General features: G+C 61.6%; 35 protein-coding genes and 7 pseudogenes. 20 read left to right on the forward strand and 22 right to left on the reverse strand.

Translation table 11 applies throughout. The features are described 5' to 3' along the window. Positions 1–2,640: pseudogene (locus CAF53_RS29325) on the reverse strand (Tn3 family transposase); the annotation flags it as partial. 138 nt (positions 2,641–2,778) lie between these two features. Between CAF53_RS29325 and CAF53_RS26690 the strand changes: the two are divergent. Both CAF53_RS26690 and CAF53_RS26700 read left to right on the forward strand, forming a co-directional pair. Then, positions 2,779–3,347, forward strand: a pseudogene (locus CAF53_RS26690) (recombinase family protein). 97 nt (positions 3,348–3,444) lie between these two features. Then, positions 3,445–3,921: a hypothetical protein gene (locus CAF53_RS26700; RefSeq protein WP_242443708.1), complete on the forward strand. Its 477-nt coding sequence runs from the start codon at positions 3,445–3,447 to the stop codon at positions 3,919–3,921. Positions 3,922–3,936: 15 nt separating this feature from the next. Here CAF53_RS26700 and CAF53_RS26705 read toward each other — a convergent pair whose 3' ends face one another. Genes CAF53_RS26705 through CAF53_RS26715 form a run of 3 tightly spaced genes read right to left on the reverse strand, consistent with a single transcriptional unit; the run spans position 3,937 to position 6,449 of the window. After that, complete coding sequence (locus CAF53_RS26705; protein ID WP_277949240.1) at positions 3,937–4,452, reverse strand: Tn3 family transposase; 516 nt, start codon at positions 4,450–4,452, stop codon at positions 3,937–3,939. Between the two features lie 36 nt (positions 4,453–4,488). After that, on the reverse strand, positions 4,489–5,847 hold the full coding sequence (locus CAF53_RS26710) for a hypothetical protein (protein WP_007015766.1): 1,359 nt from the start codon (positions 5,845–5,847) through the stop codon (positions 4,489–4,491). Further along, the gene (locus CAF53_RS26715) at positions 5,844–6,449 is read right to left on the reverse strand and encodes a recombinase family protein (protein WP_026109404.1); all 606 of its coding nucleotides are present in this window, start codon (positions 6,447–6,449) and stop codon (positions 5,844–5,846) included. The genes CAF53_RS26710 and CAF53_RS26715 overlap by 4 nt, the downstream gene beginning before the upstream one ends. Before the next feature lie 147 nt (positions 6,450–6,596). Here CAF53_RS26715 and CAF53_RS26720 point away from each other — a divergent pair, with 147 nt between their 5' ends. Continuing rightward, positions 6,597–9,530 (forward strand): Tn3 family transposase, encoded by a 2,934-nt coding sequence (locus tag CAF53_RS26720; RefSeq protein ID WP_100239983.1) that lies wholly within the window; start codon positions 6,597–6,599, stop codon positions 9,528–9,530. A 27-nt stretch (positions 9,531–9,557) separates the two neighbouring features. On the opposite strand, the pseudogene CAF53_RS26725 reads toward CAF53_RS26720, so the two are convergent. After that, positions 9,558–11,966: pseudogene (locus CAF53_RS26725) on the reverse strand (Tn3 family transposase); the annotation flags it as partial. 94 nt (positions 11,967–12,060) lie between these two features. Between CAF53_RS26725 and CAF53_RS26730 the strand changes: the two are divergent. Beyond that, positions 12,061–12,690 carry a recombinase family protein gene (locus CAF53_RS26730; protein WP_100239814.1) on the forward strand — a complete coding sequence of 210 codons (630 nt, stop codon included), beginning with the start codon at positions 12,061–12,063 and terminating at the stop codon, positions 12,688–12,690. Between the two features lie 54 nt (positions 12,691–12,744). Next, complete coding sequence (locus tag CAF53_RS26735; RefSeq protein ID WP_100239813.1) at positions 12,745–13,794, forward strand: hypothetical protein; 1,050 nt, start codon at positions 12,745–12,747, stop codon at positions 13,792–13,794. Positions 13,795–13,936: 142 nt separating this feature from the next. On the opposite strand, the gene CAF53_RS26740 is transcribed toward CAF53_RS26735, so the two are convergent. Then, positions 13,937–14,302 carry a hypothetical protein gene (locus CAF53_RS26740; RefSeq protein WP_021226794.1) on the reverse strand — a complete coding sequence of 122 codons (366 nt, stop codon included), beginning with the start codon at positions 14,300–14,302 and terminating at the stop codon, positions 13,937–13,939. Positions 14,303–14,313: 11 nt separating this feature from the next. Then, a complete protein-coding gene (locus CAF53_RS26745) occupies positions 14,314–14,616 on the reverse strand; it encodes a type II toxin-antitoxin system HigB family toxin (protein ID WP_021243411.1) in 303 nt (100 codons plus the stop codon). A 669-nt stretch (positions 14,617–15,285) separates the two neighbouring features. Between CAF53_RS26745 and CAF53_RS26750 the strand changes: the two genes are divergently transcribed. The 5 genes from CAF53_RS26750 (at position 15,286) to CAF53_RS27420 (ending at position 18,843) form a co-directional block, all read left to right on the forward strand. Next, positions 15,286–15,945 (forward strand): helix-turn-helix domain-containing protein, encoded by a 660-nt coding sequence (locus CAF53_RS26750; RefSeq protein ID WP_082700020.1) that lies wholly within the window; start codon positions 15,286–15,288, stop codon positions 15,943–15,945. Positions 15,946–15,980: 35 nt separating this feature from the next. Further along, a complete protein-coding gene (locus CAF53_RS26755; RefSeq protein ID WP_082700019.1) occupies positions 15,981–16,379 on the forward strand; it encodes a hypothetical protein in 399 nt (132 codons plus the stop codon). Positions 16,380–16,382: 3 nt separating this feature from the next. Beyond that, complete coding sequence (locus CAF53_RS26760; RefSeq protein WP_059153721.1) at positions 16,383–16,661, forward strand: hypothetical protein; 279 nt, start codon at positions 16,383–16,385, stop codon at positions 16,659–16,661. A gap of 203 nt (positions 16,662–16,864) precedes the next feature. Next, positions 16,865–17,608 carry a DUF1629 domain-containing protein gene (locus tag CAF53_RS26765; RefSeq protein WP_148649544.1) on the forward strand — a complete coding sequence of 248 codons (744 nt, stop codon included), beginning with the start codon at positions 16,865–16,867 and terminating at the stop codon, positions 17,606–17,608. Positions 17,609–17,919: 311 nt separating this feature from the next. After that, on the forward strand, positions 17,920–18,843 hold the full coding sequence (locus tag CAF53_RS27420; RefSeq protein ID WP_157801413.1) for a hypothetical protein: 924 nt from the start codon (positions 17,920–17,922) through the stop codon (positions 18,841–18,843). Between the two features lie 13 nt (positions 18,844–18,856). Here CAF53_RS27420 and CAF53_RS27425 read toward each other — a convergent pair whose 3' ends face one another. Both CAF53_RS27425 and mobQ read right to left on the reverse strand, forming a co-directional pair. Further along, positions 18,857–18,997 (reverse strand): hypothetical protein, encoded by a 141-nt coding sequence (locus CAF53_RS27425; protein ID WP_157801414.1) that lies wholly within the window; start codon positions 18,995–18,997, stop codon positions 18,857–18,859. A 2-nt stretch (positions 18,998–18,999) separates the two neighbouring features. Beyond that, positions 19,000–20,211 (reverse strand): MobQ family relaxase, encoded by a 1,212-nt coding sequence (gene mobQ / locus CAF53_RS26775; protein ID WP_059153723.1) that lies wholly within the window; start codon positions 20,209–20,211, stop codon positions 19,000–19,002. A gap of 168 nt (positions 20,212–20,379) precedes the next feature. On the opposite strand from mobQ, the pseudogene CAF53_RS26780 reads away from it, so the two are divergent. Then, a pseudogene (locus tag CAF53_RS26780) lies at positions 20,380–20,544 on the forward strand (mobilization protein); the annotation flags it as partial. 57 nt (positions 20,545–20,601) lie between these two features. Here the strand turns inward: CAF53_RS26780 and CAF53_RS28960 are convergent. The 3 genes and pseudogenes from CAF53_RS28960 to CAF53_RS28970 form a co-directional block, all read right to left on the reverse strand. After that, positions 20,602–21,561 (reverse strand): Tn3 family transposase, encoded by a 960-nt coding sequence (locus CAF53_RS28960; RefSeq protein ID WP_242443710.1) that lies wholly within the window; start codon positions 21,559–21,561, stop codon positions 20,602–20,604. Further along, positions 21,537–21,857, reverse strand: a pseudogene (locus CAF53_RS28965) (Tn3 family transposase); the annotation flags it as partial. The pseudogene CAF53_RS28965 and the gene CAF53_RS28960, both read right to left, overlap by 25 nt. A 230-nt stretch (positions 21,858–22,087) precedes the next feature. Further along, positions 22,088–23,569, reverse strand: a complete 1,482-nt coding sequence (locus CAF53_RS28970) for a DUF4158 domain-containing protein (protein ID WP_242443711.1) — start codon at positions 23,567–23,569, stop codon at positions 22,088–22,090. 140 nt (positions 23,570–23,709) lie between these two features. Between CAF53_RS28970 and CAF53_RS26790 the strand changes: the two genes are divergently transcribed. Then, positions 23,710–24,279: a recombinase family protein gene (locus tag CAF53_RS26790; protein ID WP_011607925.1), complete on the forward strand. Its 570-nt coding sequence runs from the start codon at positions 23,710–23,712 to the stop codon at positions 24,277–24,279. 192 nt (positions 24,280–24,471) lie between these two features. Next, the gene (locus CAF53_RS26800) at positions 24,472–24,855 is read left to right on the forward strand and encodes a hypothetical protein (protein ID WP_100240134.1); all 384 of its coding nucleotides are present in this window, start codon (positions 24,472–24,474) and stop codon (positions 24,853–24,855) included. 15 nt (positions 24,856–24,870) lie between these two features. Here CAF53_RS26800 and CAF53_RS26805 read toward each other — a convergent pair whose 3' ends face one another. From CAF53_RS26805 to CAF53_RS26815, 3 genes are read right to left on the reverse strand one after another with little or no spacing between them, the layout of a single operon-like run. Continuing rightward, on the reverse strand, positions 24,871–25,386 hold the full coding sequence (locus CAF53_RS26805; protein WP_277949240.1) for a Tn3 family transposase: 516 nt from the start codon (positions 25,384–25,386) through the stop codon (positions 24,871–24,873). 36 nt (positions 25,387–25,422) lie between these two features. Then, positions 25,423–26,781, reverse strand: a complete 1,359-nt coding sequence (locus CAF53_RS26810) for a hypothetical protein (RefSeq protein ID WP_007015766.1) — start codon at positions 26,779–26,781, stop codon at positions 25,423–25,425. Then, a complete protein-coding gene (locus tag CAF53_RS26815; RefSeq protein WP_026109404.1) occupies positions 26,778–27,383 on the reverse strand; it encodes a recombinase family protein in 606 nt (201 codons plus the stop codon). Before CAF53_RS26815 ends, CAF53_RS26810 begins: the two co-directional genes overlap by 4 nt. A gap of 147 nt (positions 27,384–27,530) precedes the next feature. On the opposite strand from CAF53_RS26815, the pseudogene CAF53_RS26820 reads away from it, so the two are divergent. Continuing rightward, positions 27,531–30,463, forward strand: a pseudogene (locus tag CAF53_RS26820) (Tn3 family transposase). 27 nt (positions 30,464–30,490) lie between these two features. Here the strand turns inward: CAF53_RS26820 and CAF53_RS26825 are convergent. Then, positions 30,491–32,863 (reverse strand): annotated as a pseudogene (locus CAF53_RS26825) (Tn3 family transposase); the annotation flags it as partial. Between the two features lie 94 nt (positions 32,864–32,957). Between CAF53_RS26825 and CAF53_RS26830 the strand changes: the two are divergent. Continuing rightward, positions 32,958–33,587 carry a recombinase family protein gene (locus CAF53_RS26830; protein ID WP_100239814.1) on the forward strand — a complete coding sequence of 210 codons (630 nt, stop codon included), beginning with the start codon at positions 32,958–32,960 and terminating at the stop codon, positions 33,585–33,587. A gap of 1,369 nt (positions 33,588–34,956) precedes the next feature. Here CAF53_RS26830 and CAF53_RS28975 read toward each other — a convergent pair. Next, positions 34,957–35,190 (reverse strand): hypothetical protein, encoded by a 234-nt coding sequence (locus CAF53_RS28975; RefSeq protein WP_242443712.1) that lies wholly within the window; start codon positions 35,188–35,190, stop codon positions 34,957–34,959. Between the two features lie 11 nt (positions 35,191–35,201). After that, complete coding sequence (locus tag CAF53_RS28980) at positions 35,202–35,453, reverse strand: type II toxin-antitoxin system HigB family toxin (RefSeq protein WP_347337882.1); 252 nt, start codon at positions 35,451–35,453, stop codon at positions 35,202–35,204. A 717-nt stretch (positions 35,454–36,170) separates the two neighbouring features. Here CAF53_RS28980 and CAF53_RS26850 point away from each other — a divergent pair. The 5 genes from CAF53_RS26850 to CAF53_RS27430 all read left to right on the forward strand — a co-directional run bounded on the left by CAF53_RS26850 (position 36,171) and on the right by CAF53_RS27430 (position 39,718). Next, on the forward strand, positions 36,171–36,728 hold the full coding sequence (locus CAF53_RS26850; RefSeq protein WP_242443713.1) for a helix-turn-helix domain-containing protein: 558 nt from the start codon (positions 36,171–36,173) through the stop codon (positions 36,726–36,728). Between the two features lie 6 nt (positions 36,729–36,734). Beyond that, positions 36,735–37,259 carry a hypothetical protein gene (locus CAF53_RS26855; RefSeq protein ID WP_242443714.1) on the forward strand — a complete coding sequence of 175 codons (525 nt, stop codon included), beginning with the start codon at positions 36,735–36,737 and terminating at the stop codon, positions 37,257–37,259. Positions 37,260–37,262: 3 nt separating this feature from the next. Further along, positions 37,263–37,541 (forward strand): hypothetical protein, encoded by a 279-nt coding sequence (locus CAF53_RS26860; RefSeq protein ID WP_059153721.1) that lies wholly within the window; start codon positions 37,263–37,265, stop codon positions 37,539–37,541. 204 nt (positions 37,542–37,745) lie between these two features. Beyond that, positions 37,746–38,489, forward strand: a complete 744-nt coding sequence (locus CAF53_RS26865; protein ID WP_148649544.1) for a DUF1629 domain-containing protein — start codon at positions 37,746–37,748, stop codon at positions 38,487–38,489. 788 nt (positions 38,490–39,277) lie between these two features. Then, positions 39,278–39,718 (forward strand): hypothetical protein, encoded by a 441-nt coding sequence (locus tag CAF53_RS27430; protein WP_157801415.1) that lies wholly within the window; start codon positions 39,278–39,280, stop codon positions 39,716–39,718. 13 nt (positions 39,719–39,731) lie between these two features. Here CAF53_RS27430 and CAF53_RS27435 read toward each other — a convergent pair whose 3' ends face one another. The 4 genes from CAF53_RS27435 to CAF53_RS29330 all read right to left on the reverse strand — a co-directional run bounded on the left by CAF53_RS27435 (position 39,732) and on the right by CAF53_RS29330 (position 40,881). Then, on the reverse strand, positions 39,732–39,872 hold the full coding sequence (locus tag CAF53_RS27435; protein ID WP_157801414.1) for a hypothetical protein: 141 nt from the start codon (positions 39,870–39,872) through the stop codon (positions 39,732–39,734). Between the two features lie 2 nt (positions 39,873–39,874). Continuing rightward, a complete protein-coding gene (locus tag CAF53_RS28985) occupies positions 39,875–40,021 on the reverse strand; it encodes a hypothetical protein (protein ID WP_242443715.1) in 147 nt (48 codons plus the stop codon). A 111-nt stretch (positions 40,022–40,132) separates the two neighbouring features. Next, positions 40,133–40,750: a MobA/MobL family protein gene (locus tag CAF53_RS26875; protein ID WP_277949243.1), complete on the reverse strand. Its 618-nt coding sequence runs from the start codon at positions 40,748–40,750 to the stop codon at positions 40,133–40,135. Then, the gene (locus CAF53_RS29330) at positions 40,660–40,881 is read right to left on the reverse strand and encodes a MobA/MobL family protein (protein WP_347337883.1); all 222 of its coding nucleotides are present in this window, start codon (positions 40,879–40,881) and stop codon (positions 40,660–40,662) included. Before CAF53_RS29330 ends, CAF53_RS26875 begins: the two co-directional genes overlap by 91 nt. Positions 40,882–41,257: the final 376 nt, after the last annotated feature.

Consider the following 41,257-nt stretch of genomic DNA (forward strand, 5'->3'; position numbering starts at 1 on the left):
GTGTAGATCGCTTGCGTCAGGGCATGGCGCTGCTCGCTGTTGTTAAGCCGGCATGGCATCGCCGGCGCAGATCGGGATTTTCAAGCCAGTCCAGCATGAACAGGTCCGTTCGATCTTGCCGATCTCCTGTAGTGCGACGTCGAGCTGGTTCTGCCGTTCGTAGGCGGCGAGCTTTCGCAGCATGACCGACGCGCGACGTGGCCAGCCTTGATCGACCCACGAGGCGCAGCACGTCGTCCCATTGTTCATTGATGATGTCGGTGCGGATACGCTTGCCCAACAACGGGGCGATGGACGGATAGGCCGAAACCGGCGCGATCGGCGCAAGCCGCCTGTCCGGAAAGTCGCGCAGGCGCGGGCAGAAGCGAAATCCCAGCATCGCGCACAGGGCGAAGACATGATCGGTCGCTCCGCCGGTGTCGGTGTAATGCTCGACGATCCTGAGATCGGTGCCATGGCTGTGAGGCCGTCGAGGACATAGGGCGCTTCATGCGTGGCGGCCGAGATCACATTGACGTGGTAGGGCCCGCGCTGATCGGAAACATGGGTGTAGAAGCTGAAGCCATGATCGACGCCATAGCGCGCGTTGATGTCGCCGCCCGATGCGCCGCGCTTCGCGCCCCTGAAGAACTGACCATCGGAACTGGACGTTGTGCCGTCGCCCCATACCCGCGAGAATGGCAGGCGGTGGTGCGCGTTGATGAGGACGGCGAGCGCCGCGCGGTAGCTCTCGTCGCGGATATAGGCGTCATGGGTCCATAGGAGTTGATCGCGCGCGCCCTGGCTCGCGGCGGCCATGCGCGACAGGCCGAGATTGGTGGCGTCGGCGAGGATCGTGGCGAGCAGCGCATTTTCATTGGGACATAGCTCGCCGGTGCGCAGGTTGGTGAACGCCGAAAGAAAGCCAGTTTCCTGCGCCACCTCATGTAGCAGTTCGGTGATACGGATGCGTGGCATCATCGCATCGAGCCGGTCGGCCAGGCTTCGGCGTCGGGCGTGCGATCGTGCGAACGGGGATATCTGGAGGCGGCCGTCGCGGTATCGCACACCCTCCAGAGCGTCGCGCTTCAGGCTCCGGGAATTTCTTCAGCCGCCAGTCCAGTTCGCGGCCCCGCTGTTCGAGCCATTCGCCGGCTGTGGGTGGCAGACCAAGAGCCGACACGATCGGCTTCGCCTTCGGTTCGCTTAGCAGGTAGCTGTCGAACCGGCGGTATCCCGTCGATCGTTCCACCCAGACATCCCGGACGCAGCTTGTTGCGCAGATGCGCGATAGTCGCGATTTCCCAGAGACGCCGATTGATCTTGCCGTCATCGCCCATGACAATTTTCTGCCATTCCTTGCGGAAGGGCATCGGAGCGTCGGCAGGCAGATCGCGCTTGCCCGACCTATTGAGGTCGCGCAGCATCTCGATAGCGGCAATCGTTTTGCGCTGCCCTTTCCGGCCCTGAACTGTAGCGCTCAAGCAGATCAGGGGCGAACTTGCGCAACGTCGCATAGCGGTCGGCCGCGACCCTCAGCGGATCAAGATTGGCGGTTTCCGCGATCGTCGCCACTTCCGGTCTGGCCTTCAGGAGGGTGTCCATCCTACTGAGGCATCCAGGACCTCCATTGGATCTTCGCCAGTATCGACGCTTCGGTGAGCGCGTCGATGTCCTGCGGAAGATCAGCATCAGCCGGGCCACGTTCTTCGACGTGGCGGCATAGCTGCGCGCCTGGGCGTTCTTCGCGCGGGTGAAGATGCGCCGATCAGCTTGTCCGCCATCTCCAGGCGCTGTCCGTCAGCCGTTCTTCAAGATCGAGCAGGAAGGCAACGAGCGTGGCGCGTCGGGAGGGAATATAGCGCTCGATCATATAGGCAGGCGACGCACGGCCTTCCCTGACATATTGCCGAAATCGGTCCGCGTGGATGCGGCCCGCGACGTCGGGGAAATGCCGATCTTCCGCACCTGCCTCAGACGGTCGAGAATCTGGCGGACGTGATCGGGCTTGGCCGCGACGGGATGGTCTTAAGCAAGCGAGATGGCTCATGCCGCCGGCGGCGTCGAAGAGCTGATCGAGGGCTGGACCTGTTCGGCGCTGAGATCGGCGATCAGGGCGTAGGCAGCCTGCTTGCGCGCGCGGGCACGTCCCGCGCTGCTGGCGCGTTCGATGGTGGAGATGGACGGCAGCAAAATCCGGGCCTCGCGCAGGGCGGTGACCACGCCCATCGCAATCGTCATCCCCTTGTCGGTCGCCATGCCGTTCTCGCGGCCGCCTCGACCATGAAGGGAATATCGGCGCGGGTTGGCCCCGAAGCCCGCGCGCCGCCAGCTCACGGGCATGTCCGTAATCGTCTGATCCCGCGCCGCATAGTTGGCCAGTCGGTTACGTGCAGACCAAGTTGTTCCGCGACGAAAGCGGCGAGATCATGGGGTATTGCTCCCTGTCCTGTATCAACTGCGCAAGCGTGATGCCCGGGTGCCGCAGGAGCGCGAGTTGCAGCGCCACCCAACTGGTTCCGTCGCTCCCGTCGCGCGCCGATGATCTCGATATCGAAGGCTCGAAGGTATAGAGCCGGGCCAAATGGTCGCGCTCGTCGGGATGGCGAGGATCTGATCGCGTTCGCTCTCGGTCAGGAGTTGATGCTTGCGCTTCGTCATTCCGATTCCCGTCCACAAAAGGTCATCTGGGCCTATGGACAGCATGAGTAAAGAGACATAGTATGTGGACGGATATGGATGGGGCGAAGCGATGCCCTCCATAGCGTCCACAGAACGACCGTTTGGGAGACGTGCGGCATGGGTGATATTCTGGGCTATGCCCGCGTCAGCACCGGCGATCAGGACGTTGCGGGCCAGACCATGCGTCTGGAGAAGGCTGGCGCCATCAAAATCTTCACCGATGTCATTTCAGGTAAGAGCATGGAACGGCCCGGTCTGGCTGAGCTAATCGCCTATGCCCGCAAGGGTGACACGCTGGCGGTGGTCCGCCTCGATCGGCTTGGGCGCTCGCTTGCCGAACTTCTCACCACGGTTGAGACGCTACGCGGTCAGGGCATCGCGCTCCTGAGCCTTGAAGAAAAGATCGACACTTCGTCAGCTGCCGGCGAGCTCATCTTCCATGTGTTTGGGGCCATCGCCCATTTTGAGCGACGGCTGATTTCTGAGCGAACCAGAGATGGTATTGCCGCGCCCGTGCTAAGGGCAAACAGCCTGGCCGTCAGCCGCTGGACATGTCCAAAGTGGATGCGGCCATCAAGCTGGTCGAAGCTCGTATCTCGCCTACCGAAGCAGCGCGGCAACTCGGCATCGGCCGATCGACCATTTATCGCGAAATGCGTAGGATGGGAATCGAACGGCCCGCCTGATTAAGCGCCCGTCCGTTCGCATCGAGCGTTCGCCATGCGTTCTCGCTTAGCGTTGTTTAGCGTACTTTCCACGCTATGCCCTCATGAAAGACCCCGCATGGGAATCCCACTCAATGACCTGATGAGCCGGATCAGCCGCGATCAGGACCGGAAGGCATTCGAGGGCTGGACCTTCAGGGTGGCCCCGCCGATGCCTGATCCCTTCGACCCTGCCGAGTTTGATGCTCCCCCTCCCTCCGATCCCGGCGCAGACTATCGCACCCTGCTCGACGCCATGCGCAAGGCCGGGGCCGAAGGGGTCGCCCAGCAGGTCGCCGCACTGGCCCAGAAGATCGAACAGGACGCCCGCCAACGCGCCGAATGGACCGCACAGGCAGGCGCGGGGGTCAGTGCCCTCCACCGGGCCGCTGGGGAGCTTCAGCGGGTCAGCGCAGGGGTCTGGTGGGATCGCCTGAAGGAATGGATCACCGCCGCCCTCATCGGGCTGGGACTGATCTTCGCCGCGGCCCTCGCCTATCGCTGGGCGCAGGAACCCAAGATCGAGCGCCAGCTATACGGGGTCGGTTCCGGCTGAGGGCGAAATGACACCCTAAGCGTCGGCATCCTTCGGCCAGAGGTATTCGCCGGTGAGGAGGATATGCGCCCACCCCAGCGGGGAGACATGGGCCAGCAGATGATCCGGGGTATCGAGTCCTTCGCGACGCCGGGCCTCTACAGCATGGCCGAGATGCAGGGTGTTCCAGTAGACGATGATGGCGGTGAGCAGGTTGAGGCCGGCGATCCGGTAATGCTGGCCCTCCGTAGTGCGGTCACGGATCTCGCCCTGGCGACCGATGCGCAGGGCGTTCTTCAGCGCGTGGTGCGCCTCGCCCTTGTTAAGGCCGACCTGTGCGCGGCGTTGCATGCCGGCGTCGAGGATCCATTCGATGATGAACAGCGTCCGCTCGATCCGCCCGACCTCGCGCAGTGCTGCGGCCAGGTCGTTCTGGCGCGGATAGGCGGCGAGCTTGCGCAGGATGCGGCTCGGCGCGACCTGCCCCGCGCTCATGGTGGCGGCGCAGCGGAACAGGTCGGGCCAGTTGGCCTCTGTGCATTGTAGGGACACGGATTCACGGTAGGCATCGACGTCAGGGGTAGCGAACTATTTGCGCAGGTTCTCGATGCCAAGTTCGCGCCATATCCAAGTGAAGTCGTAGGTGGCCATCGGGTCGTTCGCGTCGAGTTGGCTGCTGCTGCGGTTTTCGAGATGCTTGAGCCACCCGGCTACTCGGTGCCGGCCTGCGGCAGTTTGAACGGCTGCGCGCGGGGTGATGTCGCCGAGCATGCCGACGGGTTCATCGAGCGTCGCGCGGTACTGACGGTCGAGCATGGCATGGATGAGCGGGGTTGCAACCTCTGGCGCAATGGCGGGTGCCGGTTCGGATGATGTCAGCCCCTCGGCCCGCGCCGCCATGGCCTGTTCGACCGTCTCAATCGTGGTCAGCGGCGAGCCGACCAACCCGGCGAGCGCATCGTTGATAAGCGCGGTGCCGCGTTTCGCTCGCTCGGCCGAGGTGACGGCGAGCATCAGGGCGCGGCCTTTCAATTCGACATTGCCGAGCACCGGGGTGCCGTCCGCCATCGTCACACCCCACGCCATGCGCCCGGTGCTTTTCGCTTTTCCGTTCGGTTTCTCGCCCAGCCAGTTCCAAAAGTGCGTGGTTTCCCGCTGAAGCGCAGGGACAGTATCAAGCCGCTCGCCGACCAGCGCCTGGGTCACGCCGCGTGCGAAGGGAAAGCGCACGCGGTGGAACATCACCTCCTCGCCATCAATGTTGTGCAGCGTGGGGATGGGCGCCGGTCCCATGGTCTTGGGAACGACATCGAACAGCCATGCCGTGCTGATGAGGGCCGGAAGTGCAGCCAGATCGTCGGCGTCTAGGTTCAACGCGGTGCGCGGGCTGCGCTTGCCCTTCGAGCGCCGTAGATCGGCGACGAGCGCCTCGGCCGCCTCCATCGTGAACGACAGCACGCCGCCCGACAGGAGGTGCTTGCCTCCGACCTGCACGACGCGGGCACCGATCCTGTCCCATTGCTTCAGCGTCTGCGAGGCGCTGCGCTCGGATACTCGAAGCGGCTCGCCGCCCCGGATCAGGTCGCGCACGAGGAAGCCGCTGCCGGGCTCGACCTCGCTGACCTCGTGGAGGCTCATCACTGACGATCGAAGGGCACGCAGGTAGATTTTGGTCGGGCCGCTCTCATTCCAGCCCCGGCGCCGAATATAGTCATCGACGATGTTCCGGTCGGGTTGGATGGTGCGCGTCAGCAGATCCTCGAACGCGCATCCCCACAACACGCCGGCCCAATGATCGCCGACGATGTCCGCCAGCTCGTCCGCTTCGAAGTCGAACTCCTCCATCGCCAGCCCGAGATGATCGCCGAGCGCCTCGCCCAGATGCTCGCCCCAGGCCGGCGAGGTGGCGAACTTCATGACGCCGGACAGATCGTGACCACGCTTCATGCCTGTTCCCTCTGCTGCTGACTGAATTGCTGGCGGTGCGCGGCGACGATGCGCGAGACGGTGGGTTCACTGACGCCGTAGAGCCGCGCCATCTCGGCACCGGACTTGCGGCCGGACGTGACGGACTCGGCGATTTCGCGGCGCTGCTTGTCGCCGAGCTTGGGCCGACGCCCGCCGATCCGTCCTTCTGCGCGAGCCTGGGCAAGGCCGGCGCTGGTACGCTCGCGGATCATGGCCCGCTCGAACTCGGCGAAGCTTCCCACCATCTGCATCATCATCCGCCCTGCCGCGGTGGTGGTGTCGATCGCCTCGGTCAGTGAGCGGAAGCCCGCGCCTGCCAGCTCGATCCGCTCCATGATGTGCAGCATATCCTTTAGGCTGCGCGACAGCCGGTCAAGCTTCCAGACGACGACGACGTCTCCGTCGCGCAACTGGCCGATCATCTCCAGAAGCTTGGGTCGGTCCCACCGCCCACCGCTGGCGGTCTCCTCGAACACCCGCTTGCAGCCGGCCGCATCGAGCGCGCGCCGCTGCGCGGCGTTCGACTGGTCGTCGCCCTTCGACACGCGGGCATAACCGATCAGATAGGGTTCGCGCGTCATCTGCGTCTCTTTCACAAACGGCCGTATCTGGAGGCGGAAACAGCATGCACCAATTTCCGCAGCCTTGGGTCTTTCACAATCCTCTTTCACTAAGCCAACAAAAGGCAAGAGGTTTTTGGAGGATGAAACATGCCCGCACGTATTCCGATGACCCAGCGGCAGCGCGCCGCGTTGCTTGCTTTGCCCGACAGCGAGGCGGCGGTGGTGCGACATCATGGCCTCGATGCCGAGGACCTTGCTGCGATCGGCTTCGCACGCACTCCGGCGACCCGCTTGAGCTATGCCCTGCAACTCTGCTGCCTGCGCTATCCGGGGCGACATCTGCGCACAGGCGAGCTGTTGCCTGCAATCATGCTCGACCACATCGCCGAACAGGTCGGAGTGGATGCAGGCGTCGTCGCCGACTTCGCGCGGCGAGCGCCGACCCGCTACGATCAGCTTGCCGCCATCAAGGCGCGCTTCGGATTCACCGATCTGAGCCGGCCAGCGCGCGGCATCATGATGACTTGGCTGGAAACCGAAGCCATGGCTATCGTGGACGGGCGCATTTTGCTTGATCGATTGCTGGACGAGCTGCGCACGCGACGCATCGTCATCCCTGGCATCAGCGTCGTTGAGCGGATGGCGGCCGAGGCGATGCTTCGGACGGAAACCGATCTGGTCGCCGCGGTCGATGCTAAACTCGATGCGGATATGCGTCAGCGTCTCGATATGCTGATCGATGAGAAGGTACATGACCGGCAGAGCCGCTTGTCCTGGCTGCGCGAACCAGAGCCCCGCGTCGCGTCAGCCTCGCTTGCCGAAATCCTCGAGAAGGTCGCGATAATCCATAGGACCGGTATTTCCAGCATTCCGGTCGATCCCCTGCACGAGCCCCGCCTGACGCAGTTCGCCCGCGAAGGCGTGCGATATACAGCCCAGGCTTTCCAACAGATGCGCGTCTCCCGCAGGCGGGTCATCCTGCTTGCAACGCTGCGCGAGATGGAGGCCACGCTTACCGACGCGGCGATCGCCATGTTCAGCGCCTTGATGGGACGCGCTCACCTTCGTGCTCGCAAACGCCTGGAGCAGAGGGTCGCGATTTCGGGACGCGAAGGCCGCGATCGGCTGATGCGGATCGCCACTGTGCTGGAAACAGTTAGCCAGGCAGCACGCGCCGGCGGAGATATCGGTGCGGCCCTCAGGGATATCGTGCCTCTCGACATGCTCGATGCTGATGCCGCAATCATCCGTCGTACCGCGGCACCTCACAGGGACGATGTGCTGAGCGAGATCGCAGCCGAATACCGGACCTTCAAGCGAACAGGGCCTCTATTCCTGCAAGCGCTCGATTTCCACGGTCGGGCCGGCACCGCGGCATTGCGCGACGCGATGGCGATCCTGTCGAATCTTGATGGCGACTGGCGCAAGCCCCTCCCTGCCGACGTTCCGCTCGGTCATGTCGAGCGGCGCTGGCACCGCCATGTCGTGGTCGCCGGCAAGATCGACCGGACGCACTGGGAGATGGCGACTTACGGCGCGCTCACCAATGCACTGGCCTCGGGTGATATCTGGGTGCCGAGGTCAAGGCTGCACAGGTCGCTGGACGTGCTGCTCGCGCCGTTATCCGGCGCAGCGCTGCAACCGCCGTTCTCGCTCGGTAATCCACACGCATGGCTCGATCAGCGCGCCGCGCAGCTCGACAGCGCCTTGCGCGACGTCGCCCACAATCTGGCCGGACGCGATGCTGCCCTGTTCGCTGGCGAGCGATTGCGATTTCCCAAGGAACTGCAGGACGATGATGCCAGGCACGACGAAGGACGGCGCCTGACGCTTGCCTGCTACGACATGCTGCCTGCCACGCGTATCACCGACGTGTTGTCGCAAGTCGAACGCTGGACCGGCTTCACCCGGCACTTCGGGCACGTCTCGACCGGGTTGCCGCCTGGCGATGAGCAGGCCTTCCTCGCCACTCTGATTGCCGAAGCGACCAATCTTGGGCTGTCGCGCATGGCCGAGGTATGCGGCGCAGGGTCACGCCGCGCGCTGCTGCGCATGCAGACATGGCACATGCGCGAGGAAACCTTTCGGGCGGCGCTCGCCTGTCTGACCGACGCCATCCACGCCGAGCCGATCGCCGCCTGGTTTGGGCAAGGACACCGGGCTTCCGCGGATGGCCAGGCCTTCTACCTGGGCGGGCCGGGCGAAGCCGGCGGAGCGGTCAACGCCCATTATGGTCGCGACCCAGTGGTCAAGATCTACACCACCATCACCGACCGCTACGCGCCGCTGCACCAGACGGTGATCGCCGGCACGGCAGGAGAAGCCATCCATGCGCTCGATGGGCTCCTCGGCCATGACAGCAACGCCGATCTGACCGCGCTGCACGTCGATGGAGGCGGCGTTTCCGACATCGTATTCGCGACGATGCATCTCCTCGGGCTCGATTTCGAGCCGCGCATTCCTCGCCTGTCCGACCGGCGCCTCTACGCTTTCGAACCCTCGAAGCGCTATGGCAGGCTTGCGCCACTGTTCGGTCACAGGCTCAACCGGGACCTGATCGTCAGCCACTGGCCCGATATTGAACGTGTCATTGGCGCGATCCGTCACCGCACCGTCACGCCATCGTTGATCCTGAAGAAGCTGTCCGCCTACCGCCAGCAGAACAGCCTCGCTGCGGCGCTGCGGGAGATCGGGCGGATCGAGCGCACGCTGTTCACGCTCCGCTGGTTCGAGGATCCGGCTCTGCGCCGTACCGTCACTGCCGAGTTGAACAAGGGCGAGGCCCGCAACAGCCTTGCCCGGGCGGTCGCCTTCCATCGGCTCGGCCGTTTTCGCGACCGTGGCCTGGAGAACCAGCAGACCCGAGCGGCCGCGCTCAACCTCGTCACCGCAGCGATTATCCTGTTCAACTGTCGCTATCTGGGGCGCGCCGTCGACGAAATGCGTCGTCGAGGAAGCCCCATCGATCCAGCTATGCTGTCCCGGCTCTCGCCGTTGGGTTGGGATCGCATCAATCTCACCGGCGATTATGTCTGGTCCGATCACCTCGATCTCGACGCCAACGGCCTCATGCCGCTGCTCATCAAACCGCTACCGTGAATCCGTGTCCTGATAATGCACAGGGGCCCAGTTGGAGACGATCAGTGCCTCACGCGCCTTGCCGCCCACCAGCGGGCGCAGTTCGGTCGGCGTGACAGCGGGATCGAAGACGTACAGCCGTTTGGACGGCAGATCGCGGATACGCAGCACGAGGCGATAGCCGAGCATGGCGCTGATCCCGAACAGATGGTCGGTGAACCCGCCAGTGTCGGCATACTGCTCCTCGATCCGCCGCCCGGCCTCGTTCATCGTCAGACCGTCGAGCAGATAGGGTGCCTCGCTGACGGTCGCGGGGATAGGCTGTGACGCGAACGGCGCGAAGCGGTCGTTGACGTGGGTGTAGGCCTTGATGCCGGGATCGTTGCCGTAGCGGGCATTGACCGTGTTCATCGCCTCGCCCTGTCGCGCGGCGGGGTAGAACTGACCATCGGCGGACGCGGTGGTGCCCATGCCCCAGACCCGCGCTAACGGCAGATCGCCTTGCGCGGCGACCACGGCCGCCAGCGCCTGGTCGATCGCCTCGCTTTCGACATGCCAGCGCGCGAGGCGGGAGAGCTGCCAGTAATCATGGGTATTACAGGCCTCGGCCATCTTGCGCAGGCCGAGGTTCAGCCCCTCGGCGAGCAGTACGTTGAGCAGGCCGATCCGGTCGCTGCACGGCACGCCGGTGCGTAGGTGGGTGAAGGCTTCAGTGAAGCCGAGTGCGACATCGACTTCGAGCAGCAGGTCGGTGATGCGGACAGGCGGCAGGCGACGGTACAGGTCGAGCAGCAGTTCCTCGATCCCGCCCGGCGGGTCGGCGGTGAGACGGTCGATGCGCAGCGTGCCGTCCTCGATACTGCCATGCGGGATCGTCCCATTGCGCGCGGCGCGACCGAGTCGGCCGAGGCCATCGGCAAGCCGGACCTTGCGGTCGGCTAGCCAGACATGCGGATCGGACGGGACTGCCAGCTTCATGGTACGCGCGACCGTCATCGGCACTAGGACATGGCGCAGGTCGCCATAGCGATGCGAGCGCTCGAGCCAGATGTCGCCCGAGCGCAACGCGTCGCGCAGGTGGAACATCACCGCGACTTCACGCATCCGCGCATCGTCACCGCCCTTCAACCGCAGCTGACGACGCCATTTGGAATGCGGGCGCAGGAAGTCGTCGGCCGCCGGCACCCCGCCTTTGGCGGCGATCGCGGTCACCGCGTCGAGCAGGGGCCGGGCAACCGGCGCGGCTGCGAGGTCGAGGCAGCGCAGCATACGCGGCGCATACCGGCGGAAGCGGTGATACCCCTGATCGACATGCGCCAGCGGATCGTCGCCGAGCGTGTCGGTCAGCGACCTGGCCGTTGCGACAAGACGGTCGAGCCGGTCCCATCCCGCGCGCGCGACTGCATCCTCCAGCGATGCGCCGTCGCCATGAGCGTCGAGCAGTGATCGGCCGAGCGCCGCGAACCCGTCCAGGGTCGCGGTGACCGCACCTCTGGTTTCCGCAGTACGCGCATCGTGCAGCTGCTTCGCCTCGCGCCAGGTGCGGCCGACGATCCGGTCATGCGTCTCGATCACGGCGTCGGCGGTCGTGGCGGCCCATTCGATAACACAGACCGCGAGGATGGCGCGGCGCCGATCGGCGTTCAGATCGCGCAGGCCATCGGCAAAATAGCGTTCGCCCTGCCGGCGCAACCGGGCGACGCGGTGCGGCGGGATGCCTGCGAGCAGGTCAGCGCCGAGGTTCATCGTGCGCAGGAACTCCAACCGGTCGAGCAGCCGGTTCGCCGCGGCGGAATTGTTGCCCGGCTCGATCCGGCGCAGCCAGATGAAGCGACTGATCGCACCCGGCAGCATCTCGGTCGTCAGCCGGTCGAGCCGGGTGCAGGCGACGCGACCGAGCCGCGCGGCGATCCGCCTCTCGATACCGCGCTCGGCCGCGACCAGCGCGTCAGCGCACAGCCGTTCGATGGTGGTGACTGCCGGCAGGATGGTCATGGTGTCGCGGCAGCGGGCAATGAAGCGCCGGGCGAGATCGTCATTCGAGCGCGCCTGTTCGGCTTCGGCGAACAGCCAGTTGCAGAACGCCCGGGCCGGCGCCCCCTGACCGGAGAACATCTTGTACCCGTAGCTTCGGCGCAGCACCTCCAGATGCTGCTGGCGCGTCTGGCGGCGAACAGCATAGCGAAGGAGCGTGTCGCCGGTGATGCCGAGTTGGGCACCAAGGAAGGCAGACACTGCGAGGGGGATGATCTCGCCCGGTGCCAGCATCCGACCGGGATAGCGCAGCGCGCACAGTTGCAGCGCGAAACCGATCCGGTTCTCAGGCCTGCGTCGTCGGTTGATGTGGATCAGGTCATCGTCAGCCAGAATGTAATGGCGGAGCAGGGATGCTTCGTCGGTCGGCAGGTCGAGCAGCGCCGATCGCTGCCGGGCGCTCAGGATATGGCGTCGCGGCATGAGGCATTGTCCCAGTTGATCAGAAGTCTGTTTTGGACAACATTGACCCCACGCGGATCAAGGGTTTTCAAAGCCTAAATCGAGAGGGGTTCAATTGGGACAGCGCGCCGCCATCTACGCAAGGGTTTCGACCGCCGACCAGTCTTGTGAACGGCAGTTGCGCGACCTTGCCGGCTTTGCCGAGCGGGGCGGCTATGAAGTGGTAGAAGTGTTCCGGGAGACCGCCTCCGGCATGAAGGCGAACCGGGCGGCACGTAACCAGGTGATGAAGCTGGCGCAGGCACGCCAGATCGATGCGATCCTTGTGACCGAACTAAGCCGATGGGGCCGATCCACCCAGGACCTGCTCGACACGCTGAACCGATTGTCCGGGTGGCGCGTGTCCGTAGTGGCAATGAGCGGCATGACGTTCGAGGTCGATACGCCGCATGGGCGGATGATGGCCACTTTGCTTGCCGGCATCGCACAGTTCGAGCGCGACATGCTCAGCGAGCGTGTCCGTTCCGGCTTGGCCGCAGCTCGGGCGCGCGGGCGCAAGCTCGGACGGCAACCGGGGGAACGGCCCAAGTCCGATCGGCTTGGGCCCAAGGTGCTGGCGCTGGTTAAAGAGGGGCGCAGTTATCGCTGGATCGCCCGCGATCTTGGCCTGAGCAAGAATACGGTCGCTGCAATCGTGAGCCGGAACAGGCCCAATGCCAAAAATGATCTTGAAATGACGGTATGATTGCCTCCCTAAAAGTTAGTCACCTCAATCCCACTACGGAAGTCCGATATAAAAATGCACGTAGTCGATCGGCGCCTTCTTTATCTATGGCTGTTAATGACGGTAGGAGCCGGATGCGCAATTTTCCTGCCAGCAATTGTCGTTCTTCTCATGCTGACACTTATCGGCATTCCCTTGGCATGGCTGATGAGCCTCACGCCAGGAGCTTGGATATATTTCACGCCGACGCTGGCAACCTATATGATCCTGCGCAGAGTGTCAGGCGGCACTCCGCGCTTGGTAATGTTGGCGGCGGCGGCCATACTACCGCTGGCGGTCGGCTTCGCTATTCCATGGTGGGCCAATGGAATCACTGAACGACGCGTACAAGCGCTGATCGCTCAAGATCACGGCACCCCTCCAATATTGCCCGCAGGTCTTTCCATCACCTATGCAATCGACAAAGGCTTGGGTTCGTCCGGCAAGTGCTGGGACACCTGCCAGCGGCTCCTATTCTCGCGCACGGCAAAAAGCTTTATTGAAGTGCCGCTTGATGTGCTGCCGAGGCAAGCCTCGCTCCCGACCCCAGCACGGCGCTTTTCGCTCGGGCCGATTGGACCAGGATGCAACAATACGCGGTTACAGACGACGTATGCCACGAGCGCAGAAATTGGGCGTGAAGTTCCACCCCCACCTCCGCCACTCTCGGACAAACTGGAGGATTTCGCGCGGGAGGGCCTGTGTTTGCATGACGATGCAGTACGGGATGTGAGATCCGACGTCCTCGTCGTCGAGCGGTGGAATTACGATCCCGCATTTCGAGGCTTCCATTTCGAAGGCAAAGGTTATCGCCTTTCGCTGCACCCCATCGTGCCATTCAAACGCCGAGAGGTGTTCCGACGCACACCTTCAGGCTTGGTTCGGCTTATGCGCCGCACGGAGGTCCGATATGCACGCTTGGCAGCGCCGTTGTGGCTGTCGCCAGGATTCACTTTTGACACGGCATCGCCAACGCACTGGGCTTGGCGCGATGAGCGTGTCATCGGCAGTCCGGTCGAACCCTCTCAGCCAACGCAATGGAATGGGCTCATTGCCAATGATCTGGCGGTGCATGGTCTCAAATGAGGCGTATGCGGCTCAATCGGCTTAGGGTGTCATTTCGCCCTGAGCCGGAACCGACCCCTATACGGATGCACCGCCAAATGGGACGCCAAAGCCCAGACGTGCAAAGGAAAATGGGTGCCCCTCTACGAGCAGCAGCCCTGATTTAGCGCGATAATTGATATTCGCGGACAAGGATCGATGCAGGGACATGCCATGCCCGTTCGATTTTGCGGATCATGTGGAGGGTCAGCCCCCGCTTGCGGGCCAGAACCTCGGTCGCGCGCGATTGCCCGATCAGGGACGCCAGATCGGCGCGGGTGCGCCCTTCCGCCTCCATGGCCGCTTCAATCGCTTCCACCGGGTCCAGCTTGTCGACCGGCCACCGCTTCCGCTCATATTCATCGACCAGGGTTGCCAGCACATCGAGACGATCCTCGTCCGCGCTGCCCGCTTCCGCGCTCCAGAGCGCGCGGATTTCATCGACCGCCGCCCGATGGTCGTCATCATTCCTGATAGGTCTGATATCCATTTGCCTGTCCTTCAAAACTGATCGACGGTCGCGGCGTCGATGCGGTCATATTCAGCATGTGTCCCAATAAACTTTATGAAAGCGATCCCTCGCCGAAAATGGAACGCAACAATCATTCTATGATCTCCGCCCGCCACTTCAAATCTAACCCGTTCCGCCGCCACCGTTTTTGCTTTTGAAAAATCGGCCATGACTTCGATTGTCGAAGACCAGTCCGCATTTTCTGCAACCTCTAGCCAATGTGTCAGTGACGCACGGGTCAGAGGATGCGTCGTGAAATAGGCTACGATGTTTTTGCGGGCGATGATCCTCATCAGCAGGCTATGCCATTTCCCAACATGGGAAACAACCCTTAATTCCCATATTGGGAAGCTGTAGAAACTGGCATCAGTCCGGTTTCCCTTTTGGTGCCCGTTAGGGCACGCCAAGCCCTTGGATCGCACAGACCTTCCCCCAACCGCTCCCCTACGCTCTACGAGCGGGAAATCGCCTCCTGTACCCCCTGATAGCCAATTGGGACCTTGCAGCATTGCGCAACGTGGAAGGGGTGCGGATTCCTACCCGCCTATGCCTAGCGTGTGCCGCGACTAGCGGCACTCATCATTCCCGCCGCAGGCGGTCTGATTAGCGAGTTATCCACCCCTCGCCGTCGCCAGCTTTTGGATAGCGCTATGGCGAGGCATGGATAACTCGCAACCCCCTTTCAGGGGGTAATCATAAGATCATAGAAGGCAGAGAGAAAAAGACATTGCTAATCAGCATCTTATGAGGGGGGGTAGCTCACCAGCTATGAGCTACCCCTAGCTCACCAGCCATGAGCTAGGTTCGGATAAAATCCGAAAGTTTTTGACTGGAATTAGATCATGGTTCGCGGCATAGACATTTTCGATTTTGTTCAATCGCTTTCAAAATTCATTCATGGGTGAGCTACCCCTAGCTCACGACTGACAAATTTTATCTGCCTGTGGGACTAGGGAGTGCCAATGTCGCAAAAGTCAAAGCAACTAGGTTTGACTACCCCGCCGGGCGGTACATGGGTGCAGACTGATCGCGCTGCTCATGAGAGATGGGCGCAACTGGCTATCGCCAATCCCCGTGCTTCATCGGTGCTTCATGTGCTGGTAGCTCAAATGGGACGGCATAATGCCATTGTGGCCAGCCAAACGACATTGGCAAAGGCAGCGCATTGCTCACTCCCGACCCTCAAGCGGGCTTTGTCCATACTCCGCGAACAGGGGTGGATCGAAGTCCGCCAGATCGGTCCAACCGGGACAGCCTGCGCCTACGTCATCAATGATCGGGTGGCATGGACCGGCAAGCGTGATGGCATCCGCTACAGCCTATTTTCGGCGGCTGTGTTGATCGCAGACGATGAACAACCGGATCGTGAAGAGCTAGGCGCGCAACCGGCGCTCCATCGCCTGCCTAACCTGTTTCCGGGGGAGCGCCAGTTGCCAAGCGGTCCCGGCCTTCCTCCCCCGTCTGAACCATCACTACCGGGAATGGAACCAGACTTGCCTGCCACCCAACAGCCGGAACCTGACCCAGCGATGCAGGAGGAACTCTCCCAGCTAGTTACTGGCCTAGGTAACAAGCTCCGTGCATCCGATACATCGCCCGATGACGATGCAACCGATATATAGATACCATACAGGCAAACTTAACAGCGAGTGACACTATGGGTATCACCCTAAGAGAAGCGTCGGAAAAGGTCGGTGTCACCCGCCAAACGCTCATGAAAGCAATCAAGACAGGACGCATTTCCGGCCAAAAGTCAGATAATGGCGAGTGGCGTATTGAGCCTGTCGAACTGTTCCGCGTATGGCCCCCTGTAAATGAGGTGCAGCAACCTTTACAGCCCGATATAACAGGTAGTGACACCCCCGGTTTACAGGCTGAAAACAGGCTGTTGCGTGAGCAGGTTGCGGAACTGCGTGAAGAACGGAACGCTTGGCGAGAACAGGCGCAACGGCTTGCCCTGACCGATCAGCGCGCTGCCCCTCAACCTACTCCACAGCGCGGTTTCTGGTCGCGCCTGTTCAGCCGCCAGGGCGACAGCCCTAGCGGCGAGGAATAAACCATGGATTCTCCAACCGGCCCTTTATGGTCCCAAAAGCAGGCCATTGCCTATGAGGTCGCGCTGGAGGCCATCAACGATGTGATCGCGGGATATAGTGAACAGATCGCGCTAGAGCAGGCCCATCTCGCGCCGAACACAGCCCGGATTACTTGGCTGGAAATGCGAACCGATCAGGCCGTTTCAGTCCACCACTCGCTCAACGTGTGCGATGACGGCAACGTGCAGCAGGTAATTTCAGAATTTAGTGCCATCGTCCGCGCAAGGGAAGAAGGACGCTGATCCTAATGGAACCCGTCGCAAAACGCCTGATTGTCGGACATAGATTTCGAGATGGGTTTTCAAACAACGGCTGCGTGAGGTGCGGTTTTCCGGGCAAGCGAGCCGCATCATCTCGTAAAACAGCGTTTTGAGACGATTAACCGGAAAGCTGCACTCTCGCGCTATGCATCGGACATGCGGGAGGCAGCGTAATGGTTTGGGGAATGAGCATACCTTCGAGTTTTGGCGATTATTGGCCGGAGGGCGACTTTGAAAGTCTCGACCCGCGTGGCAAAGGCGGTTGGCGTGATCGGCTCAACCGCTATTATCAGAGTCAATCGCCAGAAGTTCAGAGTGCCTTATACGACTATACCCAAGGTGGCGATATAGCCAGTTACCCCACCTATGTTACATCCAAATTTACTCAGGAACTTGGCGTAAGGCCAACCCAATTTCCCGAATTGGCCCCGCTCAACTCGATCAAAGATCATGAGCCACCGCAATGCTATATCACCGCCAAAAGCTATAAGTCGCTTGCTTCGCTCATTTCGTTAAACGGCCTTCTGGCGGTCGATGAAAGAATGAAGGCAATAATTGAGCGGCTCGAGCCGGGTATTCACCAGTTGTTCCCGATCGAAATAAGGATGCCGCGCGGCAAACTATATCCCAAGCAATATCATCTTCTGGTCGTAGGGCAGGATATTGACGCTTTCTCGCCGGAGAAAAGCGAAGAAGGGTCTTATCGATCTTATGGTCCAGAATATTCTGGCTATTATACGCTGATAGACTCGAAAAAGGAAATATCGGGCCTCGCGTTCTCAAAGACTGCATTTGGCCGCGCACATTTGTGGCGTGAGCGTGCACTGAATGGCAAGCTTACCTGTTTATCGGACCAGCTTGAAGCGGAAGCCGTCAAAGCTGGTCTTCGCCTTCCCAAACATTATCGCATGATGGAGGTCTCACCATGATCGAGATTCAAGGTCTGGACTCCATTCCCAAGGAAATTAACGGCGGAGCCATTTGGCATGACACTTTCATAACGGGCTTTGCTCGAAGGCGTTCGCTCAAGCCGCCACAGCGGCTGACTTTACCGGGATAGCGATCTCAGCCCGCGAAGCCGTCTAAGCGGCATCTGTCGCTCTAACGGCCGTTTGCCGGAGATCACATGGCGACAGCGGCTATCGCCTGATTGTCGGACAATGCGGGAAATCTAAGCATTAAAGGCATTTGTAACCGTTGTGATTTAGGAAGTTCTCGCAATCGAAGCTGAGGAGGCGGCGTGATTTGGAATAAATCTCAGGGGCGTATCATTCGCGAAATCGTGGTGGATAAGGCTCGATGGGAATCCGATGAGCTTTGGGAAGCTGTTGACTCGTTCTCATCGTTTGCGGCGCTAGCACATCAACAAGGTGGTCTGCGCGCTGATGAAATTGCTCCAGAGGTACTTTGGAACAGTCAAGTCACATACTATTATGGCCAAGTCCGTCAGAATGGGCATTACATTTATGTCGGCAATTCTGGGTATAAACCTCATAATGTAGAGGCGTGCCGTGCTGGATTGATGGCATGCGGCGCATCCGAAATTGCTGAAATCTACAATGATCTTGCCAATCTGGTGCCTCAAGTCGGTTATGATATTTCAGAGTGGAACTCCCGTTACGATGAATTTCGCAAATCATCGCCACTACGCAAGGATTTCGATGCACTAAACACCCGGCTTTTTGCCGTCGATCATGAAAGCTTTCTCCGGCGCAGAATTGAGTGGATCAAGTCACTTCCTCACTTGGAAGTGGTCCCAACCGACGCCATGCAGCATCGGTTGGAACGTCTATTCTCAGCCAACCCCTTACGAGATGAGCGACGCGCCATTTTGTTGGAGGAGGAACGCCAACAGGCGGAGGCTTACAGGCGTCAACAAAATCAGCGTCTGTCCACCGTGGAAGATAGAAGGCACGCGAATAAGATACTCGCCAGCTTGCGTCGACTGTTCAAAAACGACCCTCGTAAGGTGGATGTAATTTTTGACATAATAAGAGATCGCACAATTGCATGGCAGGTTGTTGGTGACGCTTATAAAGGTTGGTATCTAGCCATTGATGCAGATCAAGGCATTGCCTTACTTTACGGGAACGATGAAGTAATAAGTGGCCCAAAGAAGTTATCTGAATCTGAGAGTGCTTATTTCACTGATCTTGCGTCATAGGTTTCGTGACGTCCTAACTGCCGACAATCACATGAATCCGCGCATGGCTGACCGGCACACTCACGACCACGCCGCCGCCGCGATCTGGCTGCACGAAAAACCCTGCCGGATTGGGAATATGCACGAAAACCCCGATTTCAGGGTTTTCCGTCATCCTCATCGGCTCATGCCACGATCACGTTGCAGGACCAGCTCGCGCTCATGGAGCAACTGGCCCACCGCGCGCGCCATCTGGGGTTCGCGCTGGATCCGCTCGATGTAGAGATCCTTGGTGTGCTGGTTCGCTCCGTTATAGGCATCCACCGCCTTGCGGAGCGCCTCCGGGGTCGCCTTCCAGTCGCTATTATGGTCGCCATAGCCATGGCCGCCCGCCTCGCGCTTCCCGGCAATGGTCCTGAACTTCTCCGCCACTTTCTCACGGTCCTGCACCTGCTGGCGTTCCTGTGCCTGCTCACGGGTGCGCTCGGCGACAAGCCGCTCCTGACGCTGCGCCTCGGCTGCATCGCGCCGATCGCGATCGACCGCGCCGCTCAAGGTGGCCGCGAACGCATGCAGCCTGCCCGATATCCGCTGCCCTGCATCGCGCAGCCACTCGGTCCCCCGCTCTATATACTGGCGCAGGCCCCGCTGCTCGATGACGCCGGCGTTGTGCTGGCCCACCATCGTTACTGGCTCATAGGCCCGCCCCTCCCGCATGGCCTGATGCTCGGCACGGCGTTCCATCGCCGTCGCGCTCGGCCCCATATGCACGGTCGCCTCCTGCTCGATTCCGCGCCGCTGGTGGCTGCGATGGTCCACCCGCTCCGGGACGTTCGCCCGTTCCAGCGCCGCATTCTGCATCTCGGCCCACCGGCCACGCCAGCGCTCGACCTCCCCGCTCGTCTTCTGGTCCAGTTCGCGGGTCTTCGCGCCCAGCCCTTCCGGGCCGATCCGCCGCGTCGTCGTCAGCAGATGGGCGTGATGGTTGCGATGGTCGCCCTCGCGACCTGGTGCGTGGATCGCCACGTCCACCGCCACCCCATGCCGCTCGCTGATCTCCCGTGCGAGGCCCAGCGCAAGCTCGCGCCGCGCCTCGGCCGACAACTCGGCGGGCAGCGCGATTTCATATTCGCGGGCGACGGTCGAGTTCTTGCGCGTCTCTGCCTGTTCGGCGGCGTTCCAGAGCAGGGCCCGGTCACTGGCCCACGCCGGGGCGTCGGCGGGCACGACAAGGGCGTTATGTTCGACGCCCTGCTTGCGGGTGTAATCATGGACGAGGCCGGTGCGCTCATCCGTGATTTCGACACCCGCACGATAGGCTGCCGCTGCCGTCGCGCTGCGACCGGCGGAACGGCCTATCGTCTTTACCGCAAGATGGAAGCTCGCCATCGCCGCGCCCTTACCTTGCCATGCGGGAGCATGGCGCGGGCGACAGCCCGCTGGGGTTCAGGGGTATCCCCTGACGTACGCAAACGCAAGTTTGCATAAGTGCGCCCTTCCTCTCTTTCGCTCGGTCGGGTCCGGTGCTATCAGTATCGCACAGCGAAAGGATTGACCATGGCTGCTCCAACGCCAGAGGCTATCGAAACCGCCCGTCGCAAGGTCCAGCAGGCCAAGGCCCGGTTGCAGGCATTGGAAGCCCGCGCCGTTACCCTGAACCGCAAGGCCGATGCCCGCCGCAAGATCATACTCGGCGGTCTGCTCCTCGATGCCGCCATGAAGAGGGCATAGCGTGGAAGGTACGCTAAACAACGCTAAGGGAGAACAACCGAGGAACGCTTAGGCGGCGCGGCTGTCCGGCGGAAGATTGAGGGCCTTGCGGCCAGCGGAAGCGGCGGCTCGATCCCAGAGGAAATCGCCGGAAAAGGCAATATGCTCCCAGCCAACCGGCGACGTATGGACAAGCAGATCATCGGGGACCGGGGCCGCTGCCGATCGCAGATGCTGGGCGGCGTCGGCCATGTAGATCGTGTTCCAATAGACGATCGCCGCGATGACTAGGTTGAGGCCTGATGCCCGATATTGTTGAGCTTCATGGCTGCGGTCGATGATGCGGCCCTGGCGGAAGGTGTAGATCGCTTGCGTCAGGGCATGGCGCTGCTCGCTGTTGTTAAGGCCGGCATGGCATCGCCGGCGCAGATCGGGATTTTCAAGCCAGTCCAGCATGAACAGGGTCCGTTCGATCTTGCCGATCTCCTGTAGTGCGACGTCGAGCTGGTTCTGCCGTTCGTAGGCGGCGAGCTTTCGCAGCATGACCGACGGCGCGACGTGGCCAGCCTTGATCGACCCCACGAGGCGCAGCACGTCGTCCCATTGTTCATTGATGATGTCGGTGCGGATACGCTTGCCCAACAACGGGGCGATGGACGGATAGGCCGAAACCGGCGCGATCGGCGCAAGCCGCCTGTCCGGAAAGTCGCGCAGGCGCGGGCAGAAGCGAAATCCCAGCATCGCGCACAGGGCGAAGACATGATCGGTCGCTCCGCCGGTGTCGGTGTAATGCTCGACGATCCTGAGATCGGTGCCATGGCTGATGAGGCCGTCGAGGACATAGGGCGCTTCATGCGTGGCGGCCGAGATCACATTGACGTGGTAGGGCCCGCGCTGATCGGAAACATGGGTGTAGAAGCTGAAGCCATGATCGACGCCATAGCGCGCGTTGATGTCGCCGCCCGATGCGCCGCGCTTCGCGCCCCTGAAGAACTGACCATCGGAACTGGACGTTGTGCCGTCGCCCATACCCGCGAGAATGGCAGGCGGTGGTGCGCGTTGATGAGGACGGCGAGCGCCGCGCGGTAGCTCTCGTCGCGGATATAGGCGTCATGGGTCCATAGGAGTTGATCGCGCGTGACGCCCTGGCTCGCGGCGGCCATGCGCGACAGGCCGAGATTGGTGGCGTCGGCGAGGATCGTGGCGAGCAGCGCATTTTCATTGGGACATAGCTCGCCGGTGCGCAGGTTGGTGAACGCCGAAAGAAAGCCAGTTTCCTGCGCCACCTCATGTAGCAGTTCGGTGATACGGATGCGTGGCATCATCGCATCGAGCCGGTCGGCCAGGGCTTCGGCGTCGGGCGTTGCGATCGTGCGAACGGGGGATATCTGGAGGCGGCCGTCGCGGTATCGCACACCCTCCAGAGCGTCGCGCTTCAGGCTCCGGGCGAATTTCTTCAGCCGCCAGTCCAGTTCGCGGCCCCGCTGTTCGAGCCATTCGCCGGCTGTGGGTGGCAGACCAAGAGCCGACACGATCGGCTTGGCCTTCGGTTCGCTTAGCAGGTAGCTGTCGAACTGGCGGTATCCCGTCGATCGTTCCACCCAGACATCACCGGAGCGCAGCTTGTTGCGCAGATGCGCGATAGTCGCGATTTCCAGAGCCGCCGATTGATCTTGCCGTCATCGCCCATGACAATTTTCTGCCATTCCTTGCGGAAGGGCATCGGAGCGTCGGCAGGCAGATCGCGCTTGCCCGACCTATTGAGGTCGCGCAGCATCTCGATAGCGGCAATCGTTTTCGCGCTGCCCTTTCCGGCCCTGAACTGTAGCGCTTCAAGCAGATCAGGGGCGAACTTGCGCAACGTCGCATAGCGGTCGGCCGCGACCCTCAGCGGATCAAGATTGGCGGTTTCCGCGATCGTCGCCACTTCCGGTCTGGCCTTCAGGAGGGTGTGCCATCCTACTGAGGCATCCAGGACCTCCATAGGATCTTCGCCAGTATCGACTGCTTCGGTGAGCGCGTCGATCGTCCTGCGGAAGATCAGCATCAGCCGGGCCACGTTCTTCGACGTGGCGGCATAGCTGCGCGCCTGGGCGTTCTTCGCGCGGGTGAAGATGCCGCCGATCAGCTTGTCCGCCATCTCCAGGGCGCTGTCCGTCAGCCGTTCTTCAAGATCGAGCAGGAAGGCAACGAGCGTGGCGCGTCGCCGGGAGGGAATATAGCGCTCGATCATATAGGCAGGCGACGCACGGCCTTCCCTGACATATTGCCGAAATCGGTCCGCGTGGATGCGGCCCGCGACGTCGGGGGAAATGCCGATCTTCCGCACCTGCCTCAGACGGTCGAGGATCTGGCGGACGTGATCGGGCTTGGCCGCGACGGGGATGGTCTTAAGCAAGGCGAGATGGCTCATGCCGCCGGCGGCGTCGAAGAGCTGATCGAGGGCCTGGACCTGTTCGGCGCTGAGATCGGCGATCAGGGCGTGGGCGGCCTGCTTGCGCGCGCGGGCACGTCCCGCGCTGCTGGCGCGTTCGATGGTGGAGATGGACGGCAGCAAAATCCGGGCCTCGCGCAGGGCGGTGACCACGCCCATCGCAATCGTCATCCCCTTGTCGGTCGCCCATGCCGTTCTCGCGGCCGCCTCGACCATGAAGGGAATATCGGCGCGGGTTGGCCCCCGAAGCCCCAAACGCGCCGCCAGCTCACGGGCATGATCCGTAATTGTCTGATCCCGCGCCGCATAGTTGGCCAGCTCGGTTACGTGCAGACCAAGTTGCTCCGCGACGAAAGCGGCGAGATCATGGGGTATTGCTCCCCTGTCCTGTATCAACTGCGCAAGCGTGATGCCCGGGTGCCGCAGGAGCGCGAGTTGCAGCGCCACGCCCAACTGGTTCCGTCGCTCCCGTCGCGCGCCGATGATCTCGATATCGGAAGGCTCGAAGGTATAGAGCCGGGCCAAATGGTCGCGATCGGTCGGGATGGCGAGTATCTGATCGCGTTCGCTCTCGGTCAGGAGTTGATGCTTGCGCTTCGTCATGCCGTTTCCTGTCCACAAAAGGTCATCTGGGCCTATGGACAGCGAGGAGTAAAGAGACATAGTATGTGGACGGATATGGGTGGGGCGCAGCGGCTGCCCTCCATAGCGTCCACAGAACGACCGTTTGGGAGACGTGCGGCATGGGTGATATTCTGGGCTATGCCCGCGTCAGCACCGGCGATCAGGACGTTGCGGGCCAGACCATGCGTCTGGAGAAGGCTGGCGCCATCAAAATCTTCACCGATGTCATTTCAGGTAAGAGCATGGAACGGCCCGGTCTGGCTGAGCTAATCGCCTATGCCCGCAAGGGTGACACGCTGGCGGTGGTCCGCCTCGATCGGCTTGGGCGCTCGCTTGCCGAACTTCTCACCACGGTTGAGACGCTACGCGGTCAGGGCATCGCGCTCCTGAGCCTTGAAGAAAAGATCGACACTTCGTCAGCTGCCGGCGAGCTCATCTTCCATGTGTTTGGGGCCATCGCCCATTTTGAGCGACGGCTGATTTCTGAGCGAACCAGAGATGGTATTGCCGCCGCCCGTGCTAAGGGCAAACAGCCTGGCCGTCAGCCGCTGGACATGTCCAAAGTGGATGCGGCCATCAAGCTGGTCGAAGCTCGTATCTCGCCTACCGAAGCAGCGCGGCAACTCGGCATCGGCCGATCGACCATTTATCGCGAAATGCGTAGGATGGGAATCGAACGGCCCGCCTGATTAAGCGCCCGTCCGTTCGCATCGAGCGTTCGCCATGCGTTCTCGCTTAGCGTTGTTTAGCGTACTTTCCACGCTATGCCCTCATGAAAGACCCCGCATGGGAATCCCACCTCAATGACCTGATGAGCCGGATCAGCCGCGATCAGGACCGGAAGGCATTCGAGGGCTGGACCTTCAAGGGTGGCCCCGCCGATGCCTGATCCCTTCGACCCTGCCGAGTTTGATGCTCCCCCTCCCTCCGATCCCGGCGCAGACTATCGCACCCTGCTCGACGCCATGCGCAAGGCCGGGGCCGAAGGGGTCGCCCAGCAGGTCGCCGCACTGGCCCAGAAGATCGAACAGGACGCCCGCCAACGCGCCGAATGGACCGCACAGGCAGGCGCGGGGGTCAGTGCCCTCCACCGGGCCGCTGGGGAGCTTCAGCGGGTCAGCGCAGGGGTCTGGTGGGATCGCCTGAAGGAATGGATCACCGCCGCCCTCATCGGGCTGGGACTGATCTTCGCCGCGGCCCTCGCCTATCGCTGGGCGCAGGAACCCAAGATCGAGCGCCAGCTATACGGGGTCGGTTCCGGCTGAGGGCGAAATGACACCCTAAGCGTCGGCATCCTTCGGCCAGAGGTATTCGCCGGTGAGGAGGATATGCGCCCACCCCAGCGGGGAGACATGGGCCAGCAGATGATCCGGGGTATCGAGTCCTTCGCGACGCCGGGCCTCTACAGCATGGCCGAGATGCAGGGTGTTCCAGTAGACGATGATGGCGGTGAGCAGGTTGAGGCCGGCGATCCGGTAATGCTGGCCCTCCGTAGTGCGGTCACGGATCTCGCCCTGGCGACCGATGCGCAGGGCGTTCTTCAGCGCGTGGTGCGCCTCGCCCTTGTTAAGGCCGACCTGTGCGCGGCGTTGCATGCCGGCGTCGAGGATCCATTCGATGATGAACAGCGTCCGCTCGATCCGCCCGACCTCGCGCAGTGCTGCGGCCAGGTCGTTCTGGCGCGGATAGGCGGCGAGCTTGCGCAGGATGCGGCTCGGCGCGACCTGCCCCGCGCTCATGGTGGCGGCGCAGCGGAACAGGTCGGGCCAGTTGGCCTCTGTGCATTGTAGGGACACGGATTCACGGTAGGCATCGACGTCAGGGGTAGCGAACTATTTGCGCAGGTTCTCGATGCCAAGTTCGCGCCATATCCAAGTGAAGTCGTAGGTGGCCATCGGGTCGTTCGCGTCGAGTTGGCTGCTGCTGCGGTTTTCGAGATGCTTGAGCCACCCGGCTACTCGGTGCCGGCCTGCGGCAGTTTGAACGGCTGCGCGCGGGGTGATGTCGCCGAGCATGCCGACGGGTTCATCGAGCGTCGCGCGGTACTGACGGTCGAGCATGGCATGGATGAGCGGGGTTGCAACCTCTGGCGCAATGGCGGGTGCCGGTTCGGATGATGTCAGCCCCTCGGCCCGCGCCGCCATGGCCTGTTCGACCGTCTCAATCGTGGTCAGCGGCGAGCCGACCAACCCGGCGAGCGCATCGTTGATAAGCGCGGTGCCGCGTTTCGCTCGCTCGGCCGAGGTGACGGCGAGCATCAGGGCGCGGCCTTTCAATTCGACATTGCCGAGCACCGGGGTGCCGTCCGCCATCGTCACACCCCACGCCATGCGCCCGGTGCTTTTCGCTTTTCCGTTCGGTTTCTCGCCCAGCCAGTTCCAAAAGTGCGTGGTTTCCCGCTGAAGCGCAGGGACAGTATCAAGCCGCTCGCCGACCAGCGCCTGGGTCACGCCGCGTGCGAAGGGAAAGCGCACGCGGTGGAACATCACCTCCTCGCCATCAATGTTGTGCAGCGTGGGGATGGGCGCCGGTCCCATGGTCTTGGGAACGACATCGAACAGCCATGCCGTGCTGATGAGGGCCGGAAGTGCAGCCAGATCGTCGGCGTCTAGGTTCAACGCGGTGCGCGGGCTGCGCTTGCCCTTCGAGCGCCGTAGATCGGCGACGAGCGCCTCGGCCGCCTCCATCGTGAACGACAGCACGCCGCCCGACAGGAGGTGCTTGCCTCCGACCTGCACGACGCGGGCACCGATCCTGTCCCATTGCTTCAGCGTCTGCGAGGCGCTGCGCTCGGATACTCGAAGCGGCTCGCCGCCCCGGATCAGGTCGCGCACGAGGAAGCCGCTGCCGGGCTCGACCTCGCTGACCTCGTGGAGGCTCATCACTGACGATCGAAGGGCACGCAGGTAGATTTTGGTCGGGCCGCTCTCATTCCAGCCCCGGCGCCGAATATAGTCATCGACGATGTTCCGGTCGGGTTGGATGGTGCGCGTCAGCAGATCCTCGAACGCGCATCCCCACAACACGCCGGCCCAATGATCGCCGACGATGTCCGCCAGCTCGTCCGCTTCGAAGTCGAACTCCTCCATCGCCAGCCCGAGATGATCGCCGAGCGCCTCGCCCAGATGCTCGCCCCAGGCCGGCGAGGTGGCGAACTTCATGACGCCGGACAGATCGTGACCACGCTTCATGCCTGTTCCCTCTGCTGCTGACTGAATTGCTGGCGGTGCGCGGCGACGATGCGCGAGACGGTGGGTTCACTGACGCCGTAGAGCCGCGCCATCTCGGCACCGGACTTGCGGCCGGACGTGACGGACTCGGCGATTTCGCGGCGCTGCTTGTCGCCGAGCTTGGGCCGACGCCCGCCGATCCGTCCTTCTGCGCGAGCCTGGGCAAGGCCGGCGCTGGTACGCTCGCGGATCATGGCCCGCTCGAACTCGGCGAAGCTTCCCACCATCTGCATCATCATCCGCCCTGCCGCGGTGGTGGTGTCGATCGCCTCGGTCAGTGAGCGGAAGCCCGCGCCTGCCAGCTCGATCCGCTCCATGATGTGCAGCATATCCTTTAGGCTGCGCGACAGCCGGTCAAGCTTCCAGACGACGACGACGTCTCCGTCGCGCAACTGGCCGATCATCTCCAGAAGCTTGGGTCGGTCCCACCGCCCACCGCTGGCGGTCTCCTCGAACACCCGCTTGCAGCCGGCCGCATCGAGCGCGCGCCGCTGCGCGGCGTTCGACTGGTCGTCGCCCTTCGACACGCGGGCATAACCGATCAGATAGGGTTCGCGCGTCATCTGCGTCTCTTTCACAAACGGCCGTATCTGGAGGCGGAAACAGCATGCACCAATTTCCGCAGCCTTGGGTCTTTCACAATCCTCTTTCACTAAGCCAACAAAAGGCAAGAGGTTTTTGGAGGATGAAACATGCCCGCACGTATTCCGATGACCCAGCGGCAGCGCGCCGCGTTGCTTGCTTTGCCCGACAGCGAGGCGGCGGTGGTGCGACATCATGGCCTCGATGCCGAGGACCTTGCTGCGATCGGCTTCGCACGCACTCCGGCGACCCGCTTGAGCTATGCCCTGCAACTCTGCTGCCTGCGCTATCCGGGGCGACATCTGCGCACAGGCGAGCTGTTGCCTGCAATCATGCTCGACCACATCGCCGAACAGGTCGGAGTGGATGCAGGCGTCGTCGCCGACTTCGCGCGGCGAGCGCCGACCCGCTACGATCAGCTTGCCGCCATCAAGGCGCGCTTCGGATTCACCGATCTGAGCCGGCCAGCGCGCGGCATCATGATGACTTGGCTGGAAACCGAAGCCATGGCTATCGTGGACGGGCGCATTTTGCTTGATCGATTGCTGGACGAGCTGCGCACGCGACGCATCGTCATCCCTGGCATCAGCGTCGTTGAGCGGATGGCGGCCGAGGCGATGCTTCGGACGGAAACCGATCTGGTCGCCGCGGTCGATGCTAAACTCGATGCGGATATGCGTCAGCGTCTCGATATGCTGATCGATGAGAAGGTACATGACCGGCAGAGCCGCTTGTCCTGGCTGCGCGAACCAGAGCCCCGCGTCGCGTCAGCCTCGCTTGCCGAAATCCTCGAGAAGGTCGCGATAATCCATAGGACCGGTATTTCCAGCATTCCGGTCGATCCCCTGCACGAGCCCCGCCTGACGCAGTTCGCCCGCGAAGGCGTGCGATATACAGCCCAGGCTTTCCAACAGATGCGCGTCTCCCGCAGGCGGGTCATCCTGCTTGCAACGCTGCGCGAGATGGAGGCCACGCTTACCGACGCGGCGATCGCCATGTTCAGCGCCTTGATGGGACGCGCTCACCTTCGTGCTCGCAAACGCCTGGAGCAGAGGGTCGCGATTTCGGGACGCGAAGGCCGCGATCGGCTGATGCGGATCGCCACTGTGCTGGAAACAGTTAGCCAGGCAGCACGCGCCGGCGGAGATATCGGTGCGGCCCTCAGGGATATCGTGCCTCTCGACATGCTCGATGCTGATGCCGCAATCATCCGTCGTACCGCGGCACCTCACAGGGACGATGTGCTGAGCGAGATCGCAGCCGAATACCGGACCTTCAAGCGAACAGGGCCTCTATTCCTGCAAGCGCTCGATTTCCACGGTCGGGCCGGCACCGCGGCATTGCGCGACGCGATGGCGATCCTGTCGAATCTTGATGGCGACTGGCGCAAGCCCCTCCCTGCCGACGTTCCGCTCGGTCATGTCGAGCGGCGCTGGCACCGCCATGTCGTGGTCGCCGGCAAGATCGACCGGACGCACTGGGAGATGGCGACTTACGGCGCGCTCACCAATGCACTGGCCTCGGGTGATATCTGGGTGCCGAGGTCAAGGCTGCACAGGTCGCTGGACGTGCTGCTCGCGCCGTTATCCGGCGCAGCGCTGCAACCGCCGTTCTCGCTCGGTAATCCACACGCATGGCTCGATCAGCGCGCCGCGCAGCTCGACAGCGCCTTGCGCGACGTCGCCCACAATCTGGCCGGACGCGATGCTGCCCTGTTCGCTGGCGAGCGATTGCGATTTCCCAAGGAACTGCAGGACGATGATGCCAGGCACGACGAAGGACGGCGCCTGACGCTTGCCTGCTACGACATGCTGCCTGCCACGCGTATCACCGACGTGTTGTCGCAAGTCGAACGCTGGACCGGCTTCACCCGGCACTTCGGGCACGTCTCGACCGGGTTGCCGCCTGGCGATGAGCAGGCCTTCCTCGCCACTCTGATTGCCGAAGCGACCAATCTTGGGCTGTCGCGCATGGCCGAGGTATGCGGCGCAGGGTCACGCCGCGCGCTGCTGCGCATGCAGACATGGCACATGCGCGAGGAAACCTTTCGGGCGGCGCTCGCCTGTCTGACCGACGCCATCCACGCCGAGCCGATCGCCGCCTGGTTTGGGCAAGGACACCGGGCTTCCGCGGATGGCCAGGCCTTCTACCTGGGCGGGCCGGGCGAAGCCGGCGGAGCGGTCAACGCCCATTATGGTCGCGACCCAGTGGTCAAGATCTACACCACCATCACCGACCGCTACGCGCCGCTGCACCAGACGGTGATCGCCGGCACGGCAGGAGAAGCCATCCATGCGCTCGATGGGCTCCTCGGCCATGACAGCAACGCCGATCTGACCGCGCTGCACGTCGATGGAGGCGGCGTTTCCGACATCGTATTCGCGACGATGCATCTCCTCGGGCTCGATTTCGAGCCGCGCATTCCTCGCCTGTCCGACCGGCGCCTCTACGCTTTCGAACCCTCGAAGCGCTATGGCAGGCTTGCGCCACTGTTCGGTCACAGGCTCAACCGGGACCTGATCGTCAGCCACTGGCCCGATATTGAACGTGTCATTGGCGCGATCCGTCACCGCACCGTCACGCCATCGTTGATCCTGAAGAAGCTGTCCGCCTACCGCCAGCAGAACAGCCTCGCTGCGGCGCTGCGGGAGATCGGGCGGATCGAGCGCACGCTGTCACGCTCCGCTGGTTCGAGGATCCGGCTCTGCGCCGTACCGTCACTGCCGAGTTGAACAAGGGCGAGGCCCGCAACAGCCTTGCCCGGGCGGTCGCCTTCCATCGGCTCGGCCGTTTTCGCGACCGTGGCCTGGAGAACCAGCAGACCCGAGCGGCCGCGCTCAACCTCGTCACCGCAGCGATTATCCTGTTCAACTGTCGCTATCTGGGGCGCGCCGTCGACGAAATGCGTCGTCGAGGAAGCCCCATCGATCCAGCTATGCTGTCCCGGCTCTCGCCGTTGGGTTGGGATCGCATCAATCTCACCGGCGATTATGTCTGGTCCGATCACCTCGATCTCGACGCCAACGGCCTCATGCCGCTGCTCATCAAACCGCTACCGTGAATCCGTGTCCTGATAATGCACAGGGGCCCAGTTGGAGACGATCAGTGCCTCACGCGCCTTGCCGCCCACCAGCGGGCGCAGTTCGGTCGGCGTGACAGCGGGATCGAAGACGTACAGCCGTTTGGACGGCAGATCGCGGATACGCAGCACGAGGCGATAGCGAGCATGGCGCTGATCCCGAACAGATGGTCGGTGAACCCGCCAGTGTCGGCATACTGCTCCTCGATCCGCCGCCCGGCCTCGTTCATCGTCAGACCGTCGAGCAGATAGGGTGCCTCGCTGACGGTCGCGGGGATAGGCTGTGACGCGAACGGCGCGAAGCGGTCGTTGACGTGGGTGTAGGCCTTGATGCCGGGATCGTTGCCGTAGCGGGCATTGACCGTGTTCATCGCCTCGCCCTGTCGCGCGGCGGGGTAGAACTGACCATCGGCGGACGCGGTGGTGCCCATGCCCCAGACCCGCGCTAACGGCAGATCGCTTGCGCGGCGACCACGGCCGCCAGCGCCTGGTCGATCGCCTCGCTTTCGACATGCCAGCGCGCGAGGCGGGAGAGCTGCCAGTAATCATGGGTATTACAGGCCTCGGCCATCTTGCGCAGGCCGAGGTTCAGCCCCTCGGCGAGCAGTACGTTGAGCAGGCCGATCCGGTCGCTGCACGGCACGCCGGTGCGTAGGTGGGTGAAGGCTTCAGTGAAGCCGAGTGCGACATCGACTTCGAGCAGCAGGTCGGTGATGCGGACAGGCGGCAGGCGACGGTACAGGTCGAGCAGCAGTTCCTCGATCCCGCCCGGCGGGTCGGCGGTGAGACGGTCGATGCGCAGCGTGCCGTCCTCGATACTGCCATGCGGGATCGTCCCATTGCGCGCGGCGCGACCGAGTCGGCCGAGGCCATCGGCAAGCCGGACCTTGCGGTCGGCTAGCCAGACATGCGGGATCGGACGGGACTGCCAGCTTCATGGTACGCGCGACCGTCATCGGCACTAGGACATGGCGCAGGTCGCCATAGCGATGCGAGCGCTCGAGCCAGATGTCGCCGAGCGCAACGCGTCGCGCAGGTGGAACATCACCGCGACTTCACGCATCCGCGCATCGTCACCGCCCTTCAACCGCAGCTGACGACGCCATTTGGAATGCGGGCGCAGGAAGTCGTCGGCCGCCGGCACCCCGCCTTTGGCGGCGATCGCGGTCACCGCGTCGAGCAGGGGGGGCAACCGGCGCGGCTGCGAGGTCGAGGCAGCGCAGCATACGCGGCATACCGGCGGAAGCGGTGATACCCCTGATCGACATGCGCCAGCGGATCGTCGCCGAGCGTGTCGGTCAGCGACCTGGCCGTTGCGACAAGACGGTCGAGCCGGTCCCATCCCGCGCGCGCGACTGCATCCTCCAGCGATGCGCCGTCGCCATGAGCGTCGAGCAGTGATCGGCCGAGCGCCGCGAACCCGTCCAGGGTCGCGGTGACCGCACCTCTGGTTTCCGCAGTACGCGCATCGTGCAGCTGCTTCGCCTCGCGCCAGGTGCGGCCGACGATCCGGTCATGCGTCTCGATCACGGCGTCGGCGGTCGTGGCGGCCCATTCGATAACACAGACCGCGAGGATGGCGCGGCGCCGATCGGCGTTCAGATCGCGCAGGCCATCGGCAAAATAGCGTTCGCCCTGCCGGCGCAACCGGGCGACGCGGTGCGGCGGGATGCCTGCGAGCAGGTCAGCGTTCATCGTGCGCAGGACTCCAACCGGTCGAGCAGCCGGTTCGCCGCGGCGGAATTGTTGCCCGGCTCGATCCGGCGCAGCCAGATGAAGCGACTGACCCGCAGCATCTCGGTCTCAGCAGCGTCGAGCCGGGTGCAGGCGACGCGACCGAGCCGCGCGGCGATCCGCCTCTCGATACCGCGCTCGCCCGACGCGCGTCAGCGCACAGCCGTTCGATGGTGGTGACTGCCGCAGGATGGTCATGGTGTCGGCAGCGGGCAATGAAGCGCCGGGCGAGATCGTCATTCGAGCGCGCCTGTTCGCTTCGGCGAACAGCCAGTTGCAGAACGCCCGGCCGGCGCCCCCTGACCGAGAACATCTTGTACCCGTAGCTTCGGCGCAGCACCTCCAGATGCTGCTGGCGCGTCTGGCGGCGAACAGCGAAGGAGCGTGTCGCCGGTGATGCCGAGTTGGGCACCAAGGAAGGCACACTGCGAGGGGGATGATCTCGCCCGGTGCCAGCATCCGACCGGGATAGCGCAGCGCGCACAGTTGCAGCGCGAAACCGATCCGGTTCTCAGGCCTGCGTCGTCGGTTGATGTGGATCAGGTCATCGTCAGCCAGAATGTAATGGCGGAGCAGGGATGCTTCGTCGGTCGGCAGGTCGAGCAGCGCCGATCGCTGCCGGGCGCTCAGGATATGGCGTCGCGGCATGAGGCATTGTCCCAGTTGATCAGAAGTCTGTTTTGGACAACATTGACCCCACGCGGATCAAGGGTTTTCAAAGCCTAAATCGAGAGGGGTTCAATTGGGACAGCGCGCCGCCATCTACGCAAGGGTTTCGACCGCCGACCAGTCTTGTGAACGGCAGTTGCGCGACCTTGCCGGCTTTGCCGAGCGGGGCGGCTATGAAGTGGTAGAAGTGTTCCGGGAGACCGCCTCCGGCATGAAGGCGAACCGGGCGGCACGTAACCAGGTGATGAAGCTGGCGCAGGCACGCCAGATCGATGCGATCCTTGTGACCGAACTAAGCCGATGGGGCCGATCCACCCAGGACCTGCTCGACACGCTGAACCGATTGTCCGGGTGGCGCGTGTCCGTAGTGGCAATGAGCGGCATGACGTTCGAGGTCGATACGCCGCATGGGCGGATGATGGCCACTTTGCTTGCCGGCATCGCACAGTTCGAGCGCGACATGCTCAGCGAGCGTGTCCGTTCCGGCTTGGCCGCAGCTCGGGCGCGCGGGCGCAAGCTCGGACGGCAACCGGGGGAACGGCCCAAGTCCGATCGGCTTGGGCCCAAGGTGCTGGCGCTGGTTAAAGAGGGGCGCAGTTATCGCTGGATCGCCCGCGATCTTGGCCTGAGCAAGAATACGGTCGCTGCAATCGTGAGCCGGAACAGGCCCAATGCCAAAAATGATCTTGAAATGACGGTATGATTGCCTCCCTAAAAGTTAGTCACCTCAATCCCACTACGGAAGTCCGATATAAAAATGCACGTAGTCGATCGGCGCCTTCTTTATCTATGGCTGTTAATGACGGTAGGAGCCGGATGCGCAATTTTCCTGCCAGCAATTGTCGTTCTTCTCATGCTGACACTTATCGGCATTCCCTTGGCATGGCTGATGAGCCTCACGCCAGGAGCTTGGATATATTTCACGCCGACGCTGGCAACCTATATGATCCTGCGCAGAGTGTCAGGCGGCACTCCGCGCTTGGTAATGTTGGCGGCGGCCATACTACCGCTGGCGGTCGGCTTCGCTATTCCATGGTGGGCCAATGGAATCACTGAACGACGCGTACAAGCGCTGATCGCTCAAGATCACGGCACCCCTCCAATATTGCCCGCAGGTCTTTCCATCACCTATGCAATCGACAAAGGCTTGGGTTCGTCCGGCAAGTGCTGGGACACCTGCCAGCGGCTCCTATTCTCGCGCACGGCAAAAAGCTTATTGAAGTGCCGCTTGATGTGCTGCCGAGGCAAGCCTCGCTCCCGACCCCAGCACGGCGCTTTTCGCTCGGGCCGATTGGACCAGGATGCAACAATACGCGGTTACAGACGACGTATGCCACGAGCGCAGAAATTGGGCGTGAAGTTCACCCCCCACCTCCGCCACTCTCGGACAAACTGGAGGATTTCGCGCGGGAGGGCCTGTGTTTGCATGACGATGCAGTACGGGATGTGAGATCCGACGTCCTCGTCGTCGAGCGGTGGAATTACGATCCCGCATTTCGAGGCTTCCATTTCGAAGGCAAAGGTTATCGCCTTTCGCTGCACCCCATCGTGCCATTCAAACGCCGAGGTGTTCCGACGCACACCTTCAGGCTTGGTTCGGCTTATGCGCCGCACGGAGGTCCGATATGCACGCTTGGCAGCGCCGTTGTGGCTGTCGCCAGGATTCACTTTTGACACGGCATCGCCAACGCACTGGGCTTGGCGCGATGAGCGTGTCATCGGCAGTCCGGTCGAACCCTCTCAGCCAACGCAATGGAATGGGCTCATTGCCAATGATCTGGCGGTGCATGGTCTCAATGAGGCGTATGCGGCTCAATCGGCTTAGGGTGTCATTTCGCCCTGAGCCGGAACCGACCCCTATACGGATGCACCGCCAAATGGGACGCCAAAGCCCAGACGTGCAAAGGAAAATGGGTGCCCCTCTACGAGCAGCAGCCCTGATTTAGCGCGATAATTGATATTCGCGGACAAGGATCGATGCAGGGACATGCCATGCCGTTCGATTTTGCGGATCATGTGGAGGGTCAGCCCCCGCTTGCGGGCCAGAACCTCGGTCGCGCGCGATTGCCCGATCAGGGACGCCAGATCGGCGCGGGTGCGCCTTCCGCCTCCATGGCCGCTTCAATCGCTTCCACCGGGTCCAGCTTGTCGACCGGCCACCGCTTCCGCTCATATTCATCGACCAGGGTTGCCAGCACATCGAGACGATCCTCGTCCGCGCTGCCCGCTTCCGCGCTCCAGAGCGCGCGGATTTCATCGACCGCCGCCCGATGGTCGTCATCATTCCTGATAGGTCTGATATCCATTTGCCTGTCCTTCAAAACTGATCGACGGTCGCGGCGTCGATGCGGTCATATTCAGCATGTGTCCCAATAAACTTTATGAAAGCGATCCCTCGCCGAAAATGGAACGCAACAATCATTCTATGATCTCCGCCCGCCACTTCAAATCTAACCCGTTCCGCCGCCACCGTTTTTGCTTTTGAAAAATCGGCCATGACTTCGATTGTCGAAGACCAGTCCGCATTTTCTGCAACCTCTAGCCAATGTGTCAGTGACGCACGGGTCAGAGGATGCGTCGTGAAAGGCTACGATGTTTTTGCGGGCGATGATCCTCATCAGCAGGCTATGCCATTTCCCAACATGGGAAACAACCCTTAATTCCCATATTGGGAAGCTGTAGAAACTGGCATCAGTCCGGTTTCCCTTTTGGTGCCCGTTAGGGCACGCCAAGCCCTTGGATCGCACAGACCTTCCCCCAACCGCTCCCCTACGCTCTACGAGCGGGAAATCGCCTCCTGTACCCCCTGATAGCCAATTGGGACCTTGCAGCATTGCGCAACGTGGAAGGGGTGCGGATTCCTACCCGCCTATGCCTAGCGTGTGCCGCGACTAGCGGCACTCATCATTCCCGCCGCAGGCGGTCTGATTAGCGAGTTATCCACCCCTCGCCGTCGCCAGCTTTTGGATAGCGCTATGGCGAGGCATGGATAACTCGCAACCCCCTTTCAGGGGTAATCATAAGATCATAGAAGGCAGAGAGAAAAAGACATTGCTAATCAGCATCTTATGAGGGGGGGTAGCTCACCAGCTATGAGCTACCCCTAGCTCACCAGCCATGAGCTAGGTTCGGATAAAATCCGAAAGTTTTTGACTGGAATTAGATCATGGTTCGCGGCATAGACATTTTCGATTTTGTTCAATCGCTTTCAAAATTCATTCATGGGTGAGCTACCCCTAGCTCACGACTGACAAATTTTATCTGCCTGTGGGACTAGGGAGTGCCAATGTCGCAAAAGTCAAAGCAACTAGGTTTGACTACCCCGCCGGGCGGTACATGGGTGCAGACTGATCGCGCTGCTCATGAGAGATGGGCGCAACTGGCTATCGCCAATCCCCGTGCTTCATCGGTGCTTCATGTGCTGGTAGCTCAAATGGGACGGCATAATGCCATTGTGGCCAGCCAAACGACATTGGCAAAGGCAGCGCATTGCTCACTCCCGACCCTCAAGCGGGCTTTGTCCATACTCCGCGAACAGGGGTGGATCGAAGTCCGCCAGATCGGTCCAACCGGGACAGCCTGCGCCTACGTCATCAATGATCGGGTGGCATGGACCGGCAAGCGTGATGGCATCCGCTACAGCCTATTTTCGGCGGCTGTGTTGATCGCAGACGATGAACAACCGGATCGTGAAGAGCTAGGCGCGCAACCGGCGCTCCATCGCCTGCCTAACCTGTTTCCGGGGAGCGCCAGTTGCCAAGCGGTCCCGGCCTTCCTCCCCCGTCTGAACCATCACTACGGGAATGGAACCAGACTTGCCTGCCACCCAACAGCCGGAACCTGACCAGCGATGCAGGAGGAACTCTCCCAGCTAGTTACTGGCCTAGGTAACAAGCTCCGTGCATCCGATACATCGCCCGATGACGATGCAACCGATATAGATACCATACAGGCAAACTTAACAGCGAGTGACACTATGGGTATCACCCTAAGAGAAGCGTCGGAAAAGGTCGGTGTCACCCGCCAAACGCTCATGAAAGCAATCAAGACAGGACGCATTTCCGGCCAAAAGTCAGATAATGGCGAGTGGCGTATTGAGCCTGTCGAACTGTTCCGCGTATGGCCCCCTGTAAATGAGGTGCAGCAACCTTTACAGCCCGATATAACAGGTAGTGACACCCCCGGTTTACAGGCTGAAAACAGGCTGTTGCGTGAGCAGGTTGCGGAACTGCGTGAAGAACGGAACGCTTGGCGAGAACAGGCGCAACGGCTTGCCCTGACCGATCAGCGCGCTGCCCCTCAACCTACTCCACAGCGCGGTTTCTGGTCGCGCCTGTTCAGCCGCCAGGGCGACAGCCCTAGCGGCGAGGAATAAACCATGGATTCTCCAACCGGCCCTTTATGGTCCCAAAAGCAGGCCATTGCCTATGAGGTCGCGCTGGAGGCCATCAACGATGTGATCGCGGGATATAGTGAACAGATCGCGCTAGAGCAGGCCCATCTCGCGCCGAACACAGCCCGGATTACTTGGCTGGAAATGCGAACCGATCAGGCCGTTTCAGTCCACCACTCGCTCAACGTGTGCGATGACGGCAACGTGCAGCAGGTAATTTCAGAATTTAGTGCCATCGTCCGCGCAAGGGAAGAAGGACGCTGATCCTAATGGAACCCGTCGCAAAACGCCTGATTGTCGGACATAGATTTCGAGATGGGTTTTCAAACAACGGCTGCGTGAGGTGCGGTTTTCCGGGCAAGCGAGCCGCATCATCTCGTAAAACAGCGTTTTGAGACGATTAACCGGAAAGCTGCACTCTCGCGCTATGCATCGGACATGCGGGAGGCAGCGTAATGGTTTGGGGGAATGAGCATACCTTCGAGTTTTGGCGATTATTGGCCGGAGGGCGACTTTGAAAGTCTCGACCCGCGTGGCAAAGGCGGTTGGCGTGATCGGCTCAACCGCTATTATCAGAGTCAATCGCCAGAAGTTCAGAGTGCCTTATACGACTATACCCAAGGTGGCGATATAGCCAGTTACCCCACCTATGTTACATCCAAATTTACTCAGGAACTTGGCGTAAGGCCAACCCAATTTCCCGAATTGGCCCCGCTCAACTCGATCAAAGATCATGAGCCACCGCAATGCTATATCACCGCCAAAAGCTATAAGTCGCTTGCTTCGCTCATTTCGTTAAACGGCCTTCTGGCGGTCGATGAAAGAATGAAGGCAATAATTGAGCGGCTCGAGCCGGGTATTCACCAGTTGTTCCCGATCGAAATAAGGATGCCGCGCGGCAAACTATATCCCAAGCAATATCATCTTCTGGTCGTAGGGCAGGATATTGACGCTTTCTCGCCGGAGAAAAGCGAAGAAGGGTCTTATCGATCTTATGGTCCAGAATATTCTGGCTATTATACGCTGATAGACTCGAAAAAGGAAATATCGGGCCTCGCGTTCTCAAAGACTGCATTTGGCCGCGCACATTTGTGGCGTGAGCGTGCACTGAATGGCAAGCTTACCTGTTTATCGGACCAGCTTGAAGCGGAAGCCGTCAAAGCTGGTCTTCGCCTTCCCAAACATTATCGCATGATGGAGGTCTCACCATGATCGAGATTCAAGGTCTGGACTCCATTCCCAAGGAAATTAACGGCGGAGCCATTTGGCATGACACTTTCATAACGGGCTTTGCTCGAAGGCGTTCGCTCAAGCCCCACAGCGGCTGACTTTACCGGGATAGCGATCTCAGCCCGCGAAGCCGTCTAAGCGGCATCTGTCGCTCTAACGGCCGTTTGCCGGAGATCACATGGCGACAGCGGCTATCGCCTGATTGTCGGACAATGCGGGAAATCTAAGCATTAAAGGCATTTGTAACCGTTGTGATTTAGGAAGTTCTCGCAATCGAAGCTGAGGAGGCGGCGTGATTTGGAATAAATCTCAGGGGCGTATCATTCGCGAAATCGTGGTGGATAAGGCTCGATGGGAATCCGATGAGCTTTGGGAAGCTTGACTCGTTCTCATCGTTTGCGGCGCTAGCAATCAACAAGGTGGTCTGCGCGCTGATGAAATTGCTCCAGAGGTACTTTGGAACAGTCAAGTCACATACTATTATGGCCAAGTCCGTCAGAATGGGCATTACATTTATGTCGGCAATTCTGGGTATAAACCTCATAATGTAGAGGCGTGCCGTGCTGGATTGATGGCATGCGGCGCATCCGAAATTGCTGAAATCTACAATGATCTTGCCAATCTGGTGCCTCAAGTCGGTTATGATATTTCAGAGTGGAACTCCCGTTACGATGAATTTCGCAAATCATCGCCACTACGCAAGGATTTCGATGCACTAAACACCCGGCTTTTGCCGTCGATCATGAAAGCTTTCTCCGGCGCAGAATTGAGTGGATCAAGTCACTTCCTCACTTGGAAGTGGTCCCAACCGACGCCATGCAGCATCGGTTGGAACGTCTATTCTCAGCCAACCCTTACGAGATGAGCGACGCGCCATTTTGTTGGAGGAGGAACGCCAACAGGCGGAGGCTTACAGGCGTCAACAAAATCAGCGTCTGTCCACCGTGGAAGATAGAAGGCACGCGAATAAGATACTCGCCAGCTTGCGTCGACTGTTCAAAAACGACCCTCGTAAGGTGGATGTAATTTTTGACATAATAAGAGATCGCACAATTGCATGGCAGGTTGTTGGTGACGCTTATAAAGGTTGGTATCTAGCCATTGATGCAGATCAAGGCATTGCCTTACTTTACGGGAACGATGAAGTAATAAGTGGCCCAAAGAAGTTATCTGAATCTGAGAGTGCTTATTTCACTGATCTTGCGTCATAGGTTTCGTGACGTCCTAACTGCCGACAATCACATGAATCCGCGCATGGCTGACCGGCACACTCACGACCACGCCGCCGCCGCGATCTGGCTGCACGAAAAACCCTGCCGGATTGGGAATATGCACGAAAACCCCGATTTCAGGGTTTTCCGTCATCCTCATCGGCTCATGCCACGATCACGTTGCAGGACCAGCTCGCGCTCATGGAGCAACTGGCCCACCGCGCGCGCCATCTGGGGTTCGCGCTGGATCCGCTCGATGTAGAGATCCTTGGTGTGCTGGTTCGCTCCGTTATAGGCATCCACCGCCTTGCGGAGCGCCTCCGGGGTCGCCTTCCAGTCGCTATTATGGTCGCCATAGCCATGGCCGCCGCCTCGCGCTTCCCGGCAATGGTCCTGAACTTCTCCGCCACTTTCTCACGGTCCTGCACCTGCTGGCGTTCCCTGTGCCTGCTCACGGGTGCGCTCGCGACAAGCCGCTCCTGACGCTGCGCCTCGGCTGCATCGCGCCGATCGCGATCGACCGCGCCGCTCAAGGTGGCCGCGAACGCATGCAGCCTGCCCGATATCGCTGCCCTGCATCGCGCAGCCACTCGGTCCCCGCTCTATATACTGGCGCAGGCCCCGCTGCTCGATGACGCCGGCGTTGTGCTGGCCCACCATCGTTACTGGCTCATAGGCCCGCCCCTCCCGCATGGCCTGATGCTCGGCACGGCGTTCCATCGCCGTCGCGCTCGGCCCCATATGCACGGTCGCCTCCTGCTCGATTCCGCGCCGCTGGTGGCTGCGATGGTCCACCCGCTCCGGGACGTTCGCCCGTTCCAGCGCCGCATTCTGCATCTCGGCCCACCGGCCACGCCAGCGCTCGACCTCCCCGCTCGTCTTCTGGTCCAGTTCGCGGGTCTTCGCGCCCAGCCCTTCCGGGCCGATCCGCCGCGTCGTCGTCAGCAGATGGGCGTGATGGTTGCGATGGTCGCCCTCGCGACCTGGTGCGTGGATCGCCACGTCCACCGCCACCCCATGCCGCTCGCTGATCTCCCGTGCGAGCCCAGCGCAAGCTCGCGCCGCGCCTCGGCCGACAACTCGGCGGGCAGCGCGATTTCATATTCGCGGGCGACGGTCGAGTTCTTGCGCGTCTCTGCCTGTTCGGCGGCGTTCCAGAGCAGGGCCGGTCACTGGCCCACGCCGGGGCGTCGGCGGGCACGACAAGGGCGTTATGTTCGACGCCCTGCTTGCGGTGTAATCATGGACGAGGCCGGTGCGCTCATCCGTGATTTCGACACCCGCACGATAGGCTGCCGCTGCCGTCGCGCTGCGACCGGCGGAACGGCCTATCGTCTTTACCGCAAGATGGAAGCTCGCCATCGCCGCGCCCTTACCTTGCCATGCGGGAGCATGGCGCGGGCGACAGCCCGCTGGGGTTCAGGGTATCCCCTGACGTACGCAAACGCAAGTTTGCATAAGTGCGCCCTTCCTCTCTTTCGCTCGGTCGGGTCCGGTGCTATCAGTATCGCACAGCGAAAGGATTGACCATGGCTGCTC

It is taken from the genome of Sphingobium sp. LB126, assembly GCF_002795205.1.
GTDB lineage: Bacteria > Pseudomonadota > Alphaproteobacteria > Sphingomonadales > Sphingomonadaceae > Sphingobium > Sphingobium chungbukense.

Bases quoted from the DNA above. Each gene is read 5' to 3' on its own strand.
- CAF53_RS26700 (WP_242443708.1), top strand. From the start codon at position 3,445: ATGGGAATCCCACTCAATGACCTGATGAGCCGGATCAGCCGCGATCAG.
- CAF53_RS26710 (WP_007015766.1), bottom strand. From the start codon at position 5,847: ATGAAGCGTGGTCACGATCTGTCCGGCGTCATGAAGTTCGCCACCTCG.
- CAF53_RS26715 (WP_026109404.1), bottom strand. From the start codon at position 6,449: ATGACGCGCGAACCCTATCTGATCGGTTATGCCCGCGTGTCGAAGGGC.
- CAF53_RS26720 (WP_100239983.1), top strand. From the start codon at position 6,597: ATGACCCAGCGGCAGCGCGCCGCGTTGCTTGCTTTGCCCGACAGCGAG.
- CAF53_RS26735 (WP_100239813.1), top strand. From the start codon at position 12,745: ATGCACGTAGTCGATCGGCGCCTTCTTTATCTATGGCTGTTAATGACG.
- CAF53_RS26740 (WP_021226794.1), bottom strand. From the start codon at position 14,302: ATGGATATCAGACCTATCAGGAATGATGACGACCATCGGGCGGCGGTC.
- CAF53_RS26745 (WP_021243411.1), bottom strand. From the start codon at position 14,616: ATGAGGATCATCGCCCGCAAAAACATCGTAGCCTATTTCACGACGCAT.
- CAF53_RS26750 (WP_082700020.1), top strand. From the start codon at position 15,286: ATGTCGCAAAAGTCAAAGCAACTAGGTTTGACTACCCCGCCGGGCGGT.
- CAF53_RS26755 (WP_082700019.1), top strand. From the start codon at position 15,981: ATGGGTATCACCCTAAGAGAAGCGTCGGAAAAGGTCGGTGTCACCCGC.
- CAF53_RS26760 (WP_059153721.1), top strand. From the start codon at position 16,383: ATGGATTCTCCAACCGGCCCTTTATGGTCCCAAAAGCAGGCCATTGCC.
- CAF53_RS26765 (WP_148649544.1), top strand. From the start codon at position 16,865: ATGAGCATACCTTCGAGTTTTGGCGATTATTGGCCGGAGGGCGACTTT.
- CAF53_RS27425 (WP_157801414.1), bottom strand. From the start codon at position 18,997: ATGACGGAAAACCCTGAAATCGGGGTTTTCGTGCATATTCCCAATCCG.
- mobQ (WP_059153723.1), bottom strand. From the start codon at position 20,211: ATGGCGAGCTTCCATCTTGCGGTAAAGACGATAGGCCGTTCCGCCGGT.
- CAF53_RS28960 (WP_242443710.1), bottom strand. From the start codon at position 21,561: ATGGGCGACGGCACAACGTCCAGTTCCGATGGTCAGTTCTTCAGGGGC.
- CAF53_RS28970 (WP_242443711.1), bottom strand. From the start codon at position 23,569: ATGACGAAGCGCAAGCATCAACTCCTGACCGAGAGCGAACGCGATCAG.
- CAF53_RS26790 (WP_011607925.1), top strand. From the start codon at position 23,710: ATGGGTGATATTCTGGGCTATGCCCGCGTCAGCACCGGCGATCAGGAC.
- CAF53_RS26800 (WP_100240134.1), top strand. From the start codon at position 24,472: ATGCCTGATCCCTTCGACCCTGCCGAGTTTGATGCTCCCCCTCCCTCC.
- CAF53_RS26810 (WP_007015766.1), bottom strand. From the start codon at position 26,781: ATGAAGCGTGGTCACGATCTGTCCGGCGTCATGAAGTTCGCCACCTCG.
- CAF53_RS26815 (WP_026109404.1), bottom strand. From the start codon at position 27,383: ATGACGCGCGAACCCTATCTGATCGGTTATGCCCGCGTGTCGAAGGGC.
- CAF53_RS28975 (WP_242443712.1), bottom strand. From the start codon at position 35,190: ATGGATATCAGACCTATCAGGAATGATGACGACCATCGGGCGGCGGTC.
- CAF53_RS26850 (WP_242443713.1), top strand. From the start codon at position 36,171: ATGTCGCAAAAGTCAAAGCAACTAGGTTTGACTACCCCGCCGGGCGGT.
- CAF53_RS26855 (WP_242443714.1), top strand. From the start codon at position 36,735: ATGCAGGAGGAACTCTCCCAGCTAGTTACTGGCCTAGGTAACAAGCTC.
- CAF53_RS26860 (WP_059153721.1), top strand. From the start codon at position 37,263: ATGGATTCTCCAACCGGCCCTTTATGGTCCCAAAAGCAGGCCATTGCC.
- CAF53_RS26865 (WP_148649544.1), top strand. From the start codon at position 37,746: ATGAGCATACCTTCGAGTTTTGGCGATTATTGGCCGGAGGGCGACTTT.
- CAF53_RS27435 (WP_157801414.1), bottom strand. From the start codon at position 39,872: ATGACGGAAAACCCTGAAATCGGGGTTTTCGTGCATATTCCCAATCCG.